This window comes from Haloarcula sp. H-hyl2 (assembly GCF_056934385.1).
In genome coordinates, this window is record NZ_JBRIIJ010000002.1 from 1,162,762 (window position 1) to 1,217,109 (window position 54,348).

Annotated in this window: 55 protein-coding genes and 4 pseudogenes (2 of these 59 cut by a window edge); 33 read left to right on the forward strand and 26 right to left on the reverse strand. The window is 65.9% G+C overall.

Annotation, left to right across the window (positions count from 1 at the left end; translation table 11 throughout):
* A protein-coding gene (locus tag Hhyl2_RS15770; RefSeq protein ID WP_483551720.1) for a PGF-CTERM sorting domain-containing protein crosses the window boundary here: on the forward strand, positions 1–1,192 show its 3' portion. The gene continues 68 nt to the left of window position 1, outside the view; only the last 1,192 of its 1,260 coding nucleotides appear in the window; its start codon lies beyond the left edge, outside the window; it ends in the stop codon at positions 1,190–1,192.
* A gap of 38 nt (positions 1,193–1,230) precedes the next feature.
* Positions 1,231–2,316, forward strand: coding sequence for a CAF17-like 4Fe-4S cluster assembly/insertion protein YgfZ (ygfZ, locus tag Hhyl2_RS15775; protein WP_483551721.1), 1,086 nt, complete (start codon positions 1,231–1,233; stop codon positions 2,314–2,316).
* On the opposite strand, the gene Hhyl2_RS15780 is transcribed toward ygfZ, so the two are convergent.
* The gene (locus Hhyl2_RS15780) at positions 2,307–2,702 is read right to left on the reverse strand and encodes a hypothetical protein (protein WP_483551722.1); all 396 of its coding nucleotides are present in this window, start codon (positions 2,700–2,702) and stop codon (positions 2,307–2,309) included. The two genes, ygfZ and Hhyl2_RS15780, sit on opposite strands and share 10 nt — an antisense overlap.
* A gap of 54 nt (positions 2,703–2,756) precedes the next feature.
* Positions 2,757–2,984, reverse strand: coding sequence for a DUF7860 family protein (locus Hhyl2_RS15785; RefSeq protein ID WP_483551723.1), 228 nt, complete (start codon positions 2,982–2,984; stop codon positions 2,757–2,759).
* An 81-nt stretch (positions 2,985–3,065) separates the two neighbouring features.
* Between Hhyl2_RS15785 and Hhyl2_RS15790 the strand changes: the two genes are divergently transcribed.
* Positions 3,066–3,311 (forward strand): DUF8151 family protein, encoded by a 246-nt coding sequence (locus Hhyl2_RS15790; RefSeq protein WP_483551724.1) that lies wholly within the window; start codon positions 3,066–3,068, stop codon positions 3,309–3,311.
* 33 nt (positions 3,312–3,344) lie between these two features.
* Here the strand turns inward: Hhyl2_RS15790 and Hhyl2_RS15795 are convergent, their stop codons facing one another.
* The gene (locus Hhyl2_RS15795; RefSeq protein WP_483551725.1) at positions 3,345–4,427 is read right to left on the reverse strand and encodes a geranylgeranyl reductase family protein; all 1,083 of its coding nucleotides are present in this window, start codon (positions 4,425–4,427) and stop codon (positions 3,345–3,347) included.
* Between the two features lie 49 nt (positions 4,428–4,476).
* Positions 4,477–4,920 (reverse strand): DUF5518 domain-containing protein, encoded by a 444-nt coding sequence (locus Hhyl2_RS15800; RefSeq protein WP_483551726.1) that lies wholly within the window; start codon positions 4,918–4,920, stop codon positions 4,477–4,479.
* Between the two features lie 115 nt (positions 4,921–5,035).
* Between Hhyl2_RS15800 and Hhyl2_RS15805 the strand changes: the two genes are divergently transcribed.
* Positions 5,036–5,422 (forward strand): hypothetical protein, encoded by a 387-nt coding sequence (locus tag Hhyl2_RS15805; protein ID WP_483551727.1) that lies wholly within the window; start codon positions 5,036–5,038, stop codon positions 5,420–5,422.
* Here the strand turns inward: Hhyl2_RS15805 and Hhyl2_RS15810 are convergent.
* The 4 genes from Hhyl2_RS15810 to uvrA all read right to left on the reverse strand — a co-directional run bounded on the left by Hhyl2_RS15810 (position 5,419) and on the right by uvrA (position 12,252).
* Positions 5,419–6,372, reverse strand: a complete 954-nt coding sequence (locus Hhyl2_RS15810) for a WD40/YVTN/BNR-like repeat-containing protein (RefSeq protein ID WP_483551728.1) — start codon at positions 6,370–6,372, stop codon at positions 5,419–5,421. The genes Hhyl2_RS15805 and Hhyl2_RS15810 overlap by 4 nt on opposite strands.
* A gap of 128 nt (positions 6,373–6,500) precedes the next feature.
* Positions 6,501–8,390, reverse strand: coding sequence for a S9 family peptidase (locus Hhyl2_RS15815; RefSeq protein WP_483551729.1), 1,890 nt, complete (start codon positions 8,388–8,390; stop codon positions 6,501–6,503).
* Between the two features lie 51 nt (positions 8,391–8,441).
* Positions 8,442–9,200 carry a hypothetical protein gene (locus tag Hhyl2_RS15820; protein ID WP_483551730.1) on the reverse strand — a complete coding sequence of 253 codons (759 nt, stop codon included), beginning with the start codon at positions 9,198–9,200 and terminating at the stop codon, positions 8,442–8,444.
* Between the two features lie 49 nt (positions 9,201–9,249).
* Complete coding sequence (gene uvrA / locus Hhyl2_RS15825) at positions 9,250–12,252, reverse strand: excinuclease ABC subunit UvrA (RefSeq protein ID WP_483551731.1); 3,003 nt, start codon at positions 12,250–12,252, stop codon at positions 9,250–9,252.
* 236 nt (positions 12,253–12,488) lie between these two features.
* Between uvrA and Hhyl2_RS15830 the strand changes: the two genes are divergently transcribed.
* Positions 12,489–13,070 carry an LURP-one-related/scramblase family protein gene (locus Hhyl2_RS15830; protein ID WP_483551732.1) on the forward strand — a complete coding sequence of 194 codons (582 nt, stop codon included), beginning with the start codon at positions 12,489–12,491 and terminating at the stop codon, positions 13,068–13,070.
* A 42-nt stretch (positions 13,071–13,112) separates the two neighbouring features.
* On the forward strand, positions 13,113–14,492 hold the full coding sequence (locus tag Hhyl2_RS15835; protein ID WP_483551733.1) for an LVIVD repeat-containing protein: 1,380 nt from the start codon (positions 13,113–13,115) through the stop codon (positions 14,490–14,492).
* Here Hhyl2_RS15835 and Hhyl2_RS15840 read toward each other — a convergent pair.
* The 3 genes from Hhyl2_RS15840 to Hhyl2_RS15850 all read right to left on the reverse strand — a co-directional run bounded on the left by Hhyl2_RS15840 (position 14,484) and on the right by Hhyl2_RS15850 (position 16,812).
* Positions 14,484–15,875 carry a ribonuclease FAU-1 family protein gene (locus Hhyl2_RS15840; RefSeq protein WP_483551734.1) on the reverse strand — a complete coding sequence of 464 codons (1,392 nt, stop codon included), beginning with the start codon at positions 15,873–15,875 and terminating at the stop codon, positions 14,484–14,486. The genes Hhyl2_RS15835 and Hhyl2_RS15840 overlap by 9 nt on opposite strands.
* Positions 15,872–16,246 (reverse strand): DUF7532 family protein, encoded by a 375-nt coding sequence (locus tag Hhyl2_RS15845; protein ID WP_483551735.1) that lies wholly within the window; start codon positions 16,244–16,246, stop codon positions 15,872–15,874. Before Hhyl2_RS15845 ends, Hhyl2_RS15840 begins: the two co-directional genes overlap by 4 nt.
* A gap of 404 nt (positions 16,247–16,650) precedes the next feature.
* On the reverse strand, positions 16,651–16,812 hold the full coding sequence (locus tag Hhyl2_RS15850; RefSeq protein WP_483551736.1) for a preprotein translocase subunit Sec61beta: 162 nt from the start codon (positions 16,810–16,812) through the stop codon (positions 16,651–16,653).
* A gap of 107 nt (positions 16,813–16,919) precedes the next feature.
* Between Hhyl2_RS15850 and Hhyl2_RS15855 the strand changes: the two genes are divergently transcribed.
* Positions 16,920–17,186, forward strand: coding sequence for a thioredoxin domain-containing protein (locus tag Hhyl2_RS15855; protein WP_483551737.1), 267 nt, complete (start codon positions 16,920–16,922; stop codon positions 17,184–17,186).
* A gap of 90 nt (positions 17,187–17,276) precedes the next feature.
* On the opposite strand, the gene Hhyl2_RS15860 is transcribed toward Hhyl2_RS15855, so the two are convergent.
* A complete protein-coding gene (locus Hhyl2_RS15860) occupies positions 17,277–17,492 on the reverse strand; it encodes a hypothetical protein (RefSeq protein ID WP_483551738.1) in 216 nt (71 codons plus the stop codon).
* A 136-nt stretch (positions 17,493–17,628) separates the two neighbouring features.
* Positions 17,629–18,027: an IS200/IS605 family transposase gene (gene tnpA / locus Hhyl2_RS15865; RefSeq protein ID WP_483551739.1), complete on the reverse strand. Its 399-nt coding sequence runs from the start codon at positions 18,025–18,027 to the stop codon at positions 17,629–17,631.
* A gap of 56 nt (positions 18,028–18,083) precedes the next feature.
* Between tnpA and Hhyl2_RS15870 the strand changes: the two genes are divergently transcribed.
* Both Hhyl2_RS15870 and Hhyl2_RS15875 read left to right on the forward strand, forming a co-directional pair.
* Entirely contained in the window at positions 18,084–18,221 is a 138-nt protein-coding gene (locus Hhyl2_RS15870) for a plasmid partition protein ParG (protein WP_008525922.1), read from the forward strand.
* Positions 18,218–19,495, forward strand: coding sequence for an RNA-guided endonuclease InsQ/TnpB family protein (locus tag Hhyl2_RS15875; protein WP_483551740.1), 1,278 nt, complete (start codon positions 18,218–18,220; stop codon positions 19,493–19,495). Before Hhyl2_RS15870 ends, Hhyl2_RS15875 begins: the two co-directional genes overlap by 4 nt.
* 36 nt (positions 19,496–19,531) lie before the next feature.
* Here Hhyl2_RS15875 and Hhyl2_RS15880 read toward each other — a convergent pair whose 3' ends face one another.
* Positions 19,532–20,053: an archaemetzincin family Zn-dependent metalloprotease gene (locus tag Hhyl2_RS15880; protein WP_483551741.1), complete on the reverse strand. Its 522-nt coding sequence runs from the start codon at positions 20,051–20,053 to the stop codon at positions 19,532–19,534.
* Positions 20,054–20,092: 39 nt separating this feature from the next.
* On the opposite strand from Hhyl2_RS15880, the gene Hhyl2_RS15885 reads away from it, so the two are divergent.
* Genes Hhyl2_RS15885 through npdG form a run of 4 tightly spaced genes read left to right on the forward strand, consistent with a single transcriptional unit; the run spans position 20,093 to position 22,549 of the window.
* The gene (locus Hhyl2_RS15885) at positions 20,093–20,491 is read left to right on the forward strand and encodes a UPF0146 family protein (RefSeq protein ID WP_483551742.1); all 399 of its coding nucleotides are present in this window, start codon (positions 20,093–20,095) and stop codon (positions 20,489–20,491) included.
* 35 nt (positions 20,492–20,526) lie between these two features.
* A complete protein-coding gene (locus tag Hhyl2_RS15890) occupies positions 20,527–21,390 on the forward strand; it encodes a TIGR01548 family HAD-type hydrolase (RefSeq protein ID WP_483551743.1) in 864 nt (287 codons plus the stop codon).
* A 49-nt stretch (positions 21,391–21,439) separates the two neighbouring features.
* A complete protein-coding gene (locus tag Hhyl2_RS15895) occupies positions 21,440–21,829 on the forward strand; it encodes a hypothetical protein (RefSeq protein WP_483551744.1) in 390 nt (129 codons plus the stop codon).
* Positions 21,830–21,883: 54 nt separating this feature from the next.
* The gene (gene npdG / locus Hhyl2_RS15900; protein WP_483551745.1) at positions 21,884–22,549 is read left to right on the forward strand and encodes an NADPH-dependent F420 reductase; all 666 of its coding nucleotides are present in this window, start codon (positions 21,884–21,886) and stop codon (positions 22,547–22,549) included.
* Positions 22,550–22,771: 222 nt separating this feature from the next.
* On the opposite strand, the gene Hhyl2_RS15905 is transcribed toward npdG, so the two are convergent.
* Positions 22,772–24,601, reverse strand: coding sequence for a ribosome biogenesis/translation initiation ATPase RLI (locus Hhyl2_RS15905; RefSeq protein ID WP_483551746.1), 1,830 nt, complete (start codon positions 24,599–24,601; stop codon positions 22,772–22,774).
* A gap of 2 nt (positions 24,602–24,603) precedes the next feature.
* Positions 24,604–24,900 (reverse strand): EMC6-like membrane protein, encoded by a 297-nt coding sequence (locus Hhyl2_RS15910; protein ID WP_483551747.1) that lies wholly within the window; start codon positions 24,898–24,900, stop codon positions 24,604–24,606.
* A 142-nt stretch (positions 24,901–25,042) separates the two neighbouring features.
* Between Hhyl2_RS15910 and Hhyl2_RS15915 the strand changes: the two genes are divergently transcribed.
* Entirely contained in the window at positions 25,043–25,306 is a 264-nt protein-coding gene (locus tag Hhyl2_RS15915) for an ArsR family transcriptional regulator (RefSeq protein ID WP_483551748.1), read from the forward strand.
* A 27-nt stretch (positions 25,307–25,333) separates the two neighbouring features.
* Here Hhyl2_RS15915 and Hhyl2_RS15920 read toward each other — a convergent pair whose 3' ends face one another.
* Together Hhyl2_RS15920 and Hhyl2_RS15925 are read right to left on the reverse strand one after the other, a co-directional pair.
* A complete protein-coding gene (locus tag Hhyl2_RS15920; RefSeq protein WP_483551749.1) occupies positions 25,334–25,894 on the reverse strand; it encodes a cysteine hydrolase family protein in 561 nt (186 codons plus the stop codon).
* Position 25,895: 1 nt separating this feature from the next.
* A complete protein-coding gene (locus tag Hhyl2_RS15925; RefSeq protein ID WP_483551750.1) occupies positions 25,896–26,720 on the reverse strand; it encodes a YqcI/YcgG family protein in 825 nt (274 codons plus the stop codon).
* 245 nt (positions 26,721–26,965) lie between these two features.
* Here Hhyl2_RS15925 and Hhyl2_RS15930 point away from each other — a divergent pair, with 245 nt between their 5' ends.
* Positions 26,966–28,825: a PDC sensor domain-containing protein gene (locus Hhyl2_RS15930; protein WP_483551751.1), complete on the forward strand. Its 1,860-nt coding sequence runs from the start codon at positions 26,966–26,968 to the stop codon at positions 28,823–28,825.
* 57 nt (positions 28,826–28,882) lie between these two features.
* Here Hhyl2_RS15930 and Hhyl2_RS15935 read toward each other — a convergent pair whose 3' ends face one another.
* Together Hhyl2_RS15935 and Hhyl2_RS15940 are read right to left on the reverse strand one after the other, a co-directional pair.
* Complete coding sequence (locus Hhyl2_RS15935) at positions 28,883–30,760, reverse strand: ATPase, T2SS/T4P/T4SS family (RefSeq protein ID WP_483551752.1); 1,878 nt, start codon at positions 30,758–30,760, stop codon at positions 28,883–28,885.
* Positions 30,761–30,815: 55 nt separating this feature from the next.
* Positions 30,816–33,035, reverse strand: coding sequence for a sensor histidine kinase (locus tag Hhyl2_RS15940; RefSeq protein WP_483551753.1), 2,220 nt, complete (start codon positions 33,033–33,035; stop codon positions 30,816–30,818).
* Between the two features lie 134 nt (positions 33,036–33,169).
* On the opposite strand from Hhyl2_RS15940, the gene Hhyl2_RS15945 reads away from it, so the two are divergent.
* The 3 genes from Hhyl2_RS15945 to Hhyl2_RS15955 are packed head-to-tail and all read left to right on the forward strand — an operon-like array spanning position 33,170 to position 36,304.
* Entirely contained in the window at positions 33,170–33,622 is a 453-nt protein-coding gene (locus tag Hhyl2_RS15945) for a hypothetical protein (protein ID WP_483551754.1), read from the forward strand.
* 34 nt (positions 33,623–33,656) lie between these two features.
* Positions 33,657–34,751 (forward strand): M20 family metallopeptidase, encoded by a 1,095-nt coding sequence (locus Hhyl2_RS15950; protein ID WP_483551755.1) that lies wholly within the window; start codon positions 33,657–33,659, stop codon positions 34,749–34,751.
* 53 nt (positions 34,752–34,804) lie between these two features.
* Positions 34,805–36,304 carry a carboxypeptidase M32 gene (locus tag Hhyl2_RS15955; protein WP_483551756.1) on the forward strand — a complete coding sequence of 500 codons (1,500 nt, stop codon included), beginning with the start codon at positions 34,805–34,807 and terminating at the stop codon, positions 36,302–36,304.
* 130 nt (positions 36,305–36,434) lie between these two features.
* Here the strand turns inward: Hhyl2_RS15955 and Hhyl2_RS15960 are convergent.
* Positions 36,435–37,691 (reverse strand): annotated as a pseudogene (locus tag Hhyl2_RS15960) (RNA-guided endonuclease InsQ/TnpB family protein).
* An 80-nt stretch (positions 37,692–37,771) separates the two neighbouring features.
* On the opposite strand from Hhyl2_RS15960, the pseudogene Hhyl2_RS15965 reads away from it, so the two are divergent.
* From Hhyl2_RS15965 to Hhyl2_RS15995, 7 genes and pseudogenes are all read left to right on the forward strand, one after another.
* Positions 37,772–38,152: pseudogene (locus tag Hhyl2_RS15965) on the forward strand (IS4 family transposase); the annotation flags it as partial.
* Positions 38,153–38,200: 48 nt separating this feature from the next.
* A complete protein-coding gene (locus tag Hhyl2_RS15970; protein WP_483551636.1) occupies positions 38,201–38,767 on the forward strand; it encodes an IS630 family transposase in 567 nt (188 codons plus the stop codon).
* A gap of 34 nt (positions 38,768–38,801) precedes the next feature.
* Positions 38,802–39,269 (forward strand): IS630 family transposase, encoded by a 468-nt coding sequence (locus Hhyl2_RS15975; protein WP_483551635.1) that lies wholly within the window; start codon positions 38,802–38,804, stop codon positions 39,267–39,269.
* Positions 39,270–40,193 (forward strand): annotated as a pseudogene (locus Hhyl2_RS15980) (IS4 family transposase); the annotation flags it as partial.
* 732 nt (positions 40,194–40,925) lie between these two features.
* A pseudogene (locus tag Hhyl2_RS15985) lies at positions 40,926–41,530 on the forward strand (methyl-accepting chemotaxis protein).
* 97 nt (positions 41,531–41,627) lie between these two features.
* Positions 41,628–42,443, forward strand: coding sequence for an SAMP-activating enzyme E1 (gene ubaA, locus Hhyl2_RS15990; protein ID WP_483551757.1), 816 nt, complete (start codon positions 41,628–41,630; stop codon positions 42,441–42,443).
* A gap of 91 nt (positions 42,444–42,534) precedes the next feature.
* A complete protein-coding gene (locus Hhyl2_RS15995; protein ID WP_483552038.1) occupies positions 42,535–42,915 on the forward strand; it encodes a DUF5658 family protein in 381 nt (126 codons plus the stop codon).
* Here Hhyl2_RS15995 and Hhyl2_RS16000 read toward each other — a convergent pair whose 3' ends face one another.
* The gene (locus Hhyl2_RS16000) at positions 42,916–43,827 is read right to left on the reverse strand and encodes a cobalamin-binding protein (RefSeq protein ID WP_483551758.1); all 912 of its coding nucleotides are present in this window, start codon (positions 43,825–43,827) and stop codon (positions 42,916–42,918) included. It abuts the gene before it with no gap.
* A gap of 90 nt (positions 43,828–43,917) precedes the next feature.
* Between Hhyl2_RS16000 and Hhyl2_RS16005 the strand changes: the two genes are divergently transcribed.
* From Hhyl2_RS16005 to Hhyl2_RS16020, 4 genes are all read left to right on the forward strand, one after another.
* Complete coding sequence (locus tag Hhyl2_RS16005) at positions 43,918–44,397, forward strand: RNA-binding protein (protein WP_483551759.1); 480 nt, start codon at positions 43,918–43,920, stop codon at positions 44,395–44,397.
* 102 nt (positions 44,398–44,499) lie between these two features.
* On the forward strand, positions 44,500–44,859 hold the full coding sequence (locus Hhyl2_RS16010; RefSeq protein ID WP_483551760.1) for a cell division protein SepF: 360 nt from the start codon (positions 44,500–44,502) through the stop codon (positions 44,857–44,859).
* Between the two features lie 75 nt (positions 44,860–44,934).
* On the forward strand, positions 44,935–45,879 hold the full coding sequence (locus Hhyl2_RS16015) for an ABC transporter ATP-binding protein (RefSeq protein WP_483551761.1): 945 nt from the start codon (positions 44,935–44,937) through the stop codon (positions 45,877–45,879).
* 65 nt (positions 45,880–45,944) lie between these two features.
* Positions 45,945–46,718, forward strand: a complete 774-nt coding sequence (locus Hhyl2_RS16020) for an ABC transporter permease (protein WP_483552039.1) — start codon at positions 45,945–45,947, stop codon at positions 46,716–46,718.
* A gap of 228 nt (positions 46,719–46,946) precedes the next feature.
* Here the strand turns inward: Hhyl2_RS16020 and Hhyl2_RS16025 are convergent, their stop codons facing one another.
* Entirely contained in the window at positions 46,947–47,339 is a 393-nt protein-coding gene (locus Hhyl2_RS16025; RefSeq protein ID WP_483551762.1) for a DUF5611 family protein, read from the reverse strand.
* A 38-nt stretch (positions 47,340–47,377) separates the two neighbouring features.
* Entirely contained in the window at positions 47,378–48,130 is a 753-nt protein-coding gene (locus Hhyl2_RS16030) for a DUF7093 family protein (RefSeq protein ID WP_483551763.1), read from the reverse strand.
* A gap of 170 nt (positions 48,131–48,300) precedes the next feature.
* Between Hhyl2_RS16030 and Hhyl2_RS16035 the strand changes: the two genes are divergently transcribed.
* The 3 genes from Hhyl2_RS16035 (at position 48,301) to Hhyl2_RS16045 (ending at position 51,769) form a co-directional block, all read left to right on the forward strand.
* Complete coding sequence (locus Hhyl2_RS16035) at positions 48,301–50,682, forward strand: CARDB domain-containing protein (RefSeq protein ID WP_483551764.1); 2,382 nt, start codon at positions 48,301–48,303, stop codon at positions 50,680–50,682.
* Positions 50,683–50,705: 23 nt separating this feature from the next.
* Positions 50,706–51,368: a hypothetical protein gene (locus tag Hhyl2_RS16040; protein ID WP_483551765.1), complete on the forward strand. Its 663-nt coding sequence runs from the start codon at positions 50,706–50,708 to the stop codon at positions 51,366–51,368.
* 107 nt (positions 51,369–51,475) lie between these two features.
* The gene (locus tag Hhyl2_RS16045; protein ID WP_483551766.1) at positions 51,476–51,769 is read left to right on the forward strand and encodes a DUF6432 family protein; all 294 of its coding nucleotides are present in this window, start codon (positions 51,476–51,478) and stop codon (positions 51,767–51,769) included.
* 61 nt (positions 51,770–51,830) lie between these two features.
* Here Hhyl2_RS16045 and Hhyl2_RS16050 read toward each other — a convergent pair whose 3' ends face one another.
* The gene (locus Hhyl2_RS16050; RefSeq protein WP_483551767.1) at positions 51,831–53,009 is read right to left on the reverse strand and encodes an MBL fold metallo-hydrolase; all 1,179 of its coding nucleotides are present in this window, start codon (positions 53,007–53,009) and stop codon (positions 51,831–51,833) included.
* Between the two features lie 70 nt (positions 53,010–53,079).
* Here Hhyl2_RS16050 and Hhyl2_RS16055 point away from each other — a divergent pair, with 70 nt between their 5' ends.
* Positions 53,080–53,682 (forward strand): transcription antitermination protein, encoded by a 603-nt coding sequence (locus Hhyl2_RS16055; protein ID WP_483551768.1) that lies wholly within the window; start codon positions 53,080–53,082, stop codon positions 53,680–53,682.
* Here the strand turns inward: Hhyl2_RS16055 and Hhyl2_RS16060 are convergent.
* Positions 53,679–54,348, reverse strand: the 3' end of a protein-coding gene (locus Hhyl2_RS16060) for a hypothetical protein (protein WP_483551769.1). It continues 941 nt past the right edge of the window; the window shows 670 of its 1,611 coding nt (coding positions 942–1,611); the start codon falls outside the window, past its right edge; it ends in the stop codon at positions 53,679–53,681. The two genes, Hhyl2_RS16055 and Hhyl2_RS16060, sit on opposite strands and share 4 nt — an antisense overlap.

Consider the following 54,348-nt stretch of genomic DNA (forward strand, 5'->3'; position numbering starts at 1 on the left):
CGCGCCCGCTGTCGCACAGTCGCAGGTGACACTCACTGTTACTGTCGTCGACCAGGACGGCGATCCGGTCAGCGGCGCGACCGTTTCGACGACCTGGAACGACGGTGACGGCGGCCCGGTCAACGAGACGACACGCGCGAACGGGCAGGCGCTCGTCGACGTCCCGGAGGGGGCCGATATCACGATCACGGTCCACGACGATACGTACGTCCGTAACGTCCCGGTCACGATCGACGGCGCGTCCAGCCAGGAGGTCCGGATCGAGGTCTCGGAAGCGGCCGTCGCGACGATCACTGCCGTCGACGGCAACGGGAACCCGGTCGAGAACGCTCGCGTGACCCTGTACCGCTCCGGGAAGTTCGTCACGGATCGCCGGACCGGTTCGGACGGCACGATGACTTCACAGCGCATCGAAGAGGGCGAGTACCGCGTCACCGTCTCGAAGGCCGGCTACTTCGACACCCGCGTCGACCGGACCTTCGAAGGACAGCCGCGCCGTGAGATTACGATCGAGGAGGGGTCGGCACTGGTCACGTTCTCGGTCACCGACGACCACTTCGACGACCCCGAACCCGTCCGGAACGCGACTGTCACCGTCGGTGGCGTGGGCTCGGTCCAGACCCTCTCGGACGGTGAAGCGACGCTTCAGGTCCCGGTCAACGACCAGTACCGCGCGACCGTCACCAAGGACGGCTACGAGACGACTCGCAAGATCCTCTCTGTCCGGGAGAGTGACACGTCCCTCGATGCGACCATCCAGCGGACCCCGCGGCTCAACCTCACCTCCGACAACCGCCGGATCGTCGTCGGGGAGACCGCGCGACTGACGGTCCGCGACGAGTACGGCGACCCGGTCGAGGGGGCGTCCATCGCGCGCAACGGGAGCAGTGTCGGGACGACCAACGCGAACGGTGTCCTGACGGCCGAGATACCGAGTGCTGGTCCGGTCGAGTTCTCCGCCCGTTCGGGATCGCTCTCGACGAGCATCGTCGTCCAGGGGGTCGAAGCCGGCAACGAACAGACGCCGACCCCGACGCCGACCGGGACGCCAGCCCCGCCGCCGCCGACGACTACCCCCACGCCCACCGAGGAACCAGGTGGACTCATCGAGGTCGACGGGCCCGGCTTCACGCCCGTGATCGCGCTGGTCGCGGTCGTCCTGGTGACCCTGCTCGCCATGCGACAGCGGTAACGGGACCCTTTTCCCCCAGAGGCTCCCATCGGTGACCGATGACTGTTCTCGAGGACGTCCACGAGGCCCACGGAGCCACGTTCCGGACCGTCGGCGGGCGCCGCGTCGTCGACACGTACGGGCGGCCCGAGCGGACCCACCGGGCGGTCCGCAACGTCGTCGGCGTCTGTGAGTTCGGCTACGGCGTCCTCGTCGTCACCGGCGAGGACCGCGTCGACTACGTCGACAACGCCGTCTCCAACCGCGTGCCCGACGCCGACGGCGCGGGCTGTTACGCGCTGTTGCTGGACCCACAGGGTGCCGTCGAGACCGACATGTACGTCTACAACGCCGGCGAGCGCCTGCTGGTGTTCACGCCGCCACAGCGGGCCGGCCCGCTGGCCGAGGAGTGGCGCGAGAAGACGTTCATCCAGGACGTCGAGATCGACGTCGCGACCGACGACTTCGCCGTCTTCGGCGTCCACGGGCCGAAGGCGACCGAGAAGATCGCGAGCGTCCTCCACCAGAGTGGCACGCCAGAGGCTCCACTCTCGTTCGTCCGCGGCGAACTGGGCGACGCTGGTGTCACTGTCGTCCGGACCGACAACCTCGCCGGTGAGGAGAGCTTCGACGTGGTCTGTGCGGCCGCGGACGCCGAGGCCGTCTTCGACACGCTCGTCAACCGCGGACTCAACGCCGTCCCCTTTGGCTACCGAACCTGGGAGACGCTGACCCTGGAGGCCGGGACACCGCTGTTCGACACCGAGATCGAGGGTGCACTGCCCAACGACCTCGGACTCCGGACCGCGCTGGACTTCGAGAAAGGCTGTTACGTCGGCCAGGAGGTCGTCTCCCGCATCGAGAACCGGGGGCACCCGAGTACGCGACTCGTCGGGCTCCGCGCCGAGGCAGTGCCCGACGCCGGGGCCGCCGTCTTCGCGGGCGACGACCACGTCGGGAGCGTCACCCGTGCCGTCGAGAGCCCGACGCTGGAGGCGCCGATCGCGCTGGCGACCGTCGACTGGGAACTCCCCGAGGAATCGCTCACGGTTCGCGTCGACGGGCGCGAGGTCGACGCCGTCCGCGCCGACCTGCCGTTCGTCGACGGATCGGCCGTCTCCGCGCGGTGTCCACGTTACGAGTAGCCGGTATCGTCGCCCGGCGTATCTGCGTCGCCCATGTACCCCTCGATAGCGACGAGAGCGGTGTACGCCGAGAACGCCGCCAGACACATCCCGCCGAACTGCGTGGTCGCGGTGAGTGCCGCACTGACGTCCTGGTACTGCAGCGGCGCGACGATGAGCCAGGCACCCAGTGCCGTGGCCATCACGCCCGCCGCGAACCGGGGCCGGCCCCGGTCACGGATCGTCTGTGCGTTCTTGGCGGCGAAGATAGCGCCGACGACGGCCGAGAGCGTGACACTACCCCGGATGCCCGGACCGGCGCCCAGCGCGAGCGGCGCGACGAACGCGACCAGACAGCCAAGCAGTGCAACGGCGGCCGCCGCCGCGGTGAACCGTGAAGCCTGCATGGCCGGGACTACCCGGAGTAGTGATAAATAGCTTCTACCAACGACGCGAGCGACTCACTCGATTAGCGGCAGGATGATACCGAACACGAGCGGTGACAGGAGGCCGATGAGGATACCGAACCCTTCCATGTTGGTCAACAGGAGCTGTTCCCAGCCGGGCAGTGGCCCGGCGACTGCTGCCCCCACGGTTTCGCCGAGGAGGCCGACGACGAACAGGCCGACGCCGAGGAGGAACCCCCGCTTGGCCATCGTCGCGTGGTCGATATTCTGTGTCTGCACCATATACTTCCACCATCGTTTCGGCGTAAAGACGGTTTCTATTCGACGAAAGGATTATAATTGGCTCTCGTCTACGGGCAGGCGATGAACGGACTGCTCTCGGAATCGCTGGTCGAACTGCTGGGCCTGGTGCTCTCGGCGGTCGCCGCCGGCGTCCTCACCGTCGTCGGCGCGCTGACGGAGAACGCCGGGATGGCGGACCTGCTGGCCGGGCAATCGGTCTTCGGAAGCTGGGAACTGTTCATGGGTGCCATCGCGCTGTACGCCGGGGTCTACCTCCTGGGGTACCAGCGGGTGCTGGTGCCCATCTCGGCGAAGCTCACGAACTGAGTTGTCTCGTGCGGAGAGCCGCTCGAACCGGGCTCAGGACCGCGACAGCAGCGCCTTCAACTGTTCGCGCGAGAAGACCGTCGTCGGGCGGTCCATGTGGACGCCGATCTCTCCTTCGAACAGTTTCATCCCCGCTCGCTGGATTGGCTCCGGGACCGAGTAGCCGGCCCGCACGGCGTGGCCGAGTCTGATATCGGTCCGTAACTCCGCGCGCCAGGCGCGCTCGTAGTCGCCCAGTGTCGCGGGGTCGGAAGGGTCGATCTCGCTCGCGGCGTGGTCGGCGGCGGTCATGCCATAGAGGATCCCGCCGCCGGTGAACGGTTTGGTCTGGGCGGCGGCGTCGCCGATCAGGAACGAGCGCCGGCCGGTGACGCGTCTGGGCGGGCCGACCGGAATCAGCCCCGAGCAGCGCCGGGTCACGTCGGCGCCGTACCCGTCGACGAACGCGTCGAACCGGCCGGGGGCGTCGTCGCCGGGCGGGACCGCCAGACCGTACTCGACACCGGCCTCGCCCCGTGGGATGCGCCAGGCGAAGAACCGCGGGACGGTGAGATGGACGTCGACGAAGTCGCCGTGGTCCGTCGTCTCGTCGAACCCCAGCACGCCGTGGAGTAACTCGTCGGGTTCCGGTAGCCCCAGTTCGCGCCGGACACGGCTCTTGGGGCCGTCACACCCCGCGACCATCAGGGCGCGGTGGGTCTCCACGCCGTCCGGCCCGCGAACCTCGACGGTGACGCCGTCGCGGTCCTCGGTGACCCCGACGACGGTGTGGCCCTCGCGAACGTCGGCACCGGCCGCGCGAGCCAGTTCGGCCAGGTGGCGGTCGAGCCCGACGCGGTCGATGACGTTCGAGACGGGCTCGTCCTTGTAGAAGGGGTAGTCGCCGCTGCCGGGACCGCCTGTGTGGAACCGGGCGCCGAACACCTCGTTCTGGAGGAGGTCGGCACGGGCGTCATCGGTGTACTCCCAGACGTCCGTGCTGACGTGGCCGGAACAGGCCAGTGGCTCGCCGACCGTCCCCTGTTCGAAGACGAGCACGTCGAGCCCTTGCCGGGCCGCCTGGCGGGCGTACCGCGAGCCCGCGGGGCCGGCACCGACGACGACGACGTCGTGCATACGCGTCGTCAGGGTGTCAGGAGGGAAATACCTTCTCGATTCGCGACGATCAGTGGCCGGCGGCCGGCGGTCGCGGTTCGTTCCGCTCGGCGAGCCAGCCGCCGAGACGGCCGCCAAGCGAGCCGAACAGCGCCGAGATACCGGCGACGAACCCGAGTGCGAACACGACGAAGGTAGCGACTGCGAGCGTCCCGCCCGCGATGAACCACGGCGGACCGTCCAGGGCGGTCATGGCCGCAGCCATGTCCCAGACGATCCACAGCGCCGGGAGCGTCCCGACGAGGCCCGTCCGGAGGCCGACGGCACTGCTCCGGAGGCCGCGTCGCTTCGCGAGGTAGCCGACGACGATGGCCGCGAGGAACACCGAACTCAGTGACATCTCGGTACCGGACTGCCAGTAGCTGACGAGCGTGAACGGCATGGAGAGGGCGCCGCCCAGCAGGGCGTATCGCCAGGTGTCGCTCAACTCGTGGAGGGGACCAATTCGGGTCATGTGCGGGAGTTGACAGCCGCCGGTAATAAAACCTCCCGACGCGTCTCTCGCTCACCGGTCACCGCTGGCGCCCGCGTTTCGGACGCCATATGCCGCTGGAGTCCCTGCCGCCGGTATGACAGAGTACCAGCCCGGAGTCTGTAACATCGGCACGGTCGAGCGTCGTCGCCGACGGATCGCCGGTGTCGGGTCCTTCGTCGTTGCGGCGGCCCTCGTCGTCGCTGTCGTCTTCGATGTGGTTCCGACGACCGTCCTCTGGGGCGCCGTCCCGTTCGTCTTCGGCGGGTGGATCGGCGTCCTGCAGGACTACTTCCGGTTCTGTGCGGCCTTCGGCGCGCTGGCCCGGTACGACCTCTCGGGATCGGGTGGCTCAACGGGTTCCGTGGCCGAGGCCGAGGCGGTGCGCGCCGACCGCCGGAAGGCACTGCAGATCGTCCTCCTGTCGGCCGTCGCGACGGCCGTGACCGCGGTCCCGCTCCTCCTGGTCGGTGGGGCGGTCTAGACCACCGCCAGCCCACGTGGCACCTGATTGTAGTCGGTCGTCCACTGGCCGACCTGGGTCCACTCACGTCCCTCGGGCGAGCGCAACAGCCCGTGGTTCGTCAGGGCGAACACGGCGCCCTCACCGGCGGCCAGTACCGGCCGTGCCAGTCCGTCGGGACCGGGGAGACCGCCCATCGCGCGCTCCCAGCGGTCGCCGGTCGAGCGATAGACGTAGCTCTCGCCGGTCGTGGAGTGGGCCGACCGCGGCCCGGTCGCAGCCGAGACGACGACGGTCTCGGGGTCCTCGGGATGGACGGCGAGTCCCCAGACGTAGCGGTGGTCGAGGCCGTCCTGCGGATGTGTCCAGGTCTCGCCCCGGTCGGTCGAGTGACCGTAGCCGTCACCGGCGGCGGCATAGACTCGGTCGGGCGCGCCGGGGTGGGTCGCCAGTGTGTGGTTGTCCCGACGGGCGCCGTCGGGATGGTCGAGCCACGTCTCCCCGCCGTCGAGACTCCGGACGAACGCACCGGTCTCGATGGCGACGTAGAGGCAATCGGCGTCGTCCGGTGCCACCGCGAGCCAGCGGACGTGGTGGGTGTGAGGACGGGGCGGGAACGACCACCGGGACGACGATTCCAGGTCGGTCAGCCCCTCGCGTTCGGTCCAGGTCTGCCCGCCGTCTGTCGACCGGTAGACAGCGCTTGGTTCGGTGCCTGCCCACACCACGTCGGGATCCTGCGGGTCGACGGTGACGGCGGTGACGCGGTCGGGCGTTTCCAGCGCCGTGCTCCAGGACCCGCCGCCGTCGGTCGTGTACTGGAGGCCGGCGTCGACGGTGCCGACGAACGCACGCTGGGGGGCGTCCGGATGGGCCGCGACACACTGGATATCGTGGCTCACGAGCCGGTCCTTCCAGGGGTCCGGGCCCACGAGGACGCGGTCCGAGAGCCCGGCGTAGGCTGTGTCCATACCGGAGCTACGCGACGGCCGCTGAGAAAGGTACCGGCGGTCCGCCACAGACGGAGTCCTGTCGTCTCGAACCGGGATCGCCGACACACAGTCGGCCGATCACCGGTGTCCAGTGACAGGCCGCCGTCTCAGTCCTCGGCGACGGCGGCCGCGACGCCGAGTCGTCGGTCGAGGAAGTCCGCCAGCAGGCGGAACAGCCGGATCTTCTGGTCGATGTCCGAGGAGGCGTGGCCCTCCTTGCCGAGTTCCGTGTATTCGTAATCACCTTCTTCGTCTTCGGTATACCCGAAGTCGTCTAGCGCGTCCCGGAACAGGCGGGCTTGCGAGACGGGGACTCGGCGGTCGTTGACGCCGTGGAGCATGAACAGCGGCGCCGCGAGGTTCTCGACGTACTCGATGGGCGAGCGCTCGCGGTAGAGGTCGCCGTTCTCCTCGGGGGTCCCGATGTTCTTCTCCAGCAACTCGGTCCGGTAGTGGGGCATCGTCGTCTCGTACATCTCCTCGAGGTCGGTCAGGCCGATCCAGGCGACACCGGCGTCGTAGAGGTTCGGATACTGGACCAGCTGCCAGTACGCCGAGTAGCCGCCGTAGGAACCGCCGAAGACGGCCACGCGGTCCGCGTCGAGCCAGTCGTACTCCGAGAGGACGTACTCGGCACCGGTCGCGACGTCACCTTGCTCGGCACCGCCCCAGTCGTCGTACAGTTCGCGGACGAACGAGCGGCCCCGGCCGGTCGACCCCCGGTAGTTCACCTGGAGCACGGAGAAGCCCTGCTGGACCAGGAACTGCGTGTAGAGGTCGAACGCCTTGTCGTCCATCCCGCGGGGGCCACCGTGGGGGTTGACGATCAGCGGCGAGGGCCGCTCGCCCGAGTCGTACAGCAGGCCGCCGATCTCCAGGGTATCGTAGGGATCGTGCTCGACGGCCGCCTGTGGCGTCTCGGGGACGCCGTCGGACTCGAAGGTGAGATACTCGGCGTCGGCGAAGTCCGCCGGCGAGAACGGCCCGTACTCGGCGGCCACGAGCGTCTCGGTCTCGTCGGTCGAGAGGTCGTACGCCAGCAGGTCCGGGCGGTCGGTCGGCGTCGTGTGGGTCAGCAGGACGCGGTCGTCGGCGAGCACGGCGTCGCCGGCCAGGCCGAACCCGGCGACGCCCTCCGGGAGATCGAGTTCGCGGGACTCGCCGGCGTCGATATCGTAGACGACGGGCATCTTGGCGGCCTCGCGGGTCCGGACCGCGAGGAAGCGCTCGCCGTCGGGCATGACGAAGGCGGGCTCCTCCTCGCTGTCGCCGCCGAACCAGGTGACCTCGTCTGTGTCGAGGTCGTAGACACCGCTACGGGTCAGATCGGCGCTGTTGTCCGAGACGAGCAGGCGCTCGCCCTCGGGCCCCCAGTCGACGGGCGTCGCCTCCGCGCCGGTCGTCCCGATTTCGAGGTTCCGAGCGTCGCTCCCGTCGGTGTCGGCGACGTAGACGTCCAGATTGTCGAAGTCGTCGGACTCGTTTGTCGTGTAGGCCATCCGGTCCCCGTCGGGCGAGAGGAGGCCGCCGTGGACTGCCCGGTCGTAGTCGGTGAGCTTGGTCGTCTCGCCGCTCGCCAGATCGTGGCTGTAGAGGTTCATCTGCCCGTCGCGGGTCGATCCGACCAGGAGGGTCTCGCCGTCCTCCCCGACGTCCGCGAGGACGGTCTGGCCGGGGAGTTCGACGACGGGTTCGACCGTGCCGTCGCGGTCGATGGCGTAGATGTCGTTCTGTTCGTTGCCGTCGTCGTCCAGATGGAAGTAGACGCGGTCGCCGTCGGCGCTCCACTCGACGAACCAGCGGGCGTTCCGGGGGACCTCGCCGTCGCTCCACTGTGTATGCTCGCCGCTCTCGACGTCGAGGACGTGCAGTTCGTTGCGGCCGCTGGCGTCGTAGTAGAACGCCACCTCGCTGCCGTCCGGGGACGCCGTCGGGTGTGCAACTGTCGGGAGACTCGCCAGTTCCTCCAGTACGTCGTCGGCTTCAGGGTCGGGCATACCTTACTACCCAGTCACGACGCGAAAATATGCTTTCTGCCTGCGGCAGTCTCACGCCCACCGCAGGCCGACCATCACGAAGACGATAGCCAACTGGAGCAGTCCCTGGAGGCCGCCCAGGCGGGCGTTTCGCATCCCGATCTCGGAGATGAGATCCACGTCGGGGTTCTCGGAGACGACCTGGCGGTAGATCCGCACCTCGCCGGGCAGGATGACGCCGAAGCCCTGGATGGAGAGCAGCGTCACGATGGCCAGCGCGGCGACGATCCACCAGGAGGTCATCGCGAACTCGGGCAAGGCGGTCCAGAGGTACAGGCCCGACCCGACGACGGCGGCGGCGAGCGCGACGAGCGTCTTCGGGTCGGCCAGGGCGTCGAACTGGGAGCCGATCAGCAGGACGACCGGGATGGTCGTCGCCGCGGTCATCAGCGCCAGCCACGGGTCGGCGTTCGGGAACTTCCCGAGCCGCAGTGCCAGGATGATCCCCCCGGTGATCGTCACCGTCGCCAGTGCCGGCATCAGGAACGTCATCTTCGGCGTGAACGACTGGAAGAACGACGCGCGCTGTTCCGGTTCCTGCCCGCCCAGGACCGGCCCCAGCACCAGCCCCATGAACAGGTCGATCCCGGTCCAGAGGACGCCGGCCATCACGTGGACGTATGTCAGCGCTCGGATCCGACCGCTGGCGAGTGCCGCGGCGAACGCGAGCAGTGGAATCGCCACCGCCCCCGCGGCGAACGCTGGATTCGCCTGCTGGGCCAGCCCACCGATACCCCGTTTCCGCGTCGACTCGGCCGTCGACTGCGCCATACGGGCCGTGTCTGTCGACAGTCACAAAAAGCGTTGGGACGGCGTCGACTCAGTCGTCGTCGGCTTTCGCGGCGACCTCGTCTGTGTCTCGGTCGGCGCGTGGCCCCTCCAGGTCGACGCCGGGCAGCAGGTCACGGAGGTACTGGCCGGTGTGGGACTCCTCGGTCCGGGCGACCGCTTCGGGGGTCCCTTCGGCGACGAGTCGGCCGCCGTGTTCGCCGCCCTCCGGCCCGAGGTCGATAATGTGGTCGGCGTTCTTCACGAGGTCGAGTTCGTGCTCGATGACGACGACGGTGTTGCCGTCGTCGGTCAGGCGGTGGAGGACGTCGATGAGTTTCCGCTCGTCTGCGGGGTGGAGTCCCGTCGTCGGTTCGTCCAGCAGATACAGCGTCTCGCCCGAATCCTTCTTGCCCAGTTCCTCGGCGAGTTTGATTCGCTGGGCCTCCCCGCCCGAGAGCGTCGTCGAGGGCTGGCCCAGTTTCATGTAGCCCAGCCCGACGTCCTTCAGGAGTTCCAGGCGGCGCCGGATGCCGCTGTGGCTCTCGAAGAAGTCGTAGGCCTCGTCGACGGTCATCTCCAGCACGTCGGCGATGGTCGCGCCCTTGTACTCGACGTCCAACGTCTCGTCGTTGTAGCGGGCACCATCGCAGTCCTCACAGGGAACCTCGACGTCCGAGAGGAAGTTCATGTCGATGGTGACGGTGCCCTGGCCGCCACAGCCCTCACAGCGGCCGCCCTTGACGTTGAACGAGAACCGCCCCTTCTCGTAGCCGCGCTGTTTCGAGAGGCTGGTCTCGGCGAACAGTTCGCGGATGTGGTCGAAGACGTTGGTGTAGGTCGCGGGGTTCGACCGGGGCGTGCGGCCGATGGGGGACTGGTCGATCAAGCGGACCGTCTCGATCTGGTCGAGCCCCTCGATAGCGTCGTGTTCGCCGGGGTTGACGTCGGTGTCGTTCATCCGGCGCACGAGGCCCTTGTAGAGCACGTCGTGCATCAGGGTCGACTTGCCCGACCCGGAGACGCCGGTGATGGCGGTGAACGTCCCCAGCGGGAACTCGACGTCCAGATCGGCGAGGTTGTGCTGGCGTGCCCCTTCGACGGTGAGGTGGCCGTCGGGGTCGCGGCGCTCCTCTGGCACCGGGATCTGTCGCTCGCCGGCAAGGTAGTCGCCCGTGATCGACTCGTCGGCGGCTATCAACTCCTCCTGGGGGCCGTTGACGACGATCTCGCCGCCCTGTTTGCCCGGCCCCGGACCCATGTCGATGACGTTGTCGGCCCGGCGCATCGTCTCGGTGTCGTGTTCGACCACGAGCAGCGTGTTGCCCAGGTCGCGCAGTTCCTCCAGCGTGTTGAGCAGGCGGTCGTTGTCCCGCTGATGCAGGCCGATCGAGGGTTCGTCGAGGACGTACAGCACGCCCACGAGTCCGGATCCGATCTGTGTTGCCAGGCGGATTCGCTGGCTCTCGCCGCCGGAGAGGGTCGCCGCTTCGCGGTCGAGGGTCAGATACTCCAGCCCGACCTCCTGCATGAAGCCCAGACGGGCGCGGATCTCCTTGAGGATCTCCTCGGCGATCTTCGTGTCCCGCTCCGAGAGGTTCGCTTCCATCGCCTCGAAGTGGGCCAGCGCGTCGCCGATGGACATCTCGTTGACCTCGGTGATGGCGGTCCCGTCGACCAGCACCGCGCGGGACTCGGCCTTGAGACGAGTGCCCTCGCAGGCCGGGCAGGTCGTCGTCGCCATGAACTCCTCGATGTGCTCGCGGGCGCGGTCCGAATCCGTCTCGACGTGGCGGCGTTCGAGGTTCGGGATGACGCCCTCGAACCGCTCGGTCTTCTCGCGGGTCCCGTTTTTCGTCCGCCACTCGAAGTGGACGAGACTGTCGGTGCCGTAGAGGAACTGCCGCTGGATCGACTCGTCCAGTTCTTCGAACGGTGTCGAAAGCGAGACGCCGAAGTGCTCGGCGACGTTGTCCAGTTGCCGGGAGTAGTAGGTCCGGTCGTAGCTCCAGGGCTCGAAGACGTGTTTCAGCGGCTTCGAGGGGTCCGTGATCACGAGGTCCTCGCTGACCTCTTTCGTCTCGCCCAGCCCCTCACACTCCGGGCAGGCGCCGTGGGGCGAGTTGAACGAGAACGAGCGGGTCTCGATCTCGGAGATGTCGATCCCACAGTGGGTACAGGCCAGATCTTCGGAGAGTTCGACGACCAGGCGGTCCTCGGCTCGCGGGCCCTGCCCGCTCGCATCCGAGGCGCTCTGCGCCTCGCTATCCCCGAGTGCGCCGGTCGACCGCGCCGTCGACCCGCCCAGGGCCTCGCTGGCGCCTGCTGGCGGGTCCGGGACGACGACCTTCAGCGTCCCGTCGGCTTCTTCCAGCGCGGTCTCGACGGAGTCGGTGATGCGCGACCGGGCCTCGGGCGAGACCTTCACGCGGTCGACGACGACGTCGACGGTGTGGTCGTAGTTCTCGTCCAGGTCCGGTCTGTCCAGCGTCAGATCGAACTCCTCGCCGTCGACCTCGACGCGGGAGTACCCCTCGCCGACGAGGTCGTCGAACAGGTCCTCGAAGGCGCCCTTCTGGTCGCGGACGACCGGGGCACACAGTTTCAGACGGGTCCCCTCGGGAAGTTCGAGGATGCGCGAGACCATGTTCTGGGCGGACTGCTCGCCCACCTCGCGGCCACACTCCGGACAGTGCGGTGTCCCGACGCGGGCGTACAGCAGGCGGAGATAGTCGTGGAGTTCGGTGACTGTCCCGACCGTCGACCGGGGGTTGTTGGCGGCGTTCTTCTGGTCGATGGAGATGGCCGGCGAGAGCCCCTCGACGTTCTCGACCTGGGGTTTGTCCATCTGGCCCAGAAAGTTCCGGGCGTAGGCCGACAGCGACTCGATGTAGCGTCGCTGGCCCTCCGCGTAGACCGTCTCGAACGCGAGAGAGGACTTGCCCGATCCCGACAGCCCCGTGACGACGGTGAGTTCCTCGCGGGGAATCTCCACGTCGACGTCCTTGAGGTTGTGCTCCTCGGCACCGCGGACCTCGATGACGTCCTTGCTCATCTATGGGGTTCCCAAGGACGGTGGCCGTGAAACCCTGTCGGTTCTACTCGTCGCGGACGTCGTCCAGAAAGTTACCGATGCATGACATCAACTGGCCGTGACACGGACGGGGCCAGGTCCGAGTTCAGGGGTATCGAGCGGTGACAGCGTGGGCACACCACTGGTACTGCTAGCTATATATTTTTCATCTGTCAGTTCCATCACTGTTAAGTAACTGTGTGTGCAGGTTCCAGCATATGAGTACGACTAGCAAATACGACATCTCGGGGCTGGACCTGACCGACGACACCTACACGGTCGAACAGAGTCTCGTCCGGAACAAGTACAAGGCGATGGACAAGAACGGCACCGTCGTCCTCCGTGGGAAACAGAAGATGTTCAAGGCCAAGGAGTCGTTCCCGTTCGTCGACGCGAACGACAACGACGTCTTCGAGGTCAACGCCGGCAGCATGCTCGACGTGGCCGGCAACTACACGCTGACGGACTCCCAGACCGGCGAGGATCTGGTCATCCTCGACAACGACTTCTCGATCCTCCAGGACACCTGGCGGATCCGTGACGCTCAGACCGAGGAGGTTATCGCCCAGATCGACTCCCAGGGTGCTGCGATCACGCTCGCGCGTCACTTCCTGCCGTTCGGCCAGTGGATCCCCCACAAGTACGAGATCACCGACAGCGACGGCGGCCACGTCGGCAACATCGACGGCCAGTTCTCGATGAAGGACCGCTACGACATCACCATCGACGACGCCAGTTCCGTCCCGAAGGAGGTCATCATCGCCGCCGCCATGGTTATCGACGCCATCCAGGGCAACTGAGACCACCGCAACGCTTCTTGCCGTCTGTCCCCGAGCGTGGGTATGCACCGCCGGGCGTTCCTGCAGGCTCTCGGCCTCGCCAGTGTCGGTCTCACGACCCGGTCCGCCGCCGCCCACCCACTACCGGAGGGCGACGGCACGACACCGCCGGCCGAGACGCCGACCGGTGACGGGCCGCTCGGCTTTCTCGCGCTGTCGGGCGCGTTCGAGACTATCACGAGTCCCGACGGACACACAGCCTACGTGGCGACCGGCGAGGGAGTCGCCGTGGTCGATGTCGTCACCCCGACCCGGCCCCGGCTGCTGGCGACCCGAACCGAGTTGCTGGCGGACACGGAGGCCGGACCGATCCGGCGGATTCAGGACCTCGCGCTCGTCGGCACTCGACTCCTCGTCGTCGGGCCGGCCCACCCGGCCGACGGCGCCCACGGGCTGGTCGTCTTCGACGTGAGTGACCGTCAGGCACCCGTCCGCGTGGGGGCTGCACTGGTCGAGACGCCGATCCACAACTGCGACTTCGACGGGCGATACGCCTACCTGACCGCGAACGGCCGCGACGGGAACCCGTTGCTCGTCGTCGACACCGAGACCGGCCGAGAGGTGGCGGCGTGGCGACTCACCGACGCCGACGAGCGCTGGGGGGACGTGCCGACGGGCCTCCGCCCGCTCCACGACGTCTGGGTTCAGGCCGGCCGGGCGTACCTGGCCTACTGGGACGCCGGCACGTGGGTCCTCGACGTCGCCGACCCGACGACGCCGACACTCCTGTCGCGTATCCGGGGCCGGTCGCCGGCGACGCTGGCGGGCATCGAGGACGCCGACAGGGAGCGGTCGGAACCGCCCGGCAACGACCACTTCGTCACCGTCGACGAGAGTGCGTCGCTGCTCGGGGTCGGGGCCGAATCGTGGGACCTCGACGACGACGGCAGTGGCGGCCCCAGCGGTATCGCCCTCTACGATATCGCCGACCCGACAGAACCGAGACACGTCTCGACCATCGCGCCACCGCCGACGAGCGATCCGACGCCCGGTGGCGTGTTGACGACTGCACACAACTTCGAGCTGACTGGTAGCCGATGTTATTCGGCCTGGTACAACGGCGGCGTCCGGGTCCACGACGTCAGTGACCCGGCCGACCCCGTCGAGGTCGCCGGCTGGCGCGACAGCGACGATACTGCCTTCTGGACCGCACAGCGCGCCAGCGACTGCTACGTGGCCACGAGCACGAACGCGACCGGCGGCACCGAGGTCCAGCCGGGGTTGTACACTTTCCCGGACCCTCCGGCACGGACGGACACACCCACGGCGACGCCGACTGAAGCCGACCGGGCGGTCTCCGGGGCGTCGGGTGACGGTTTCGGCCCTCTCGCGGCGCTGTCGGCGCTGGGGCTGACTGCGTGGTACGCCCGCCGCTCACGATAGGGCGTTCTCGACGGCGGCGGCGACCCCACGGGCGCGTTCTGCCAGTTCTTCGGGGACCGTCCCGGCCGCGACGGCAGCGTCGAGTTCGTCGTCGTCGACACGTTCGACGGTCCCGTCGGCGTGGCGCACCACGTCGACGTGCAGGTCGACGTAGCGGGCCGAATCCGGGAAGATCTCGACGGGCGTACAGACGTTGACGTAGGTCCCCTTGGCGGTCCCGTCGCTGTCCCGGTAGGTCGTCGGGTACCACCAGCGCCCCTCCTTCAGCGTGGTCTCGGCGACGTCGCCGGCCTCCTTCGGGACCCCGAGCGCGTCGTACTCGCCGCCCGCGGACATCCCCCGTTCGATGGTCACCGAGCCGTCGAGGTCGACGGACTGGACCTCGCCACTACCCAGCGTGATGAGACGGCCGTCGGGCTTGCCGTGACCGATCGAGAGCGACCCGCCCTCGCGTGGGCCGAACTGCTCGGCCGTCACGGCGAAGGGGAACTCCCCGCCGGGGTCGCCACAGAGCGCCTCGACGTAGTCGACGGCGGCGCTGGCGGTACGATGACCTGCTTTCAGCCGGTGGTGGCCTTCCATCGTCGTCGTCACCGCCCGCCGCGCGTCGTCGAGTTCGAACCGGCTCTCGCGGCCGAACCAGACCCACGTGGTCGCCGCTCCCCCCCAGTAGGATTCTGGGGCGACCTCGTCCGGAGATTCAGCCTCTGCGAGTGCGTCGTCGATGGTTTCGGCGTGGTCGTTGGCTGCGGAGAGTGCGTCCGCCAGCGCGTCGAAGTCGGCGTCGTCGCTGGCCTGCTCCCAGGCGACGCCCCACCCATCGCGGGGGTCGGCGGCCACGAGGTCCAGCATCGACGGGCCGCCGACGCCGCCGGTGTCGGCACTCCCACCGCGGACGAGCGACAGCAGCGATCCGCGGACGGCGACGGTCGTCGACAGTACGGGTCGTCCGTTCGTCCAGGGCGCGCTGGCCTCGACGACCTGGACGCGCAGTCGGTCGCCGGTCTCGACGCGGTCGTCGGCGTTTGAGTACGGCAGGAACCCCTCGCCGTCACCGAGGTCCACGACCGCACCGCTGCCCAGCGTCTCGGTCACCGCGCCGGCGTAGACGGCCCCCTCGGGTGTCGGGTCCGTCCACCACAGCGTGTCCCGTCCCACGTCGGTGACGATATCGACGACGGTCGCGGCCGTCTCGCCGTCCCCGCTGATGCCGACGCCCTGGCGGTCGTCGGTCGTCGCGACGGTCACGGCGGCCCGCTCGGTCGCGAACTCGGTGTCGAACCGCTCCTGAATCGGTCCCGACGCCTGGACGACCTCGACGCCGGCCTCGCTCAAGAGATGGGTCAGCGCCGTCGTGTAGATGCCCCTGACCCTGACGGTCATAGCGCGTCCTCGTCGTGGGCGAACCGGACCCGGTCGTCGACGGTCGGCCCCAGCGTCAACTCGACGACCTCGTCGCGCAGGACACGGCCGCCCTCGACGGGGACGCCCCAGCGGTCGAACCGGAGGTACCCCCGGATGTCGTCCGCGTGCGTGAACAGGTCACAGTACTCGACGGTGTGTTCCTGGATATCGCTGGCGCTGTGTGCCCGATCCATGTCGGAGTAGACCGTCTCCGCGTCCGCGAAGAACGCTTCGAGGTCGGCGGCCGCGTCGACCGTCGCCTCGACGACGGCGTCCGAGGCCGCTTCGATGGTCGCCTGGTCGACGCCGGCCTCGCGGAGCGCGTGCTGTTCGCGCTGAGTGAAGTGCATACCCGCTGGTGGGCGGTAAGCGCGGAAAAACGTCGCGACTTTCTCACGAACCAACAGCGGTGGCCGTGAGCGCGTGGCGCGACGGCAGTCGCGCCCGCGCGAAGACGGGGACGGGCAGGGCTGCCTGAGTTTGACTGCGGTGAGCATCCGGCGAGCGAAGCGAGGTGGTTCACCGAAAGACTCGCTGTGCTCGTCTTTCGAGCCCTGCGGTCGCGGTGCTCCCGCAGGACCCCGGAATCGAGGCCGACGGCCGAGATTCCGGCCTTTTTCGCCCACGTTTTTCGAGTCGAGCGGGACCGAAGGTCCCGCTGACCGTGCGAACGGGCGCTAAGCGCCCGTGAGCAGAGAGCGGTTCGCGCGCCGCGAAGCGGCGACGCGAACCCGACGCAGAAAAAGGTGGTCGGTTATACGGCAGTCGCGTTCAGGATCAGCATCAGGACGCCAAACAGGACGCCGAAGGCGACGATGGTTCGCGGGTCGATACGGATGGTGTTCTGGTCTTCGGCGTCGAAGTACCGGACGAGGCCGGCACTGGACATGAGTCCGCCGCTGTCGCTACTGCTCATGCACCACAGTGTCTCGTGGCCCGGAGTAAGCCTTTCGGCTTCGGTCGTGTTCCACCGTCGCACATGGATAACCCTTATCTGGTCGCATAGGTTATGATGAGGAGACCATGACGGTTACACTCAAGGACTTCTACGCGGACTGGTGTGGCCCCTGCAAGACGCAGGACCCCATCCTTGACGAACTCAAAGAGGAGTGGACCGACGTCGAGTTCGAGAAGATCAACGTCGACGAGGAACAGGACGTCGCCAACGAATACCAGGTACGCTCGCTGCCGACGCTGATCATCGAGAACGACGACGGCATCGTCGAGCGCTTCGTCGGCGTCACGCAGGCCGACGACCTCGAAGACGCGCTGCAGAAAGCGGCCGCGTAGACTCTTTCAGACGTTTCTACGGACAATCGAGGAGTGAGCGGCCGGTCTGGTCGCTCGCACACCAATGGCAAAGGAGTAACTACTGGCTCGTCACGCTGCAGGGTCGCTCGTATCGCCAGTCTCCGAACCGGCGACGGCGTCGTCGAGGCCGTCGGCCACCTCGTCGGGATCGAACTCGTCGTCCGGTCGGAGTTCGCGGTCGGACGGGGCGTCGTCCTGGTGTTCGGTGACCGATTCGCCGCCGGTGACCGAGACGAAGATGTCACCGAGTTCCTCGGCTCGGTCGGGGGACTGACTCTTGCTCATCGCAGTCATAGCTACCACCTACGGGATATTATCGAGTCGTCCTAACTCGTTAGGTACGGTGCGGGCCAGCGATCTACAGGCGGAACAGGCCGAGTGCCTCGGGGCTTGACCCCGAGGGTGAAGGCCGTAAGCTCCGCTAAACGTGTTCCGTTCGCTCGATGTACTGTTCAATCGTGCCGGTCGAAACATCACCAGCCGTCCCCACGTAGTACGATTCTTCCCAAAAGCCGCCGCCCCACAGGTATTCTTGTAACAGCGGTTCGTGCCGTTGCCACATCTCTCGTGCTGTAATGCTTTTGACTGTCCGTATAATCTCGCTCGGTGCGTGTTTGGGATGTGCCGACAGGAACAGGTGTACGTGGTCGGGTGAGATGTGCAACGACAGTATCTCGTAGTTGTACTCGTCGCACACCTCTCGAAAACTCGATTCCAGCGATTCTTCTATCACACCCAGTATCGGGTGTCGGTACTTCGGACACCACACGAAATGGTAGTTGACGTTGTATACCGTGTGGTTTGACCGCTTCTCGCCCATAGTCACCTATCGTGGACAAGACTTAAGCATTTCAGTGAATAAGCAATACGTGTCGGATGACCAAACGACTCACCGTTGACTTCGAGGACGAGCTATACAAGGAGTTCTCGAAGCAATGCATCGACGCTGAGAAAACCAAATCCGAAGTCGTGCGTGGACTCGTCAAAGACTGGCTCAACGAATCCGAAGAATGACTGACGTACAGACTCTCGTGAAGACGCTGGATTTCCAACTGAACATCGAGAGCGACAACGAGAGTCTGTTGGAAGATGCCACGCTCGAATCCCGATGGGCGTACAACGAAACCATCCGTCTCGCCAAGCAGGGCGTGGACTGGGACGAAATCCCCGACCGCGTAGCCGACGACGCCGACCTCGTGAAAAATACGACACAGCGCGTCGTTGCCAAAGCACTCGGCGCGATGGAAAATTACCACGAGTACGACGACTTCAACCAGCCAAGCCACACCAAAGACGGCGCGTACCCGCTTCGAGCCAACTACGAGGAAGGCTACAACCTCACGCTCCGAGACGACGGCACTATCGGGTTCCGTATCAGCGCGAAACCCTACAAGCACGTCAAAGGCGTGCTGGAAGGTGACGACGCCCATCTCGACATTCTTCGGGCGGCACTCGCTGGCGACGAGTGGAACATCGGAACGGCGGAAGCACTGTTCCACGACGGAACGCCCGAATTGCACGTCAACGTCACGAATACCGAGCAGACTGTTCGAGACAAACAGGACTCTTGGACGGTCATCGGCGTGGACGTGAACGAAGACAACGTGGCACTGTCGGCACTGTCAGCAGATGGCGTTGAGGATACGCTGGTTATCGACTTCCCCGAAATCAAGTTCGAGCGCCACCGCTACTTTACGATGCGAAAGCGGGTGCAGAACGCCGAGAAACCGAGTATGCACGAGACGCTTGAAGGACGGGAAGAACGGTTCGTCCGTGACCGGCTCCACAAGGTGAGTCGGTACATCGTGGAGTGGTGCCAACAGTTCGAGACACCGTGCATCGTCTTTGAAGACCTCAAAGAGATGCGTGAGAGTATCGACTACGGCACTCGGATGAACCGACGCCTGCACCACCTGCCGTTCCGTGCGCTCCAATACTACACATCGTACAAGGCCGCTTTCGATGGGATTCCGACTGGATGGATTAATCCAGAGTACACCAGCCAGCGGTGTCCGATTTGTGGACACACGGAACGGGCGAACCGCAACAAAAAGCGGTTCAAGTGCCGGGACTGTGAGCATCAAGACCACAGCGACCGAGGTGCAAGTGTCAACGTCGCCATGAAAGGTATCGAGATGCATCAAGACTGGAATGTGCCTGCTCTCAACAGCCTTCCCCAAGTCAGGAAGGTGCGACGGCAGGCATCGGGGGCCGTGGACGCCCCGACCGTGGCCTTGGATACCGCGAGAGGGCATCATCCCGATGGTATCCGAGGCGTGTCCGACTAATCCACGGGAAGCCTCGGGGCTTGACCCCGAGGCGGTTCACAGGACGTTGCGCTGGCAGGAGCCACACAGCGAGGGTTCCTTGACGTCGACCTGCCGGACCGTCGGCGAGAAGTTCATCACGCAGCGTTTGTTGTCACAGTGCTCCAGGCCGAGGGTGTGGCCGATCTCGTGGACGACCTCCTTGCGGACGCGGGCCGAGAAGATCTCGCTGGCCGAGCGGTTCGAGAAGCCGCCGTCCGAGGAGGTCTGGAGGCGGTACGTCGAGATGACGCTCCCCGATCCACCCAGGTACGCCAGGCCGAAGACGTAGTTGCGGCGGCGGTAGAACAGATCCATCGGGGTGATTGCGATGTTCTTGTCGCCGGAGCCGACACGGCGGGCGAGATCGATGAACTCCTCGGCACGGTACTGGTCGCGATCGGCATCGAACGCACCGGCCGGGATGGACTGGGGCTCGTGCATGGAGACCTCGCATTCGTAGGTCGCCCGCAGCCCGTCGGAGGCCTCGCGCTTGACCTGCGCAGAGACCTCACCGACCGGTACGATGTCGACGTGCATGCCAACGCATATGCGCCGCCGTCCCATAAATATCCCGACGTGAGCAATCCCGACACGGCCTTCGCCGACCGTCTCGCTGCCGCCGCCGAGTCGGTGGTCGAGGTCGGCGTGGGGAACCGACCGACCGTCGCCGCGGCGCTGGCCGACCGAGGGGTGGTGGTGACGGCGACCGACATCGAGCGCCGGTCGGTCCCCGACGGAGTCGAGTTCGTCGTCGACGACGTCACCGATCCACGAAGAGCGGTCTACGAGGGAGCCGACGTCGTCTACGCCCGGAACCTCCCGCCGGAACTCCACCGGCCGATGCGGGCCGTCGCACGGGAAGTCGGCGCTGCGTGCTGGTTCACCACGCTCGGGGGCGACCCGCCGGCGGTCCCCGTCGACCGGGAACAGTTGCCGGCCGGTATCACGTTGTACCGGACGACCGAGCGGGGATAGCAACACGCTTGAGGCCGGGGTGTCTTCCGGCGGGTATGCAGGTCGATGCGGTCGTACTCGACGTCGACGGTGTGCTCGTGGACGTGGCGGACTCCTACCGGCGAGCCGTCGTCGAGTCCGTCGAGCGCGTGTACGGCGAGACGATCTCACGGGCGGACATCCAGCTGTTCAAGGACGCCGGCGGGTTCAACAACGACTGGGAGGTCACCGACGCCGCGGCGCTGTTCGTCCTCACGAGGCGGGAGGCCGACGTGGCCGACATCGCGGCCTTCACCGACGCCATCGCCGAGCGCGGCGGCGGGCTGGACGCCGCGAAAGCCGTCGTCGAGGAACTCCTCGATGCGTCTGCCGCCCAGCGGGTCCTCGACGCCTGGGATCCGAACCGTCTCCGGGACGTCTTCCAGACGCTGTACCTAGGTAGCGAGCTGTACCGGGACCTCGAAGCCGGCGAGCCGGTCTTCGACGCGCCCGGCTACATCCACGACGAACCCGTCATCGTCGAGCCCGAGACGCTGACAACGCTGGGCGAGCGCTACGACGTGGGCGTCGTCACCGGTCGCCCGGCCGCCGAGGCCGACATCGCGCTGGACCGGGCGGGGCTAGACCTCCCCGACGAGCACCGATTCACGATGGACGACTGGGAGCAGGGCAAACCTCACCCGGCCGCGCTCGTGACGCTGGCCGAACGGTTCGACGCCGAGCGGGTCGCGTTCGTCGGCGACACGCTCGACGACGTGACGACAGCGGTCAACGCCGACGAGGTCGACGACCGCGTCTACTACGGCGTGGGCGTCCTCACGGGCGGGCTCACCGGCGAGGACGGCCGCCGGAAGTTCGTCGGTGTCGGTGCCAGCGCCGTCGTCGAGTCGGTCAACGATCTCCCCGATCTTCTGGAATGACCGCTCTCAGAGCGCCACGCCTTTGCCCGGCGATGTCCCACCCTCTCCCATGCGCCGCCTGACGATACTGGGCTGGTCGGTACTGATCAGCATCTGGACGGCCATCGTCAGCGGCGCGGCCGTTTACGAGCCAGCGGTCCGGTACGTTCCGCTGTACGCCGTCGCCTTCCAGCTCGTCGCGCTGGGAGCGACCTACTGGACGATCCGGCAGAACGAAGCGGCCCTGGAGGACGCACACCGGCCGGGACGGATGCTGCTTTTCATCCTCGCGCTGTTCGTCGCGACCGTCCCGCTGGTGACCATCGCAAACGCATTCGTGGGACACACCTCCCTGCTCGCTATCGTCGCCCAGATACTCGGGTTCATCGCCGGGCTGGCGGCCGCGCTCTACGTCGCCTACGGCGGTGGCTTCGAGTACGTCTGGGAGCGCTACACCTAGGCAAGCACGGCCGGTCGCACAACGCTTATTCGGCGCTCGGCCTACGCTCCCGGTATGGAAATCGCGATTCTCGGCGGCACCGGCGACATCGGTGAGGGGCTCACCCTCCGCTGGGCACGGGACACGGACCACACGCTCACCGTCGGCTCTCGGGACGCCGAGAAGGCTGCCAGTAGCGCGGCCGAGTACGAGGCGACACTCGCCGACCACGGTCGTGAGGTCACTATCGAGGGACTGGCCAACCCCGAGGCGGCGGCCCGCGCGGACGTGGCGGTAGCTGCCGTCCCGGCCTACCACCTCACGGACACCGTCGAGTCGGTCGCCGACGACCTGGGTGACGCCATCCTGGTCGCGCCCGCCGTCGGCATGAAACGCGACGAGGACGGTTTCCACTACAACCGCCCCGGTGTCGGCAGCGTCACCGAACTTGCCGCCAACGCCGCGCCCGACGAGACCCCCGTCGTCGGCGCCTTCCACAACCTCGCGGCCGGCCGCCTCTCGGATCTGGACGCTGATCTGGATTGGGACACAATCGTCGTCGGCGACGACGGCGACGCCAAGGGGACCGTCCGTGACCTCGCGGAAGGCATCGACGGCCTGCGCGCGCTGGACGGCGGGCCACTGGCCAACGCCGCCGAAGTCGAGGGGCTGACGCCACTGCTCATCAACGTCGCGCGACACAACGACGGCCTGCACGATCTGGGCGTGAAGTTCTCCTAGACCACCTTTTTCTGCGTCGGGTCGCCAGAGGCGACCTCTCCTTGAAAAACGTGGGCGAAAAAGCGGGACCGTCGCTTCGCTCGGTCCCATGAAACCGCGCCGGAGGCGCGGTATGCTCGACTCGGTGCGTGAGGAAAAAGCCGGAATCGGCGCGTCGCGCCGCGTTCGGTGGTCTACAGGATACCGCGACCGCAGGATCCGTCGGATGTTCGCCGACGCCGCTCAGGGCGAGTAGTAGTACTCGCCGGCGTTCTTCTGCTGGCGGTCGAGCTGCGAACCGGGCTTGTTGATGCGGGGCCGGGAGGTCCGCTCGTCGCGGCGGAACGTGATGTCGAGGTTCGCCAGGAACTCGTTCATACCCTCGCGCATCCCCTGTGGCGGGGTCGCGTGACCCTGCTTCGCGGGCTCGCCCTCGAAGACCAGCAGGCGGTCGGCCAGCAGGTCGATCATGTAGATGTCGTGGTCGATGACCATCGCCGTCGCGTCGTGGTTCTCGGCGTAGCGCCGGATCGCCGAGGTCGCGAGCACCCGCTGTTCGACGTCCAGGTGGGCCGAGGGTTCGTCGAGCAGGTAGAGGTCGGCCTCCTTCGAGAGACAGGCCGCGATGGCGACCCGCTGGCGCTCGCCCCCGGAGAGGTCGGTGAGTTGCTGTTCCATCACCGACTCCAGTTGCAGGGGCTGGGCGATCTCGGTGTTCCAGTAGGAGGTCCCGAAGTCGTCGGTGATCGTCGAGAGGAACGCGTCGACCCGCATCGGCTGGTCGATCTCGATGTACTGTGGCTTGTAGGCGATGTCGAGATCCGCGTCGACGGAGCCCTCGGTCGGTTCGAGCCGACCGGCGAGCATCTTCGCGAACGTCGACTTCCCGATACCGTTGGGGCCGACGACACCCAGCACCTCGCTCTCGCGGATGGTGCCCGAGTCGACCGACAGCGAGAACTCGCCCTCGCCGTAGCTCTTCGTGAGGTTCGGATACTCGATGACGACGTCGCCGGTCGAGGCCGTCCGGGGCGCGTGTTCCTCGAACTCGATCTCGGTCTGGCGCACGCGCATGTTCTCGTTCTCCAGATACCCCGAGAGGTACTCGTTGATGCCCTTCTTCGTGGACTTGGGCGAGGTGATGACACCGAACGCGCCGGGGGTCCCGTAGGCGACGTTGATGTTGTCGGCGAGCAGGTCCAGGATCGCCAGGTCGTGCTCGACGACCAGCATCGAGCGGTCGCCGTCCTCGGCGAGTTCGCGGATGAGCCGCGCGGCGGTCATCCGCTGGCCGATGTCCAGATACGGCGTGATCTCGTCGAGGAAGTAGAAGTCCGCGTCCCGCGCGAGCGTCGCGACCAGGGCGACCCGCTGGAGTTCGCCGCCCGAGAGGTCGTCGATGTGGTTGTCGACGACCGGGCCGATGCCGGTCCGCTCGACGAGGTCGTCGAGCGCGCCCCGTTCGTCGGTCTGTGCGAGCAGTTCACGGGCCTTCCCGTCGAACTGGTCGGGGATGCGGTCGACGTACTGGGGTTTGCGGGCGACGGTGATGTCGCCGTCGCGCATCTGTTCGAGGTAGTCCTGCAGGGCGGTCCCGCGGTACTCCTCCAGGATCTCGTCCCAACTCGGCTCGGCCCCGTACTGGCCGAGATTGGGCGCCATCTCGTCGGCCAGGATGCGGACGGCGGTCGTCTTCCCGATGCCGTTCGGACCGAGGATGCCGGTCACCTGGCCCTCCGCGGGCGCGGGCAGGCCGTACAGGGCGAAGGCGTTCTCGCCGTAGCGGTGGACGGGTTCCTCGGTCAACTCCTGGGGGAGGTTGACGATCTCGATCGCGTCGAACGGACACTTGGTGACACAGATGCCACAGGACTCGCCCAGACAGATCTCTTCGGAGATGCTCACCTGGTCGGGTTTGCCCTCGAACGGTTCGTCCTCCTCGTACTTGTCCTCGCGTTTGACGATGCACTCTTTCCCGCTCCGGTTGGGCGGGCAGTAGTTCATGCACTCGTAGTTACAGCGGTCGGGCTGGCACCGCTCCAGGTCCACGACCGCGATGCTGTCGTCCGCCATGGTTACACCCCGGTCGTCAGCAGGATCCCCCAGGTGACGAACCAGAGGGCGAAGGTCATGAACGCGATGTAGAGGACGTCCTTCGTCGAGAGGTCGTCGGGTCCGATGCCGATAACCCGGAGAACCGGAAACTGTGCGAGGACGGCGACTGCGAGGACGGCGACCCCGATGATGTCGGTCGCGCTGCTCGCGACGGCGTTCGAGGCGAACGCGCCGGCGATACCGGCCACCGCCGTGATCGTCGTGACAGTGAGCCCTCGCATGTGAGAACTCATGCCGTCCGCCGTGTCCGTTGCCATACGCGCACTTGGACTACCCACGGTCAAAAGGGGCCCGGTTCCACTGCGAGAGGTCGCTCTCCCCCGTCGCTGGCCCCGCGAGGGCCCGTCTCTCGGACCAACTCCTCAATCTTTATGCATCCGGCGCCTCTCGGTGGAGATAATGACGGAATCCGACGGGGAGGACATCGCGGATCTCCCACCGAGCGCGAAGCTCGTGTACAAAGTCCTGGAGTACGACGGGCCGCTGACGCAGAAGGGCATCGTCGAGGAGTCCATGCTCTCGGCGCGGACGGTACGCTACGCACTCGAACGCCTCGACGAGGTCGGTGTCATCGAGGAGGACGTCTACTTCGCCGACGCGCGACAGAACCTCTACGAGATCACCGACCAGCCGGCCGAAGCCGACGCGGCAGTCTCGGACTGAGCGCCCGGCCGACCCCCTCTCGTTCTCCTACCCCGATTCTCCTGCTCCGTCCGCGACCAGCGACGCCGTCGTGGTCACGGTCGCGAACTCGCCGGCCAGCTGTGCGAGTGCCGTCCGGTGGACCGTCTCGGCCGGGAACTCCTCGTCGTCCAGCCTGCGGTCGAACGTGGCTGTCGCGTCCCGGACGACCTCGACCGCGAACCCGCGGTTCTCGGCCATCCTGACCGTCGTCGAGACGCAGTGGTCGGTCGTCAGACCACAGACGACGAGCCGTTCGGCACCGTGCTCGCGGAGCCAGTCGTCCAGATCGGTCCCGACGAAGGCACCGTTGACGTGCTTCGTGACGACGTGTTCGCTGTCGCGGGGGTCGAGTCCGGGTTCGAACGCGAACCCGTCGCGGTCGCGCCGCAGCGGCGAGTCGGCCTCCGTCGAGTCGTGGCGCACGTGAACCACTGGATGATCACGGGCGCGCCAGCTCTCCAGCAGTCGCCGGGCGTTGTCCTCCGCGCCGGGGTTGTTCCGGGTTCCCCAGCGGTCGTCGTCGAACCCCTGCTGGAAGTCCACGAGGACGAGAACGGGTGCGCTCATCTCAGTCGGCCGGCTCCGCCGTCACTTGCTCGCCGACGAGCCACTTCGATTTCGGATGCTCACGCGTGACGGTGATCGGGCACTCGTCGGGGGCCTGCTCGCGGTCCGAGGAGAGCATGTACTGGGGCCACTCGCGGTCGCCCTCGACACCCCAGTCGCCCAGATCGGCGTGCGGGCAGACGCTGTCGTACTCCGTCAGTCGGTCCTGGATGACCTCCCGAGCGTGCTGACCTGCGGCGGTGTCGGCGGTGACGTCCAGGGACTCGAACAGCGCCCGCGGCTGGAAGGTGATCTCCAGGCCGACCGGGCAGTAGCGGCTCTTGCGGGTGTCGTAGAACGGCGCCCGGCAGGTCGGGAACATCGGTTCGCCGTCGAAGCAGAACTCCCAGTAGGGGTCCTCGGGGTCGGTCGGAATCTCCTCGGGCCAGGGCGAGGGGTCGTGAACGTGCAGGAACTGGAGGACGTGCCAGAGCGCGTCGTGGTACTCGGCCTCGGTCAACGGTCGTTCGGGTGGCCTGAAGAACGTGACCAGCGACGCGCGGTCGCTGTGATCTCGGTAGCTCTCCAGATACGCCCGCAGCGTCTCGCCGAGGGCGAACAGCGCATCCCGGTCGGTCATCGACGGCACGGCAGTGTACAGTGGGTCGCCGTCTCTGACCGACTCCGCGCCGAAGAAACAGGGGAACGGTGACCCGTTGCGCTCCCCGACGAGTCCGTCACGGAACGTCCGCCAGTGGGCCCCGACCCAGTCGGGTGCCCGCCCGGCGGCGACGTGGTCCGCCAGCGTCTCCTGATCGAGCAGTCGCCCCACGACTGCAGCGGTCATACCGGACACGTAGGTCGGGACAGGCATCTACCCATCGGTCCGCTCGCGCCGAGAGTCGCTCCGGGGGGTCGTCGACGCGGCCGGTTCGACGACTCGAACGCCGAAAGACGCAAAAGTATTATGAAATAGTAGTTCAAGAATATTTGCGTAGCGATGGCACACACGATCTCAGTAGTGCGTCCGGGGGTAGCGGCCGGGGACAGACCGAGAGGGCGAACACGGCAGTGCAGGAGGGCTGACGACCGATGACGGACGATGGGACACAACCCAACGGGGCATTACGTACGATCCGGACCGTCACGCCCGACTTCGTCCGGCGCCGGTTCGCGTTGAAGTTCTTCATCGCGCTGCTGTGTATCGGCCTCATGGTCGGTGGGGTCGGCATCTACGGCACCCAGCAGGTACGGGGCGAGTTCGAACAGCAGGTACTCAGCGAGCACGCCAACATCGCCAAACAGGCCGCCGAGAGCCGGGCGTCCTGGAACCAGCGCAACATGGACTACGTCGAGACGATGGCCCGGTCCGGGCCGGTCACGTCCGGCGACGCCGCGGCCATCCACGACTACTTCAACGCGGAGATGCGGGGCCGTGACTACGCCGACGACAGCCAGCCGAACCTCCATTACGTGGACATGAGTACTGGAACGATCCCCGCGTCCTCGAAGTCGAACTACGACGGCGAGGACGTCTCGGTCCTCAACGAGACGCTCCTGGCCGCGATCCGGGATGGCTCCGGAACGCGAGCCACGAACGCCTACACGAGTACGGCGACGCTCGGCGACCCGCGCCACCGTATCGCCTACGTCACGCCGGTCGGGCCCGACAGCGAGACCTACGTGGTCTACACCATCCCGCTCCGGACCTTTACCGGCACCAGTTTCGGGTCCAGCGACAGCACGTCGATGCTCGTCGACGGTAACGACCGCGTGCTCTTCCATCAGAAGCAGAACGCCCTGCTCCTCCAGCCCTACGGCGAGGCCAACGGTGCGCCCGCGGCGGCACGGGACCTCGGCCCCGCCGAGTCCGGCGCCATGCGTGCCGGCTCGACCCAGGGCGTCCTCGGTGAGACGGCCTCCCTGGCGGGCAACGACTACGTCGTCGGCTACGCGCAGGTGCTCAACACCGACTGGACGGTGCTGGTCCACACGAACGTCCAGTCGGCCTACGGGACCGTCAGGCAGGTCGCCAATCAGGGACTGTACGCGACGCTGCTCGGCGTCGCCGCCATCGGCATCATCGGCGTCGTCCTCGGACGCAACACCACCCGTGCCATCGACCGCCTGACCCGCAAGACCGAACGGATGCAGGAGGGCGATCTCGACGTGACGATCCAGTCGGGCCGCATCGACACGATCGGGCGGCTCTACGACGGGTTCGCGGCGATGCGTGATTCACTGGAGGACCAGATCGACGAGGCCGAACGCGAGCGCAAGAAGGCACAGGTCGCCCGCGACGAGGTCATGGAGACCAACGCCTACCTCCAGAACAAGGCCGCCGAGTACTCCGAAGTCATGGAGGCGGCCGCGGCCGGGGACCTCACCAAGCGCATGGAGACCGACGGCGAGAGCGACGCCATGGACGCTATCGCGACCGACTTCAACGGCATGATCGCGGAACTGGAGAAGACGGTCGGCCAGCTCAAGAGCTTCTCGGACCAGGTCGAGGAGTCCGGGCGGGTCGTCGGCTCCAGCGCCGCGAGCGTCAAGGATGCCGCCGAACAGGTCGCCGAATCGATCCAGCGGATCTCCGACGACGCCGACACCCAGCGTGAGGACCTGCAGGCCGCCGTCGAGCGGGTCGACGGCGCCGTCGACGCGCTGGAGGACGGCGACACCGACACCGCCCAGGCCCACCTCGACGAGGTCACGCGGACACTGACCGACGTGAGCGGCCGCACGGAGGACACGATGGCCGAATCCGAGAACGTCGCCGGCGCCGCCGAGGAACAGGCCGCCGAACTCAACGAGGTCTCCCGGCGGGCCGACGAACTCGTCCGCTACGTCACGCCGCTGTCGGAGATCCTCCAGCAGTTCGCCACCGAGGAGGAACACGAGTTCGTCTTCTCGGGCGGGCCGAGCGGGAGTGTTCAGACCGACGACGACTGACCACTTTGTAGCGGGGAAAACGGTCGGACTCGTGAGTGTACCTCGACCGCAGTCCGCTCAGGACGGTGCGACCGTGATCGTCTTCCCGCGGTCGATGGCCCGTTCGAGTTCCTCGGCGATGCCCGAGCCACGGGAGACCTGGACCTCGCCGCCACGGGAGACCGTCGCGGTGAAGAGGTACTCGCCGTCGGCCAGTACCTCGACGGTCTCGCCGGCGTGGCCGTCCAGCGGAATCATGACGTGCCGGGAGGTGACCTCCGGCGTGACGATCTCGCCGCGCTTACCGCCGCTGTCGGTCTCCGGCCCACCGGAGGGACCGGTCGGCCGGTCCTCGAAGGTCCGGACGTCGATGTCGATGCCCAGGCGGTTCTCGACGTCGGAGATGCGGCCGCCGCCCTTGCCGATGACCTGGGAGATATCGTCGTCCTCGACCCAGACGACGGCGGTGTTGGGACCGCGGAGTTCCACCTCGACGTGGCCGCGTGCGATCGAGCGGATCTCACGCTCGACCTCCTGTTTGGCCAGGCGGTCGACGCCCGAGTCCTCGCTGTCGTCGTCCTCGTTGAGCGGGACGGTGACGACCTGGCGGTTGAACGTGTAGATCTCGTACTCGGGACGACCCGTCTCGAAGTCCTTGACGACGATGACCGGGCGCGCGAGGTCCTCCTCCATCAGGCCCTGGGGGACCTTGACCTCCGTCGAGACGTCGTAGACGGTGTGGACCTCGCCGGCCTCGATGTAGACGACGGTGTCGACGATCTGGGGGATCAGGCCCAGTTCGACCCGGCCGATGAGTCGCTGGAGCGCGTCGACGGCGCGGGTCGCGTGGACGACCCCGACCATGCCGACGCCGGCCAGGCGCATGTCAGCGAAGACCTCGAAGTCGTCGGTCTTGCGCACCTCGTCGTAGATGGTGTAGTCGGGCCGGACCATCAGCAGCGAGTCGGCGGTCTTCTCCATGGAGCCGCCGAGTGCGGTGTACTGGGTGATGTCCGGGCCGACCTGGAGGTCCCGCGGCTTCTCCATCGTCTTGACGGCGTAATCGGCGTCGACCAGGAACTCACCCACGGCCTGGGCGAACGTCGACTTCCCGGCGCCGGGTGACCCGGAGATGAGGACGCCCCGCTGCTGGTCGGTCAGGCGGTCCCGGAGTTCGTCGGCGTGCTCGTAGTCGTCGAGGTCGGTCTTGACGATGGGGCGGACGGCGGTGATCTCGCGGGCGTCCGAGAACGGCGGCCGGGCCATCGCGATCCGCAGGTCCTTGAACTGGACGATGGTCATGCCCGGTTCGTCGAGTTCGACGAAGCCGTCCGGGGAGGACCGGGCGGCCTCCTCGATGTCCTCGACGTACTCGCGGATCTCGTCCTCCGTCGCGATCTCGTCCCGGATCGGCTGGTAGTGCATGTCGCCGATCGACCCCTTCTTCGCGAAGGGCTTGACCCCCACTTTCAGGTGGACGCTCATCGTCCCCTCGTCGAAGAAGTTCTCGATCTGGAGGCGGTCGACCGTGCGCCCGCGGGGTTCGACGAACTCGACGTCGAGCCCCTTCGCGCGAGCCACCTCGGCTTGGACGTCGTCGCTGGTCACGAGCGTGGCGTCGCGGTCCTGTGCCACGTCCCGGATGAGCGCGTCGATCTGGCCCTCGCCGGCCTCGCGTTTCTCGATGGCGTCCGGGCGGCGACCGACGTACTCGACGTCGATGGTCCCCTCGTCGGCGAGATCGACCAGTCGCTGGAGCTCTTCGAGCCCCTCCCAGCCGGTCTCCCGGCCGTCGTTGGCCTGTGCTTCGAGTTCGCCGACGACGGCCTCGGGCACGACGACCGTCGCGCCGGCAAAGCCCCTGCCGTCGACCGTCGCCTCGGGGTCGGCGTCGGCTTCGACCTGCTCGGACACGCGGCCGTCGATGACCACGCTCGTGTCCGGTACGATTTCCATACAGACGGTACGGTCCCGTCGCCTGATAAGGATGTTCAACCGGGCGTGCCCGGTGTCAGGCCTCGGTGGCGACCTGGAGTTCGAGGACGGCCACCGCACCGGTGTCGACACCGTCGTCGGTCGGTCGGTCCTCGAACCAGACGTCGCCGCCGTAGCGGTCGACCATCACGCGCACGAAGTAGAGCCCGAACCCGACCGACCCGGACGCCTCGGAGGTCACCTGTTCGTCGAAGACAGCGTCCTTCATCTCGTCGGGGATGCCGGGGCCGTTGTCCGCGATACGGACGGTGACAGTCCCGTTCTCGACGGTCGCGTCGACCGTGATCTCTGGGTGGGCTGTGTCGTTGTGTTCGATGGCGTTCGAGAGGATGTTCTCGACGACTGCGGGCAGGAGGTCGTCGGCCCGTACCGGCGGCAGCGTGTCGGTCCGGACGTCGACAGACACCCGTTCGTGCCCGTTCCGGAGTTTGTCGACCTTCTCCTCGATCGCCGCCCCGAGATCGACCGCGGTCAGTTCGACCGGCTCCTCGCCGGTCAGTGTCTTCGTGACCGACCGGACCTTCGTGGCGAGGGACGTGATGTCCTCGCTCCACCTGTCGATGATCGCGACGTGCTCTGCGGCCTCGCCGTCGACGATGTCCTTCAGTTCCTCGGTGTGGCCCTGGATCACCAGCATCCCGTTGAGCAGGTCGTGTCTGAGGACGCTGTTGAAGAACTCGATCTGTTCGGTCCGCTTCGTCAACAGTTCGCGACTCTCGCGTAACTGTTGTTCTTTCTCGACCCGGTCCAGCGCGTTCTCGGTCGTCGTCGCCAGGATGTCGACGAACCGGCGGTCGTCCTCGCTGAACCCGTCGTGGTCCGGCCCGGCACTGACGCCGAGGATTCCGTGGTCGCCGAGCGGGTAGATGAGCGAGCCACCGATGTCGACCGGAATCTCGTCACCGCCGCCGGCCTGTATCGGCGACCCGACCATCGCCTCACCGGAGACGAAGACCTGCCAGACGTCGTCCTCGCCCGGTTCGATCACCGGGTCGCCATCGTACTCCGAGTCTTCGTAGGCGGCCGTCAGAGGGTCGGCGAACGATGCCGGCCGCAGCACGTCCTCGCTTTCGTCGTACACCATCGCGCCCGAATAGGGGTAGCCGAGCAGTTCGTAGGCAGTCGTCGCAGCGATATCGAGCACCTCCTGTCTGGTCTCGGCCGTGAGAAATTGCTGGCTCACGGACTGGAGACTCGCGAAGGTCCGTTCGCGCCGCTGCTGGAGCGTCACGTCCCGGAGGACGATGACGGTCCCTCGATTCCGTTCGTACTGGTCGGTGATCGGAGCGTCGTTGATGTCGTAGACCTCGATCTCACCGCCGTCCGAACTGAGGTCGGCGTCCCCCGGAACGTACCGTTCGTCCTTCGCGGCCGCGGTCAGGAGCCCGGGGAACGCCCGCTCGACAGGGGTACCGATCGGGTCGGCGACTGCGACGAGCAGCCGGCCCGACGGGTTGAGATCGACGACGGATTCGACCTCGTCGAGGACGATCACGGGATCGTCGATCTCCTCGAGGACCACGCCCGGTGCGAGTGGTTTGACCCGGAAGAAGTCGAAGCGAAACAGCGCGAGCGCGATGATGATCGCCTCGGCACCGAAGAACACCGACGTGAGGTTCAGGCCGGGATGGGGACTGAATCCGGCCTCGAAGACCACGTTCCCTACGACGGTGAACAGCACTGCGAGGATGATGACGCCCGTCTGGGTCCGGTACATGTTTCGCGGCGAGACGAAGAACGCGCCCAGCAGGGCGAGCCCCCCGAGGGTCGCCGGATAGACGAACAGGAGTGTCGCCAGCAACCGAACCCGGTTGGTCCCGAGGACGGGCAGCGTCACGCCGTTTATGTTCCGGACAGTCACCTCCGCGAGGACGAGCGGTTCGATCACCATCGCCAGCGAGGCGACGACGTAGAGCCCGATCAACGCTCGCTTGCGACCGCCCCGCAGCCACCGGTCCCGACCGGTGTAGGCGACGGTGAACAGCAGGAAGTACGCGGACGCGAGGAACAGACAGACGTGTGCGAGCGCGAACAGTACCCGGCTGATCGGCGGGTCCGGAAACAGGAGGAGCGCGCCGAACGCGAGCGAGGAGACGCCCGGGAGCGCGGACGTCTTCGCCAGTGGGGCGGCCGCTGGATGGTCGTCGTGTTGCCACGCTGCGTAGCCGACGCCGAGTCCGACGACGCCACCGATACCGAGCACGAAACCGACGAGGACGCCACCGGAGACCGGCATGTTCCAGGTTTATTATGTCTACGTGACGTAATAATTTTCCCCGCTACGGCCGACCCTGCCGTCCGCGAGACGGACGGTCGACGCACGTTTGACCGTCCGGAAGACGTTTTCCTCGCCCGGACGCCAGTTGGCTTATGCCCCTGCCGACGCGTCGTCGATTCCTCCGGACGGTCGGACTCGGACTGTCGGGCTCGTTGGCTGGCTGTTCGTTGCTCGCCGATCAGCGCACACCGTCGGCGGCCGACCGGACGCCGGCTGCGGACCGAACAGCCACCGCGACGGCTGCCACACCGACGGACAGCACCGAGACACCCGCCTGCGACGCGTTCTCCTACGAACCGACACTGCACGAGGGAGCGACAGACACACCGGAGTCGTACCTCACCATCGTCGCTACCGTCGACGTGACCGACCCGCCGTCGATGGTCGGCTACATCGAGGTCGAGAACGAGCGGACACAGGTGTTCAGGCCCCTCCAGGAGGGCGACAACAGGTTCCGGTTCGGTCCCTACGAACACGACGCGGTTTCGTACTTCGACTTCTGGCTGCGGGGCTGTGGCCCGACAGCGACGCCCACGGACGCGTGACAATCACTATGAGCCAGCCCCGACAGTGGCCGCTATGGACGTCGCGGATCTCACCCAGGAACTGGTAGCGATCCCGAGCCACCGGGCGGACGGGCACGACGAACGGGCCGCCGGCGACTTCGTCGCGTCGTGGCTGCGAGACCACACCGACGCGACCGTCCGGCGCGACGAGACGGGCAACGTCGTCGCCCGGAAGGGGTCGGGGCCGTCGCTCGCGCTCGTGGGCCACCACGACGTCGTCCCGCCGGACGAGTCACAGATCGACGCCGACGGCGACTACGTCGTCGAGCGCCGTGATGGCCGTCTCTACGGCCGTGGCACCGCCGACATGAAGGGCTGTGTCGCGGCGGCGATGCTGGCCTTCGCCGCGGCCGATCCGGCCGGCGAACTCGTCTTCGCCTCGTTCGTCGGGGAGGAGCAGGGCGGCATCGGCTGTCGGGCAGCCATCGATGCGGGGTTCGCCCCGGACTACGCGGTGGTCGGCGAGGGATCGACCGGCTACTCCGCGCCCGGCGTCACCGACGTCGCCGTCGCGCACAAGGGCCGTCGTGGCTCGACCATCGTCGCCGAGGGCGCGGCCGCCCACGCAAGTGAACCCGAGGCCGGGGAGAACGCCGTCTACCGCGCCTGTGACGCCGTCGACGTCGTCCGGGACCTGTCGTTCCCCGTGACGGAGGTGCTGGGCCACACGCTCTCCGGGAGCGTCGCCGTCACCGAGATCGACGGCGGGTCGGCCTGGAACGTCATCCCCGAGCGCTGTGAGGCGACCGTCGACGAGCGGACCGTCCCCGGCGAGCGGGCGCCCCTGGAGCAGGTCGAGGCCATCGACGGCGTCACCTGGCGCGTCGATCAGGACCTGCTGCCGATGGCCTGTGGCGACGCCGCCTTCGCCGACGCCGTCCAGTCGGCCGCTGCCGCGGCACAGGACGACACTCCCCAGCAGGTCGTCAAACCCCACGCGACTGACGCCGGATGGCTCGCACAGGCTGGAACCGACTGCGTGGTCGTCGGCGCGGCCGAACCCGGCGAGGCCCACACCGCCGACGAGAGCGTCTCCATCGCGGTGCTGGAGCGGTGCCGGGCGATCTACGAGCGAGTCGCGACGCACTGGGACGGGTCGCGGAACTGACACCCTTTACCGCCGACCATGCTGATTTACCGTGTCAATTCTAACGGGACGGCATGGCACAAGCAAGCGGACAGTCCTCCACCTACGAGCAGTTCCTCGACCACGTCCGACAGCTCCACTACGTCCAGGACGCCGGCGGCGTCCTCCAGTGGGACCAGGAAGTGATGATGCCCGACGCCGGGACGCCGGCACGGGCCAAGCAGTCCTCGGCCATCTCGACACTGCACCACGACCTGCTGACCGACGAGCAACTGGGTGAGTGGCTCGACGAACTCGAAGAGAGCGACCTCGACGACGAGCAGGCAGCCGTCGTCCGCGAGGTACGCCGCGACTACGAGCGCGCTGTCAGAGTCCCCTCGGACCTCGTCGAACGCATCTCCGAAGCCACCTCCAACGCCCTGCCAGTCTGGAAGGAGGCCAAGGCAGAGGACGACTTCTCGGCCTACGAGGAGACCCTCGAGGAACTGGTCGAACTCCGCCGGGAGTACGCCGCGGCCATCGACCCCGACCGGGACCCCTACGAGGTGCTGTTCGAGGAGTACGAACCCTACCTGGGCATCGACACCGCCGAGGACGTACTGACGCGCCTCCGTGACGAACTCGTCCCGCTGATCGACGACATCGCCGACAGCGACGTCACGCTCTCCGATCCCTTCGAGGGCACCTACGACGACGACACCCAGCACGGCCTCGTCGAGGCGGCACTCGACGTACTGGGGTACGACTGGGACCGTGGTCGCCTGGACACCGCCCCCCACCCGTTCTCGACTGGAACGCAGTTCGACGCCCGCGTCACCACGCGGTTCACGCCCGAGGACCCGCTGGACGCGCTCGGCTCGACCATCCACGAGTTCGGCCACGCTACCTACACCCTGGGGCTGCCACAGGAGCACTACGGGACGCCGCTGGGTTCGAACCGGGACCTCTCGGTCCACGAGTCCCAGTCCCGGTTCTGGGAGAACCACGTCGGCCGCTCGCTGCCGTTCTGGGAGTTCTTCACCGAGACGGCCAACGACCACCTCGGGACCGACGCCACCCCCCGTGCGTTCTACGAAGCCGCGAACGAGGTCTACGAGGACAACCTCATCCGGGTCGAGGCCGACGAACTGACCTACCACATGCACATCATCCTCCGGTTCGAGATCGAGCGCGACCTCATCCGCGGGGATCTGGATGTCTCGGAGGTCCCGCAGGTCTGGAACGACAAGATGGAGGAGTACCTGGGTATCCGGCCCGACACCGACGCCGAGGGGTGTCTGCAGGACATCCACTGGAGCCACGGCTCCTTTGGGTACTTCCCGACCTACACGCTGGGGTCGGTGCTGGCCGCCCAGCTGGACCACCACGTCCGCCAGGCCATCCCCGACTTCGACGAGCAGGTCAGGGCGGGCGAGTTCGACGACGTCCACGACTGGCTGACCGAGCACGTCCACCGGCACGGCGCGCGCTACACCACCGGCGACCTCGTCGAGACGGCCACGGGCGAGTCGTTCACCGCCGACTACTTCCTCGACTACGCCGACGAGAAGTACCGCGCGCTGTACGACTGGTAAACTACCCCACCCTACTTCGCTCACCCACAAGGGGTTCGCTCGTTGAGGGTGGAGCCACCGATAGAGCAGGGCTCTATCGAGGCCTCGAAAGGCTTCGCCTTTCGGTGGCTTTGATGTGGACTCCCGGCGATCAACTGTCGGCGGTTGGCCGATAGCCGTCGCCGTTCAACGTCCCACCATATATACGCACGTCTACTGATGCGTCTGCGCTCCTCGACGTGGGCGAGGAACGCAGTCTGTGTTGTCGCTTCCGCATATACCGCAGGCCGACGTTTTTTGCGCCGTTGTAGTCAGCGTTGATCTCGTACCCGCATTTGAGGCACTTGAACTGCTCGCCGTCGCGGTTATCCTCGTGAGTGAAGCCACAGTCAGTGTGTGAACATCGCTGGCTTGTGTGATCTGGCTCGACCTGTTCAACCGCGATACCGCAGTCTGGCGCTTTGTACTCAACGTACTCGACAAGACGACGGAACGCCCAGATGTGATGCCAGTCAGCGTGAGGCAGTCGCTCACGGATATCGGTCAAGTCCTCGAACACGATCACGTCGCACTCGTGGTCAACCGCTTCCGCAACGATCTCGTTGGCGACTGTGTGGATATACTGTTTGCGCCATGCTCGCTCTCGCTTTCCAAGCCGCAACAAGGCGTTGTGAGCGGCTTGTGTCCCACGCTGTTGCATCTCTGCTCGGCGTTTTTCAAACTCCTGTATCCAGTGGTCGTACTCGTCACCACTCCAGAACGTGCCCGTGCTGGCGACGGCAAGACTGTTCACGCCGAGGTCGATACCGAGGACCGTCTGGTGCCCGGTATCGTCCGAATCCTCGATTTCAACAGCCTCAGCATCCTTATGTACCTTCCGCGTTTTGACGTGAAAGTAGAACTCGTCAGTGGCTTGGTCGTACTGGAGTGTACTCGTCCGAAACTCGTAGTCTTCCGCAAGGACGTACTCCTCGTATGGTGTTGGACTGTCCGCTGGGAGTTCAAAGTCACACTCAATGCGTCCGTTCACCGTCGAGAGTGAGATTTTGTTGCGGTAGAATGTCGCGCTCCGCTTGTCGTAGACCATACTCCAAGAGGTAAACTCTGGCTTGTTCGTCCGCTTGCCTTTCTTCCAGCGGTCAACACCACTATCGACGGCGTGAACGGCACGCCGGATAGCTTCTTGGACGAGATTCGCTGTCAGGTCGGTTTACTCGCGGAGTCGGTCATACAACGCATCTCTGGCTTTCACGTTCGAGGTGACGCAGTCTGCGTAGTCGGTGTTGTCCCAGCAGTAGTCACTCGCCTCGTTCGCGCAGTAGAGGAACTGGTCAGCAGTTTCGTGGAGGTCGTCGTGGTATTTGTCGGGAACAACGAGTTTGACCGGCGCAGTTCGTCTGACCTCCATCCGTGTTCGGTTAGGCGGAGAAACCGACAGGCAGCGCTCTGGTGACGAAGCTATCGTTGTAGACCGCGTGGGGAGAGAATGTGTTCAAGCAACTCTCCCCGAACCTCATACGACGGCGGTTGACTTCCCTGTTTCCAGCCGAGCTAATCGAAGACATCGCGCGCGAGCGCGATGTCGTCCAGCGTGACCGGAAGATTGACATCACAATGCTCGTCTGGACGCTGATCATGGGCTTCGCCGTTGATGGCGAAGCCCGTACCATCGCCGGATTTCAACGTGCATACTCCGCAGCAACCAACCAGACCGTTGCCCGCTCCAGCTTCTACGATCGGTTCACGCCAGCCCTCGCAGCACTGTTGAGCGACCTCCTCGAGCACGCTCTCGAGGGGGTCGCGGTTCCTCACACAATCGCGCCACAGTTCGAATTGTTCCGTGAGGTGCTGATCGCCGATGCAACCGTCTGAGTGATCAGCGCAACGGATGAATACTCAGATAGCGTATTCTCTGTGATGGACGGATCACGTCGGTTTGAAGTCGTTGAGCACTTGTCGAACGCGGAGCTGGACCAAGCGATCGATGACGCCCAGAAGGCGGACGAGACGCATCTCGTCCGGCGACTCTGCTTCGTGAAGAACCTCTATGAAGGCAAGACCCAACAGCAGGCTGGAGCAGCTGTCGGCGTCTCTCAGCCGACGAGTAGTCGCTGGGCACGCGCGTGGAATCATAACGGGATCGAGGGGCTACGCCCACGCTTCGGCGGCGGTCGGCCGCCGAAGCTCACCCCGGCACAGTGGGACGAGTTCTGCGCAGTCCTTGAACAGGGCCAACCGTGGACGCCACGCGAGATTCACGCACTCATCGAACACCGCTACGGCGTTACCTACCACCCGACCCATCTCGCCCGAAAACTGCGGGCCTCGGGCATGCACTACGCCAAACCACGGCCGATGGACCCCCGCAGTCCCGACGATGCAGAGGCGATTCTCGCCGAGCGCCTGTCCGAGGCGCTCGGCGAGGACACAGACAAAGACGAAAAGGAGGACGAAGACCCTGTCGTGCTGGGATTTTTTCGATGAGGCGTGGCCACAGCCGTTCGAGAACTCTCAGCGGATGTGGTCGTACGACCGCACCGTCCAGATAGAGAAACCGTTAGTAACGGTGCCGTGGCGGTCGATTGGCTTCTATGCGTTGACTGGCCGGAGCGTGATCACGTACAAAGAGCGGTTAATCAAGGAAACGATCGTTGAGGCGCTTGAAGAGATCCGCGAGCAGAATCCGCGGGGTCGGATTCTGCTCGTGGCCGATAACTACGGCTCGCACCACGCGAAGCTCACGCAGAAACGGGCCGACGAACTCGGCATCGAGTTCGTCTTCATCCCGCCGTACTCACCGACGCTGAACGCGATCGAACCGCTGTGGAAAGACCTCAAGCGCGAGATTTCACCAACCATCTTCGAGGGGAAAGACCACTTCAGAGAGTTCGTCACCGAGACGTTCCTTCGGCTGAGTCACAAGCTTAGCTTCGCTGTTGACTGGATCGAGACGTTTCTTCCCAACAATATTCAGAGGTTACAGTGATCACTCTTCCGGTTGCATCGGCTCCTCAGCGAGTTCCCGGCGACTCACTCGGACCAGTCCGGCGCAAAGCTTCACCTCGTGCAGAACGCCACGACGCAGACGATTGAACGGTTCCAGCTCACCGATGAACGCACCCACGAGAGCAGCCAGCTCCGCACCGGGAGCTGGCTGCGAGGCCGGCTGTTACTGTTCGATCTGGGCTTCTACAGTTTTCGCCGATTCGCGTTGATTGAAGAGAACGGCGGCTTCTTTCTGACTCGGCTGAAGTCGAACGCGAATCCGTTGATCGTCGGCGAGCGACGGAAATGGCGCGGGCGCGCCATTTCCTTGCCGGAGCGTCATCTTCGGGACGTTCTGGGAGATCTCACTCGGGAGATTATCGACGTAACCGTGGAGATCGAGTTCAAACGACGGGCATACGCTGGGAAGCAGTCAATCGATTCGATGGAGTTTCGCGTCGTCGGTGTCCGCAACGAGGACACCGACGACTACCACCTGTACGTGACGAATTTGCCCGATGAGTTCACTCCGAGACAGGTCGGGGCGCTGTACGGGTTGCGGTGGGAAGTGGAGTTGCTGTTCCGGGAGTTGAAGTCGCTGTATGGGCTGGAGAAGTTCCAGACGAGTGATCCAGCAATCGTTCACCTGCTGGTGGTGGCGGCTCTGCTGACGCTAACGGTCAGCAGAGCCTTGCTGGGCGTGTTTCAAGAGCTGTTCCCAGAGACGGTGTTCCCGCGTGAGCGCTGGGCGAAGACCTTCCGGTCTCTCGCCCAGCTCATTCTCGAAGATTTGGCACAGTCGTTCGGCCATCCACCGCCGAACTTGCCGGAGTTGATGTTCCGTGATGCCCGTCAACCAGAGAGATCACGCCTCTTACTCAGCGAACGAGTATCTGAAGCCTTCACGAGGCGATCCAGTGCTTAACCGAACACCGATGGTCTGACCTCTATGTTTCAGATGTTATTTCGACGGTACTTATTAATTTGGGAGTCGGTCGGCTACTGTCTTGTGGTTTGCGTCACTCTGTGTCGGCTTCTGCGCGCGGGCTTTGCCCGCTCGCACGGCCCGCGGAACTACCGTTCCGCGCTGTCCTCCCCGGCCTACTCGCTTCGTGCTTCCGATCAGTCGGAAGCCCTCGCTGCTTGAGGCCGGGGGCTCCGCCTCGAAACTGCTGAACAGAGATAATTCTTTACCTACCACTTGGTTGCAATTTTCGAGAACGAAATAGTTGGGTATACCGTTTTTATACCAATAGTTCGATGTGTATGCTACACAATGTCGAGGGGAGAACTCGACGACAGTGAGTTAGCCGCCGAGGCCGACATCGACGACGACATCGATGCCGATATCGAGGACGATATCGCCGAGGACATCGACCGCCAGGCCGGATACGACCACGACAAGGCCAGCGAGATCCAGACACTCATCGCCGAACTGGAGAACTCATCGGTCGGGATCGCCGAGGAGACCGACGACATCCGGGAACAGGCCGCCGAACAGTACGAGGCGATGTCGGAGATCGCCAGCGAGGTATCGAACCTCTCGGCCTCCGTCGAAGAGATCGCCTCCTCCTCGGAGGAGGTCTCGGCCGCGACCCGGGAGGCGAAGGAACTCGCCGACCGCGGGCAGGACAACGCCGAGGACGTCCACGCGGCCATGGAGCGCATCCAGACCGCCGCCGAGAGCGTCGCCGAGGACGTCCGGACGATCCAGGCGGGGGTCGACGAGATCGACGCGATCGTCGAGGTGATCAACGACATCGCCGACCAGACGAACATGCTCGCACTGAACGCCTCCATCGAGGCCGCACGGGCCGGCGAGGCGGGCGAGGGCTTCGCCGTCGTCGCCGACGAGTAAAATCACTCGCAGAGGAGTCACAGGACCAGGCAACGACCATCGAGCAGATGATCGACGGTATCCAGGACGATACCGCCAACGCCGTCGAGAGCTTAGAGGCGAGCAACACCGAGATCGACGAGGGGATCGAGACCGTCGAGGAGTCCACCGAAATCCTCGACGATATCGGTGACGCGGTCACCGAGGTCAACCACGGCATCGAGGAGGTGGCGACCGCCACGGACGAACAGGCCGCCTCGACGGAGGAGGTCGCCAGTATGGTCGACCAGTCGACGACCGCCGCTCAGGAGATCGCCGACTCGACGGCCGAGATCGCCGAGGAGGCCGTGGAACAGACCGACCAGATCGCGGGTATCAACCAGAAGATGGACGGCCTCGTCGAGGATCTCCAACGGAACAACTGATACGGTCGTGCGTATCTGAGTACCGGTCACCGCCTCGACCGTATGACCGCTCTGGGCCATCCCGCTCCTTATCTTTCCCGGGCGTCAATCTCCGGTCATGCGTCCGGATCTCGACCCCGAACAGCTCGACCGCTACTCGCGGCACATCATCATGGACGACGTGGGGCCCGAGGGGCAGGCGGCGCTGCTGGACACCGCGGTCCTGGTCGTCGGTGCCGGCGGACTGGGGTCGCCGGTCCTGCAGTACCTGGCGGCCGCCGGCATCGGTCGACTGGGGATCCTCGACGACGACACCGTCGAGCGGTCGAACCTCCAGCGCCAGGTCGTCCACGGCGACGCCGACGTCGGCCGGCCGAAAGTCGAGAGCGCCCGCGAGTTCGTCACCGGGCTGAACCCCGACGTCGATGTCGAGACCCACGAACTACGGCTCGCCGCCGACAACGCTGCTGACCTCGTCGAGGAGTACGACATCGTCGTCGACGCCTCGGACAACTTCGCTACACGGTTCCTGGTCAACGACGCCTGTACGCTCTCGGGAACGCCGTTCTCCCACGGCGCCGTCTTCCAGTTCGAGGGCCAGGTGACGACGTTCACTGGTGACGGGCCGTGTTACCGCTGTCTGTTCCCGCAGGCCCCGCCAGCAGGGACGGTCCCGGACTGCGCGACGGCGGGTGTGCTAGGTGTGCTTCCGGGGACTATCGGCTGCCTGCAGGCGACCGAGGTTGTCAAACTCGCGATGGGCTACGGCGAGTCGCTGGACGGCCGGTTGCTGGCCTACGACGCCGCCGAGATGTCGGTCGACGAGGTGCCGGTCGCCCCCGCGCCGGACTGTCCGGTGTGTGGGGGCGACCCCGCTATCGAGCGTGTCACCGACGCCACCTACGAGGGGCGCTGCTCGCTGACCGGGGACTGATACTGCCGGCAGCCGCTCCGACGTTCTCACCGCTGATAGCTCGGCAGGGACGCTTATGCCGGGGTAGTCGACAGCTATGGATAGCAGTTACATGTCCGGTACCGACCGCCAGCATCCACTCGCTCGGGCGCTGACCTTCCGCCTCCAGAAACCCGGCTACGTCGAACTGGTGTTCGCGCTGGTGTTGATCTGGGGCTTCGGCGACGCGCTGTCGACACTGTTCGCCGCCCGGTTCGCGGGCGCACATCTGGAAGTCAACCCCTGGATCAGACTGCTGTTGCACCACCAGCCGATGGCGGTCATCCTCCTGAAGGGCGCGACGGTCCTGTACGTGGGTATCGTCCTGCTGGAGTGTCGACGATTCGTCACGAGCCTCCCGTGGTGGCGCGCCTGGCTGCTGGCGGTCGTCAGCGCGGGGGCACTCGTCGTGCTGGGGAACGTCTACGTCGGCCTGGTAGCCGCGGCCCCCTGATCAGACCCGAACGGTCCCCAGTTCGACCACGGCATCCCGTGGCGGTGTGTCGAACAGTTCGGGGTGGACGAGCGCCGCCAGGAACTCCATCGTGTCGACGAGCCGTGGGCCCGAGCGGTTGACGTAGTGGTGGCCGTCCATCACGTAGGCCCGCCCCTCGCGGACCGCTGTCAGCTCTTCGAACCCGGCCCGCTCGGTCAGGTCGCCGCGGTTCTCTCTGGTCTGGTCGACGTCGAAGCCACAGGGTGCAGCCACGAGCACGTCTGGGTCGTACTCGCGGATCTCGGTCCACTCCCGCGGTCGTGAGTCCCCACTCGCCTGTTCCAGTCCGTAGCGGCCGCCGGCCCGCTCGACCATCTCCGGAACCCAGTGGCCCGCGACCATGATCGGGTCGAGCCAGTCCAGTACCGCGACCCGCGGTTCGGCCTCGGCACGGGCTGCGGTCGTCTCGACGGCAGCCACGCGGTCGCGCAACGACGCGACGAGGTCGCTGGCACGCTCGTCCCGCCCGACGGCGGCCCCCACCTCGTGGATCGACGCGAAGAGGTCGTCGAGGCTGTGGACGTCCAGTGTCAGTACGTCGGTATCGAGTCCCAGGTCCTCGACGGCCGTCGCGACCTGGACGTGGTCGATAGCACAGACGTCACAGACGCCCTGGGTGACCACGAGATCCGGGTCCAGTTCGGCGAGCGTCGTCCGGTCGATGGCGTAGACGCCGTCACCCGACTCGGCGTCGGCGACCTGGGCGTTGATCTCGGCGCTCGATGCGGTGGGATCGACCCGCGAACGGTTCACCGACGGGCGTTCGCGGGCTGCCGGCGGATAGTCGCACTCGTGGGAGACCCCGACGGGTTCGACCCCGAGTGCGTAGACGATCTCGGTGGCAGACGGCAGGAGCGTGACGACGCGCATACCCCCGCTACGGACGGGGCCGACTAAAGGCTCCGCTCGCGCTCACACGAGGTCGTTACGCTTACGCCGTCCGGCACCGGACTGACGTACATGAACGTCAAATCGCGACACCACCTCCGGTCGGACGAGGTCGACGCCATCACGACGGCGCTGGCCGACAACCTCGGCGTCGAACTGGACGCCGACAGCTTCGAGAAGGTCGAGTTCGACGACAGCGACTGGGACGTCGTCCTCGTCGACGGCGACCCGCTCGTGCTGTACGTCGACGGCGAGCCGTTCCTCACCGTCCAGGGCGCAAACGACTATCCGCCACAGAAACACGTCGTCACCGTCGACGCCGGCGCCATCTCGTTCGTCTCGGACGGTGCGGACGTGATGCGCCCCGGCATCACCGAGGCCGACGACGACATCGCCGAGGGGGACCTGGTCGCCATCGCCGAGGAGTCCCACGGGAAGGTGCTGGCGATCGGCCGTGCGATGACCGACGGCGCCGATATGGTCGGGGACAGCGGCAAGGTCGTCTCGTCGGTCCACCACGTGGGCGACGACTTGTTCGAGTTCTCGGTGTAGGGAGTTCGACCACGGTTTCACGACTTTCGTCCACATCAGTACCGAGCGAACTAAATCGCGTCTGACGTAAGACCTAAATCGTCACGGCACGCCGTGGGGGACATGGGACTCATGAGTTCGATCCTCGGCGAGTCGGGATCCTCCCGCAAGACCGACGACTACGTCGAGCTGAACGCCGACGACTTCGACACGTCCGGTGCCGACGTCGACCGGCAGATCCGCATCGCACAGATCAGCGACACGCAGGACGTCATCGAGATCAAGGACGCCGTCTACGACGGCGACATCGTCATCGCCGACATCATCCGCCACTCCACGCAGGACCGGACGATGGAACACATCAGCGACGAACTCAAGCAGGTGACCAACGAAGTGGGCGGGGATATCGTCCAGAAGGACGACGACCAGCTCATCATCACCCCCTCGGGCGTGGGCATCTCCCGCGAACGGCTCGGGCGCTAGGACGACGCGGTCCAGGGTCGACCGCTGCCGTCCGGCTTCGACGTGTTTTTCGGCCTGCGAGCGCTGGCCTAGACGATGACCGAGCCGGCGATTCGCGCCCGCGACGTACGCAAGCAGTACGGTGACGTCCAGGCACTCGACGGGCTGGAGTTGACCGTCGAGCGCGGCGAGTTCTTCGGCCTGCTGGGCCCCAACGGGGCGGGCAAGACCACGTTCATCAACACGCTGGTCGGCCTCGTCCACAAGGACAGTGGGACTGCCGAGGTGTTTGGCTTCGACGTCGAGGACGACTACCGGGCCGCTCGCGACCGTATCGGCCTGGCTCCCCAGGAGTTCAACGTCGATCGGTTCTTCCCGATCCTCGAAGTTCTAGAGCACAAGGCCGGCTACCACGGTATCCCGAAGCCCGAGGCCACCCGCCGGGCCGAGGAGGCCCTGAAGACCGTCGGTATCTGGGAGAAACGCGACACCCGCTTCGACTGGCTCTCCGGTGGGATGAAACGCCGGTTCATGCTCGCCCGTGCGCTGGTCTCGGATCCCGACCTGCTCATCCTCGACGAGCCGACCGCCGGGGTCGACGTCCAGTTGCGCCACGACCTCTGGAAGATCATCAATCGGATGAACGACGCCGGGACGACGATCGTGTTGACGACCCACTACATCGAGGAGGCCGAACGGCTCTGTGATCGGGTCGCCATCATGGACGACGGCCGCAAGGTCGAAGTCGCCGCGCCCGGCGACCTGATGGCAAGAGGGACCGACACCATCGCGGTGGAACTGGCCGATCCGCCCCGAACTGCGCCGACGCTGGACATCGAGGGTGTGACCGAGGTCGTCGTGACCGACGACGGCCTCAGCGTCACCGCCTCGGGCGGGAGCCAGACCGCGCCGGCGGTCCTTCGCGAACTCGAAGCCCGTGGCCACACGGTCACGTCGCTCGACATCCGTCGGGCTTCCCTCGAAGAGGTGTTCGTCGACATGACGCGTGACGAACGCGAGTACGCGGAGGTGTCGGCGTGAGCTCCGACGGGGCGGCCGGCGGCCACAGCCGGACGAGCGAGGCACCCACCGGGCTCCGGGCACGGATCGTGGGACTGTGGACGCTGCTTCACCGGGAGATACTGCGGTTCGTCCGCCGCCCACGGAACACGTTCCTCCCGCCGATGATCACCAACGTGCTGTACTTCACTGTCTTCGGCGTGGTTCTCGGCGAGCGTATCAGCGGCGGCGACCCCGACGCCTTCGGCGGGGCGGGGTACATCCTGTTCATCCTGCCGGGACTGGTCGTGCTCGGGATGATCTCCAACGCCTTCGAGAACGCGTCGTTCTCTATCTTCCATGGCCGCTGGAACGAGTACATCCACGAGGTCCAGACGTCGCCGCTGTCACACACCGAGATGGTGCTCGCGTACGTCTCGGCGTCAGCACTCCGTGGTATCGTCGTCGGCCTCATCATCTGGGGTGTCGGGCTGGTGTTCACGCCGGTCACGGTCGCGAATCCCTTCTACCTGGCCGCGTTCACGCTCGTCATCCCGACGCTGTTTGCCGCCTTCGGCGTCATCGGCGGCCTCTGGGCGCGTGACTTCGACTACCTGACGGTGATGAACCAGTTCATCATCCGACCGCTAGTGTTCTTCGGCGCGGTCTTCTACCCACTCAGCGCGCTCGACGGCATCTGGCGACAGATCACGCTGCTGAACCCGATGGTCTACATGGTCAACGGCGTCAGGTACGGCGTGGTTCCGGAGACTGTTGCGGTCCCGCCGGACGTCTCGCTGCTCGTCTTGACCGGCCTGACGGTCGCAGTCGTCGCTCTCGACGTCGAACTGGTCAGGCGAGGCTACGGATTAGTCGACTGAGATGACTGAAGGCCGAAGGGAGCCACCCTCCGGTGAGGTCATCAACACATGACGTGGCAGTGCCTGCTGCCACTGTCCCGGATATTTGTGAGCGCCTCCAGGAGTGGCGTATGTGAACGGACGGCACGTACGCATTTAGCCTTGACGGCCACGTTATCAGCGACCAAAACAATCAGACAGACGTCACTTATCGACATTGCGTCGCGATTCGAAAACAGAGTTGGCGGTTCAGACGTTATCTGGCTTGTCTGCGTCGTCCTCGACGTCTCGTTTCATCGAGTCCCGGCGTGCCTTCGCGTCACGCCCCGTCGCCGACTCCAGGAAGTCGTTCTTGACTGTGACGGCGTCCTCTGCCGCGTCGACGTGCCCCTCGGCGATGACCTCCTCGGCCGGCCGCTCGTCGATGTGCAGCGCGAGTTTGTCTTTCTTCCCGCTGTATGAGACGGTTCCGGCGACGACGCGCTCGAAGACAGGATTCTTCGGTTCGTCGACGACGAGCAGATCGCTGCCGTTGTGTTCCTCTGTGTCGGTCACCTCGCCGAAGTGCTCTTCGACGAACGCTTCCATATCCGGGACGCGGTCTTCCAGATGCTCGCCCCGTCGCATCTTGTACTCTCGCATGGGTTGGACTTTGCGAGGCCCCGTCTTACCCTTTGTGTTCAGTCGGTGTGCTCTGTGACTAGTGCACCTTTCTGACACTCGGGGCAGAAATCACCGGCGCGGAGCGACGAGGCTTCGACGTCCGTCGTGAAGCCACACTCCGGACACCGGAACTGCCCCTCGGGAACAGTCACGGCCGTCCCGCCGAGTGGTTCGACGTCGGGACCATCGTCTGTCTCCTCCGGCGAGACTGGTTCCCACTCGGACTGCCCGTCTTCGTCGGCCTGTTCCTCGTTGCTCTCGGCGTCCCCGGGCCACTCGCCCGGTGCGCGGTCGGAGTCGTCCCCGTCGGAGCCGTCGAGGATGACCGCGTCGTCCTCCTCGGGATCGGGGTCCGGCGTCGGTGCGCTCCCTTCCGCGTCGGGGACCTCGGTGGTCGTCGCCGGTTCGTCGAGTTCGGCGTCGCCGCTCTCGACGCTGTCGCTGCTCTCCATGATCTCGGCGTCGTCTTCGCCTGGCGGCGCTGGCGAGACCGGTTCGGTGTCCGTCGTCTCTGTCATCTGCTCGCTCTGTGCCCCCTGCTCGGCTGCATCCGATTCTGTCTCCTCGTCGACCACGTCGCCTGCGATATCCGACGGTGTTTCGATCGCCGTCACTTCCTTGTTCTCGGAGACGACGCGTGTGTGCCCACAGCGCGTGCAGGTCTCCGTCTCCTGGATTGTGATGACGACTTCGCTCCCCTGTTCCTCTCGGTCGCGATCGACGGTGGTCTCACCGTACGTGTGCCCGAGGACGGAGCATTTGAGACCCATTGTCAGTGTCTCCTCTCGTGACGTACTTAAACCCTCCCTGTCGGGTCGGTTCGCGACGGCTCGTCGGGGGACACTGCCGGCACGATCGCATTGGGATTCTCAGATAGAAATATATATTTATTACTGAAGAGACGAAATTTTATAACATGGGAGGCGGCGACAATCTACCGATGCGCACGATCACGGTTGTCGCCGTCGTCCTCGTGACTGGGCTGTCGGGGGTGCTTCTCGCCTCCACGACCGCGGTGGCGAGCGACCCGCCCCTGGCCGATGCCGGCCTCGATCAGACTGTCACACCGGGCACGACGGTACACCTCGATGCGAACGGCTCACGCGATCCGGATGGACAGATACGGTCTGTCCAGTGGAGTATCGACGGGCCGGCAGGGAGTTCGGCCACACCCGACTGTCGGTCCTGTCGGCAGACGACGTTCACACCGACGACTGTCGGCCAGTACAACGTCACGCTCAGGGTCACCGACGACGACGGACACCAGCGGTCGGACACCCTTCGGGTCCTCGTCGAACCGGACGGCGGACCGACTGTCTCGGTGACCGGCCCGAAGACGACGAGTTTGCGGACCTCGACGACGTACAGGGCGGTCGTCTCCGCCGGCACCACACAGCTCGATACGCTCGCCTGGGTCGTCGACGGCACGCTCGTCCGTCGAAACTCCATTGCCGGGAACAGCACCACGTCGACACTCTCCCAGCGATTCACCGCAACGGGACCGACCACCGTCCGGGCGGTTGCCTACGACTCGGCCGGCCGTCAGGGTAGCGCCATACGCCGGGTGACGGTCCTTCCATCCGGTCGCCTGCCGTCGCCCAGACCCGGACCGGCTCCCGGTCCGTCACCCTCGCCGGGACCGCCGTCTACACCGTCGCCTGGACCGCCGTCTGCACCGTCGCCCGGCCCGGGGCCGGGTGGTCCGGGCCCGTCGCTCAGCGTGACGTCGCTGACTGCGCCGGATCGAACTACCGCAGGGACGGCCGTCCCGATTACGGCCATCGTCGAGAACGCCGGCGGCGCCGACGGACGGTACACGGCCCGGCTCCGTGTCGACGGTACACCGATCGCCAGCCAGACGATCGCCGTCGATGCCGGTGACTCGGAGAGTCTCGCCTTCGACCACGCGTTCGCTCGGCCGGGCAACTACACGGTCAGCGTCGGCAACCGATCGACTACCGTCCGTGTGGTGCGGTCCATCTCCAACGGCAGCGGGCGGATATTCGTCGACTCGATCCAGGCCCCCAGCCAGGTTCGGCGCGGGACCCGGACCACGATTCACGGGGTCGTCGTCAACACGGACACCACGGTCCGGACACTCGATGCGACGTTCGCGATCGACGGCTGGACCCACCGAACGCGATCGGTCACGGTGTCTCCCGGCGAGACCGCGCTCGTCGACTTCGAGTACCGGTTCGACGCGACCGGGCAACGGACCGTCAGTATCGAAAACGAGTCCGAGACGGTCACGGTCGCGGCGCCCATCGACCCGCCGGAGTTCCAGGTCACCCGCCTCGAAGTTCCCAACCGATCGCTCGATGTCGGCGAGACGGGGGCCATATTCGCGGACGTGCGCAACACCGGCGACAGAGCCGGACGGTACCGAGCGACGCTACTCGTCGACGGCACCGCGGTCACGACCAAGCAACGCTGGCTCCGGCCCGGTGGGACCAAGCGGATCGGGTTCGCCCGGTCGTTCTCGAATGAGGGTACCCACACCGTCCGTGTCGGCTCGCGCGCCAAGTCGATACAGGTTGCCGACCTCCGTGACGTCTGGGTCACTGACATCGACGCCCCGGAGGCGGTCGAGAGCGGCGAGCGGTTCGACGTCGACGTGACCGTGCGGAACGTCGACACGAAACCGCGACTCACCGACATCCCGCTGTATATCGGCGGCGACAAGGTCGGTACGAAAACCGACGCGGTGTTCTACCCCGGGACGTGGAAGACGCTCACGTTCCGGAATCAGCACATTGAACACCGTGGCGCCTTCGAACGGAAATTCGAGATCCGCTCGCGGTTCCGGAGTCGAAACATCACTGTCGTCCCGCCAACCCCTGACAGTGGCGGCGGGAACGCCGGCTCGAACTGCGACGGTGGATACGTCTGGACCGACGACGACGGCAACGTCATCGGCTGTCTGGACGCGAACAGCACCGACATCCACTACAGCGACGACGGCGAGGATGTCTGGATCGACGCGAACGGGAAGGACGGACTGCAGATCTCACGCAACAACATGACCGTGACAATCATGAACGAAACAGAAGTCGATTCGTTCGGTGGTAAAGTTCCTGGAGAAGTGGTTGAAAAAGAAAAGAATAAAATCGTCGATCGTGATATAGAAAATAACTCTCCAGATGTGAATTCCCCCGATAGAAATTCACCAAATTATAACCCTGGGCCGGAATTTAAACCAGGAGATGATGGTGATTGCGGTGCTATGGGTTGCAGTACGTCTCCCCCAAGTACCGATAGTGGAGAATCAGATGATGGTGATGGGTGCCTGCCTTCGGAGATCTGGTGTAAGGGGAAACCTTAATCACTATGAAAATGGCCATTCGAGTGGTTGCTGTTGTCCTGATGATTTCTGTAGCAGGTTGCAGTGGAGTAGGGCTAGAAGCTAATACTCCAACGTCGACGCAGACGAATCATCCTACTTCGACTCCTCCAACACCCGACACTGTTACCCCAGCTCCTGATACCGTTTCCCCAACGATAAAAAATACTGAAACACCCACCTCCACTACTGCGAAAAAGACTGAAATAAAGACTAAATCACGAAATGAGACGCTCGGAGAAAGGTACGTGAAATATAAAGAGTTCTCTAAAAATTATATCGGATCTCTAAATGACACACTGAATATCTCTGTTGAAACTGTGGATATTGACCCTGACGCCCGTAGAATTCGAGTCGTTCATCGTGCTCCGACAAACAACACCACAAAATATATTCTAGAACAACAACTTCTGCTGTATTCATATCAACGAATAATTGATCGTTATGCAGAAGACGAGGGAACGTTCAAACATGTCGACCGTTCCTGGGTCCCTCGCACGATAAACGTCACAGTTCGAACGCAAGACGGCCGACTGTACGAACGAGCATACATCAAGTACAAGTGGGGGTTATGGCGAGCGAACGGGGAGATCTCCGAACGTAAGTACCAGTTCTTCTACATCGGCGAGGCGAAACCCGGCCCGGCACACCCCGAGGAAGGGATATAGGGGCCGGGAGCATCCCGCTCACTTGTCACCTCTGTCCCACTCGCGCTGTGGAACCGCGCCGTTGGACGAGGGACAGAGACAAGAACTAGCCAGTTATACAGGCACGTATGAGAGCGAAGCCGGAGTATCGCGACCGGGACGACGCGGAGGTCGCGGTACTGGATGCCCTCGCGGACCGCCACCAGGAGGGGATGACGGTGTTCGAACTCCGGTCGCGCGCGGACGTCAACATCGACCAGATCGAGGGGGCACTGGCCGCGCTGAAGGCGGACGGGCTCATCGAGGTCGACGACGACGGGGAGCGGACGGTCATCCGGCCGGAGGAACACGTCATCGGGACGCCCTCGCCCGACGAGGACGAATCGCTACTGGAACAGCTACGACGGCGGCTGCCGCTGTAGGTCGGTGTGTCGCCGTCCGGTCGCTGGCCACTGGCGGCCGTCACACTGGCCAGCGACAGTATCAGTCGTCGGCCGGCGTCGCCGCACAGTTGTTCGGACCGAGTTCGAGTTCGAACGCTTCGTCGTCGTCTGTCTCGGCACGGCCGAGATTGATGTCGATGATGCGCTCGAAGTTGGCCGGTTGTGGGGGCATGTCGGCACAGATCCACTCGACGAACGGCTCGCGGGCCATCCCGAACGCACGGAGCCGGTCACGGAGGTCGCCCAGCCGGGCCGTGTAGGTCCCGTCGTCGGCCGGCGTAGTCCGCTCGCCGTGGTGGCCGGGGGCGACGAGGGTGTCGGCCGGGAGTGCGTCGAGGCGTTCGGTCAGCGTCTCGTGGAGGTCGCGAGCGAGGTCCGCGGCGCCGTCGCTGCCGGCCTCCAGATCCGGGCGGGCGACGCTGTCGAGGAAGACGCTGTCGCCGGCCAGCAGGACGTCGCCGACGCGGAAACCGGTCATCCCGGTCGTGTGGCCGGGCAGCGGAACCGGGTGGAGCGTCGCCGAGCCGACGGTGAGCGTCTCGTCGGAAGCCAGCGCGGCCACGTCGAAGGTGACCCCGCGGTCGACCGCGGCGGCGGGCAGGATCGGTTCGACGTCGTGGTCGGCAGCCAGTCGGCGGACACCGCTGACGTGGTCGGCGTGAACGTGCGTGTCGATGGCGTATTCGAGCGTGGCGCCGTCGTCGCGAGCGTCGGCGACGTAGCGGTCGGCGAAGGCCCGGAGGGGGTCGACGACGGCGGCCGCGCCGTCGCTGACGACCAGATAGCCCAGGCAGCCCGATGAGGGGCGCTGGTACTGGTGGACGGTCGCGTCGTCACACGAGACGGCGGCGGTCTCGTAGAGGCGCGCCCAGCCGTCCATCCCGTCGGCGAGGTTCCGGGCGTCGATGTCGTGGTCTTCGAGGAGGCCGGCGACGAAGGCGCTCCCCTCGCCGCGGCCACAGACGACGGTGATGGGGGCGTCGCCCGGGAGGTCCGCGAGCAGGGGGTCGACGTCGCCGGTCACCGAGGCCTGGATGAACTTCGAGAGCGGGACCTGCGTGGCGGTCACCGACGGGCCGTCGATGTGCCACTCCTCGTATTCGTCGCGGTCGCGGATGTCGAGCAGTCGGATCGGGTCGCCGGCCTGCAGTTGCGCACGGAGCGCTGCTGGGGTAACTGAGGGGGCGTCCGTCGGGGGGTCGGGGTTCGAGTCGCCCATACTCCCCGTAGGAGCCTCACGGCGATAAAACGGGCGGAGGGTCTTTGCCGTCGCCGGCCGGAGCTATGGTATGGACGTCGAGGAAGTCATCACGACCGTTCGCGACGAGCAGGCGACCGAACTGGACCGGCTGGGTTCGGACAAGGTGCTCATCGCCGCGACGGGGGCGACACTCGAAGCCGACGCGGTCCGCGAGGCTGCCGCGACGCGCGAACACGCGCTGGCGACGGCCCTCGACGCGTGGGCCGACGAGACCGACGGCGCGGTCGGGACAGCCTTCGCCGAGGCGGCGGATGCGGCCGCCGAGCGGGCGATGGCGGTCGACGCTGCGCCGGGCGATCCAGACGCCTTTGGGGAGTACCTCCAGCAGCTCGACGGTGACGCGTCCCGTGTCGGGGCCGGCCTCGTCGCCGCCGCACTCGTGCTCGACCGGTTCTACCTGCAGGTGGTGAGCTTCTTCGTCAACGAGGCAGACGAGGCCGGCGCCGACCTGGCACGCGATCTCCGTAGCGGGGCCAGCGATCTGCAGGCCGCCCGGAACGCACTCGGAGCGCTCCCGGAAGCGGACCGCGAGACGGCACGCGACGCGGCTATCGAGGGCGTCGGGGTCGCCTACGCTGCTTATGCCGACACGCTCGCGGAGCTGGGACTGGACCCGAAGCCGATCTGCTAGTCGAGTCGGTATGTCGCGACCCGGTTGGCCGCGTAGAGGAAGCCAGCCGTGGCGGCACAGGCGGCGAGGACGACGGTGCCCATCAGCCCGCCGACGAGCCCGAGTGACTGCGGGATGGCGACGGGGAGCGGGCGCCCGACGACCAGCAGGAAGGCACCGGCGACCGGCGCGACGGCGGTCCCCAGGACCAGGAAGTACAGTCCGAACGCCCAGCTGCTGGGGACGACGACCTCGCGGTCGCGGACCGACGAGGACTCGAACTTCGGGAAGACGACGCCGGCACCGACGGCGATCGCCGGCGCCGTGACCGTCACGACGAGGCCGGCGACGAGCGCGACGCCCAGTGCGAGAGGGCTACTGCCGGCGGCGATACCCAGACCGACGACGAGTAGCGTCGTCGCGACGACACCTGGAAGGAGCCCCGCGAGCACGAGCCCGGTGACGAACGCGCGGCCGGAGACGTTGGCGGTGAGCGTCAACGGGAGGACGCCCTCCTCGCCGCCCAGGGGGTTCAGCGTGAACGCCGCGCCAGCCGTGGCACCGCTCGCGAGGCCCGCGGTCAGCGGTAGTGTCGGCGGGACCCGCCCGTCGAGGAGCGCCTGGAGCTGGAACGCGAGCACGAAGAACGGGACCAGCGCGAACTGAACGGTGATGGGCGCGCGTCTC

Excerpts from the sequence above, each read along its gene's own strand:
- ygfZ (WP_483551721.1), top strand. The coding sequence starts at position 1,231 with ATGACTGTTCTCGAGGACGTCCACGAGGCCCACGGAGCCACGTTCCGG.
- Hhyl2_RS15780 (WP_483551722.1), bottom strand. The coding sequence starts at position 2,702 with ATGCAGGCTTCACGGTTCACCGCGGCGGCGGCCGCCGTTGCACTGCTT.
- Hhyl2_RS15785 (WP_483551723.1), bottom strand. The coding sequence starts at position 2,984 with ATGGTGCAGACACAGAATATCGACCACGCGACGATGGCCAAGCGGGGG.
- Hhyl2_RS15790 (WP_483551724.1), top strand. The coding sequence starts at position 3,066 with ATGAACGGACTGCTCTCGGAATCGCTGGTCGAACTGCTGGGCCTGGTG.
- Hhyl2_RS15795 (WP_483551725.1), bottom strand. The coding sequence starts at position 4,427 with ATGCACGACGTCGTCGTCGTCGGTGCCGGCCCCGCGGGCTCGCGGTAC.
- Hhyl2_RS15800 (WP_483551726.1), bottom strand. The coding sequence starts at position 4,920 with ATGACCCGAATTGGTCCCCTCCACGAGTTGAGCGACACCTGGCGATAC.
- Hhyl2_RS15805 (WP_483551727.1), top strand. The coding sequence starts at position 5,036 with ATGACAGAGTACCAGCCCGGAGTCTGTAACATCGGCACGGTCGAGCGT.
- Hhyl2_RS15810 (WP_483551728.1), bottom strand. The coding sequence starts at position 6,372 with ATGGACACAGCCTACGCCGGGCTCTCGGACCGCGTCCTCGTGGGCCCG.
- Hhyl2_RS15815 (WP_483551729.1), bottom strand. The coding sequence starts at position 8,390 with ATGCCCGACCCTGAAGCCGACGACGTACTGGAGGAACTGGCGAGTCTC.
- Hhyl2_RS15820 (WP_483551730.1), bottom strand. The coding sequence starts at position 9,200 with ATGGCGCAGTCGACGGCCGAGTCGACGCGGAAACGGGGTATCGGTGGG.
- uvrA (WP_483551731.1), bottom strand. The coding sequence starts at position 12,252 with ATGAGCAAGGACGTCATCGAGGTCCGCGGTGCCGAGGAGCACAACCTC.
- Hhyl2_RS15830 (WP_483551732.1), top strand. The coding sequence starts at position 12,489 with ATGAGTACGACTAGCAAATACGACATCTCGGGGCTGGACCTGACCGAC.
- Hhyl2_RS15835 (WP_483551733.1), top strand. The coding sequence starts at position 13,113 with ATGCACCGCCGGGCGTTCCTGCAGGCTCTCGGCCTCGCCAGTGTCGGT.
- Hhyl2_RS15840 (WP_483551734.1), bottom strand. The coding sequence starts at position 15,875 with ATGACCGTCAGGGTCAGGGGCATCTACACGACGGCGCTGACCCATCTC.
- Hhyl2_RS15845 (WP_483551735.1), bottom strand. The coding sequence starts at position 16,246 with ATGCACTTCACTCAGCGCGAACAGCACGCGCTCCGCGAGGCCGGCGTC.
- Hhyl2_RS15850 (WP_483551736.1), bottom strand. The coding sequence starts at position 16,812 with ATGAGCAGTAGCGACAGCGGCGGACTCATGTCCAGTGCCGGCCTCGTC.
- Hhyl2_RS15855 (WP_483551737.1), top strand. The coding sequence starts at position 16,920 with ATGACGGTTACACTCAAGGACTTCTACGCGGACTGGTGTGGCCCCTGC.
- Hhyl2_RS15860 (WP_483551738.1), bottom strand. The coding sequence starts at position 17,492 with ATGAGCAAGAGTCAGTCCCCCGACCGAGCCGAGGAACTCGGTGACATC.
- tnpA (WP_483551739.1), bottom strand. The coding sequence starts at position 18,027 with ATGGGCGAGAAGCGGTCAAACCACACGGTATACAACGTCAACTACCAT.
- Hhyl2_RS15870 (WP_008525922.1), top strand. The coding sequence starts at position 18,084 with ATGACCAAACGACTCACCGTTGACTTCGAGGACGAGCTATACAAGGAG.
- Hhyl2_RS15875 (WP_483551740.1), top strand. The coding sequence starts at position 18,218 with ATGACTGACGTACAGACTCTCGTGAAGACGCTGGATTTCCAACTGAAC.
- Hhyl2_RS15880 (WP_483551741.1), bottom strand. The coding sequence starts at position 20,053 with ATGCACGTCGACATCGTACCGGTCGGTGAGGTCTCTGCGCAGGTCAAG.
- Hhyl2_RS15890 (WP_483551743.1), top strand. The coding sequence starts at position 20,527 with ATGCAGGTCGATGCGGTCGTACTCGACGTCGACGGTGTGCTCGTGGAC.
- Hhyl2_RS15895 (WP_483551744.1), top strand. The coding sequence starts at position 21,440 with ATGCGCCGCCTGACGATACTGGGCTGGTCGGTACTGATCAGCATCTGG.
- npdG (WP_483551745.1), top strand. The coding sequence starts at position 21,884 with ATGGAAATCGCGATTCTCGGCGGCACCGGCGACATCGGTGAGGGGCTC.
- Hhyl2_RS15905 (WP_483551746.1), bottom strand. The coding sequence starts at position 24,601 with ATGGCGGACGACAGCATCGCGGTCGTGGACCTGGAGCGGTGCCAGCCC.
- Hhyl2_RS15910 (WP_483551747.1), bottom strand. The coding sequence starts at position 24,900 with ATGGCAACGGACACGGCGGACGGCATGAGTTCTCACATGCGAGGGCTC.
- Hhyl2_RS15915 (WP_483551748.1), top strand. The coding sequence starts at position 25,043 with ATGACGGAATCCGACGGGGAGGACATCGCGGATCTCCCACCGAGCGCG.
- Hhyl2_RS15920 (WP_483551749.1), bottom strand. The coding sequence starts at position 25,894 with ATGAGCGCACCCGTTCTCGTCCTCGTGGACTTCCAGCAGGGGTTCGAC.
- Hhyl2_RS15925 (WP_483551750.1), bottom strand. The coding sequence starts at position 26,720 with ATGACCGCTGCAGTCGTGGGGCGACTGCTCGATCAGGAGACGCTGGCG.
- Hhyl2_RS15930 (WP_483551751.1), top strand. The coding sequence starts at position 26,966 with ATGACGGACGATGGGACACAACCCAACGGGGCATTACGTACGATCCGG.
- Hhyl2_RS15935 (WP_483551752.1), bottom strand. The coding sequence starts at position 30,760 with ATGGAAATCGTACCGGACACGAGCGTGGTCATCGACGGCCGCGTGTCC.
- Hhyl2_RS15940 (WP_483551753.1), bottom strand. The coding sequence starts at position 33,035 with ATGCCGGTCTCCGGTGGCGTCCTCGTCGGTTTCGTGCTCGGTATCGGT.
- Hhyl2_RS15945 (WP_483551754.1), top strand. The coding sequence starts at position 33,170 with ATGCCCCTGCCGACGCGTCGTCGATTCCTCCGGACGGTCGGACTCGGA.
- Hhyl2_RS15950 (WP_483551755.1), top strand. The coding sequence starts at position 33,657 with ATGGACGTCGCGGATCTCACCCAGGAACTGGTAGCGATCCCGAGCCAC.
- Hhyl2_RS15955 (WP_483551756.1), top strand. The coding sequence starts at position 34,805 with ATGGCACAAGCAAGCGGACAGTCCTCCACCTACGAGCAGTTCCTCGAC.
- Hhyl2_RS15970 (WP_483551636.1), top strand. The coding sequence starts at position 38,201 with ATGGACGGATCACGTCGGTTTGAAGTCGTTGAGCACTTGTCGAACGCG.
- Hhyl2_RS15975 (WP_483551635.1), top strand. The coding sequence starts at position 38,802 with ATGTGGTCGTACGACCGCACCGTCCAGATAGAGAAACCGTTAGTAACG.
- ubaA (WP_483551757.1), top strand. The coding sequence starts at position 41,628 with ATGCGTCCGGATCTCGACCCCGAACAGCTCGACCGCTACTCGCGGCAC.
- Hhyl2_RS15995 (WP_483552038.1), top strand. The coding sequence starts at position 42,535 with ATGTCCGGTACCGACCGCCAGCATCCACTCGCTCGGGCGCTGACCTTC.
- Hhyl2_RS16000 (WP_483551758.1), bottom strand. The coding sequence starts at position 43,827 with ATGCGCGTCGTCACGCTCCTGCCGTCTGCCACCGAGATCGTCTACGCA.
- Hhyl2_RS16005 (WP_483551759.1), top strand. The coding sequence starts at position 43,918 with ATGAACGTCAAATCGCGACACCACCTCCGGTCGGACGAGGTCGACGCC.
- Hhyl2_RS16010 (WP_483551760.1), top strand. The coding sequence starts at position 44,500 with ATGGGACTCATGAGTTCGATCCTCGGCGAGTCGGGATCCTCCCGCAAG.
- Hhyl2_RS16015 (WP_483551761.1), top strand. The coding sequence starts at position 44,935 with ATGACCGAGCCGGCGATTCGCGCCCGCGACGTACGCAAGCAGTACGGT.
- Hhyl2_RS16025 (WP_483551762.1), bottom strand. The coding sequence starts at position 47,339 with ATGCGAGAGTACAAGATGCGACGGGGCGAGCATCTGGAAGACCGCGTC.
- Hhyl2_RS16030 (WP_483551763.1), bottom strand. The coding sequence starts at position 48,130 with ATGGGTCTCAAATGCTCCGTCCTCGGGCACACGTACGGTGAGACCACC.
- Hhyl2_RS16035 (WP_483551764.1), top strand. The coding sequence starts at position 48,301 with ATGCGCACGATCACGGTTGTCGCCGTCGTCCTCGTGACTGGGCTGTCG.
- Hhyl2_RS16045 (WP_483551766.1), top strand. The coding sequence starts at position 51,476 with ATGAGAGCGAAGCCGGAGTATCGCGACCGGGACGACGCGGAGGTCGCG.
- Hhyl2_RS16050 (WP_483551767.1), bottom strand. The coding sequence starts at position 53,009 with ATGGGCGACTCGAACCCCGACCCCCCGACGGACGCCCCCTCAGTTACC.
- Hhyl2_RS16055 (WP_483551768.1), top strand. The coding sequence starts at position 53,080 with ATGGACGTCGAGGAAGTCATCACGACCGTTCGCGACGAGCAGGCGACC.